General features: G+C 38.6%; 72 protein-coding genes (2 of these 72 cut by a window edge). 21 read left to right on the plus strand and 51 right to left on the minus strand.

Annotation, left to right across the window (positions count from 1 at the left end):
* Positions 1-36, plus strand: partial view of a hypothetical protein gene (locus CVT15_RS08845; RefSeq protein WP_107898302.1) — the end only. 588 nt of this gene lie to the left of the window's left edge; only the last 36 of its 624 coding nucleotides appear in the window; its start codon lies beyond the left edge, outside the window; its stop codon occupies positions 34-36.
* On the opposite strand, the gene CVT15_RS08850 is transcribed toward CVT15_RS08845, so the two are convergent.
* On the minus strand, positions 29-208 hold the full coding sequence (locus tag CVT15_RS08850; protein ID WP_230853930.1) for a helix-turn-helix domain containing protein: 180 nt from the start codon (positions 206-208) through the stop codon (positions 29-31). The two genes, CVT15_RS08845 and CVT15_RS08850, sit on opposite strands and share 8 nt — an antisense overlap.
* Before the next feature lie 195 nt (positions 209-403).
* On the opposite strand from CVT15_RS08850, the gene CVT15_RS08855 reads away from it, so the two are divergent.
* From CVT15_RS08855 to CVT15_RS08930, 17 genes are all read left to right on the plus strand, one after another.
* Positions 404-1,150: a Rha family transcriptional regulator gene (locus CVT15_RS08855; protein ID WP_159070267.1), complete on the plus strand. Its 747-nt coding sequence runs from the start codon at positions 404-406 to the stop codon at positions 1,148-1,150.
* 67 nt (positions 1,151-1,217) lie between these two features.
* On the plus strand, positions 1,218-3,605 hold the full coding sequence (locus tag CVT15_RS08860; RefSeq protein ID WP_107898305.1) for a tape measure protein: 2,388 nt from the start codon (positions 1,218-1,220) through the stop codon (positions 3,603-3,605).
* The gene (locus CVT15_RS08865; RefSeq protein ID WP_159070268.1) at positions 3,602-3,937 is read left to right on the plus strand and encodes a DUF2460 domain-containing protein; all 336 of its coding nucleotides are present in this window, start codon (positions 3,602-3,604) and stop codon (positions 3,935-3,937) included. Before CVT15_RS08860 ends, CVT15_RS08865 begins: the two co-directional genes overlap by 4 nt.
* Positions 3,934-4,545, plus strand: a complete 612-nt coding sequence (locus tag CVT15_RS08870; RefSeq protein ID WP_107898307.1) for a DUF1833 family protein — start codon at positions 3,934-3,936, stop codon at positions 4,543-4,545. The genes CVT15_RS08865 and CVT15_RS08870 overlap by 4 nt, the downstream gene beginning before the upstream one ends.
* The gene (locus tag CVT15_RS08875) at positions 4,542-4,904 is read left to right on the plus strand and encodes a hypothetical protein (protein WP_021087189.1); all 363 of its coding nucleotides are present in this window, start codon (positions 4,542-4,544) and stop codon (positions 4,902-4,904) included. Before CVT15_RS08870 ends, CVT15_RS08875 begins: the two co-directional genes overlap by 4 nt.
* Positions 4,891-8,616 carry a host specificity factor TipJ family phage tail protein gene (locus tag CVT15_RS08880; protein ID WP_107898308.1) on the plus strand — a complete coding sequence of 1,242 codons (3,726 nt, stop codon included), beginning with the start codon at positions 4,891-4,893 and terminating at the stop codon, positions 8,614-8,616. The genes CVT15_RS08875 and CVT15_RS08880 overlap by 14 nt, the downstream gene beginning before the upstream one ends.
* 1 nt (position 8,617) lies before the next feature.
* The gene (locus tag CVT15_RS08885; protein ID WP_196373527.1) at positions 8,618-9,565 is read left to right on the plus strand and encodes a gp53-like domain-containing protein; all 948 of its coding nucleotides are present in this window, start codon (positions 8,618-8,620) and stop codon (positions 9,563-9,565) included.
* 11 nt (positions 9,566-9,576) lie between these two features.
* Entirely contained in the window at positions 9,577-9,915 is a 339-nt protein-coding gene (locus CVT15_RS08890; protein ID WP_107898330.1) for a hypothetical protein, read from the plus strand.
* Positions 9,912-10,061 (plus strand): hypothetical protein, encoded by a 150-nt coding sequence (locus CVT15_RS08895; RefSeq protein ID WP_180998518.1) that lies wholly within the window; start codon positions 9,912-9,914, stop codon positions 10,059-10,061. Before CVT15_RS08890 ends, CVT15_RS08895 begins: the two co-directional genes overlap by 4 nt.
* The gene (locus tag CVT15_RS08900; RefSeq protein WP_196373528.1) at positions 10,024-10,632 is read left to right on the plus strand and encodes a DUF7338 family protein; all 609 of its coding nucleotides are present in this window, start codon (positions 10,024-10,026) and stop codon (positions 10,630-10,632) included. Before CVT15_RS08895 ends, CVT15_RS08900 begins: the two co-directional genes overlap by 38 nt.
* On the plus strand, positions 10,622-10,972 hold the full coding sequence (locus CVT15_RS08905; protein WP_107898224.1) for a hypothetical protein: 351 nt from the start codon (positions 10,622-10,624) through the stop codon (positions 10,970-10,972). Before CVT15_RS08900 ends, CVT15_RS08905 begins: the two co-directional genes overlap by 11 nt.
* Positions 10,953-11,201, plus strand: coding sequence for a hypothetical protein (locus CVT15_RS08910; RefSeq protein WP_107898223.1), 249 nt, complete (start codon positions 10,953-10,955; stop codon positions 11,199-11,201). Before CVT15_RS08905 ends, CVT15_RS08910 begins: the two co-directional genes overlap by 20 nt.
* Before the next feature lie 97 nt (positions 11,202-11,298).
* Positions 11,299-11,655, plus strand: coding sequence for a phage holin family protein (locus CVT15_RS08915; protein ID WP_107898222.1), 357 nt, complete (start codon positions 11,299-11,301; stop codon positions 11,653-11,655).
* Between the two features lie 11 nt (positions 11,656-11,666).
* Positions 11,667-12,221: a putative peptidoglycan-binding domain-containing protein gene (locus CVT15_RS08920; protein ID WP_107898221.1), complete on the plus strand. Its 555-nt coding sequence runs from the start codon at positions 11,667-11,669 to the stop codon at positions 12,219-12,221.
* Between the two features lie 203 nt (positions 12,222-12,424).
* Positions 12,425-13,486, plus strand: a complete 1,062-nt coding sequence (locus tag CVT15_RS08925) for a type I restriction endonuclease (RefSeq protein WP_103576567.1) — start codon at positions 12,425-12,427, stop codon at positions 13,484-13,486.
* Between the two features lie 166 nt (positions 13,487-13,652).
* Positions 13,653-13,907 (plus strand): cation:proton antiporter, encoded by a 255-nt coding sequence (locus CVT15_RS10180; protein ID WP_258033221.1) that lies wholly within the window; start codon positions 13,653-13,655, stop codon positions 13,905-13,907.
* The gene (locus CVT15_RS08930; protein WP_258033220.1) at positions 13,904-15,037 is read left to right on the plus strand and encodes a cation:proton antiporter; all 1,134 of its coding nucleotides are present in this window, start codon (positions 13,904-13,906) and stop codon (positions 15,035-15,037) included. The genes CVT15_RS10180 and CVT15_RS08930 overlap by 4 nt, the downstream gene beginning before the upstream one ends.
* Here the strand turns inward: CVT15_RS08930 and CVT15_RS08935 are convergent.
* From CVT15_RS08935 to CVT15_RS09000, 14 genes are all read right to left on the minus strand, one after another.
* Complete coding sequence (locus CVT15_RS08935) at positions 15,034-15,546, minus strand: chemotaxis protein (protein ID WP_107898220.1); 513 nt, start codon at positions 15,544-15,546, stop codon at positions 15,034-15,036. The two genes, CVT15_RS08930 and CVT15_RS08935, sit on opposite strands and share 4 nt — an antisense overlap.
* Before the next feature lie 88 nt (positions 15,547-15,634).
* The gene (locus tag CVT15_RS08940) at positions 15,635-17,749 is read right to left on the minus strand and encodes a TonB-dependent siderophore receptor (RefSeq protein ID WP_107898219.1); all 2,115 of its coding nucleotides are present in this window, start codon (positions 17,747-17,749) and stop codon (positions 15,635-15,637) included.
* On the minus strand, positions 17,730-18,875 hold the full coding sequence (locus CVT15_RS08945; protein ID WP_230853931.1) for a PepSY-associated TM helix domain-containing protein: 1,146 nt from the start codon (positions 18,873-18,875) through the stop codon (positions 17,730-17,732). The genes CVT15_RS08940 and CVT15_RS08945 overlap by 20 nt, the downstream gene beginning before the upstream one ends.
* 353 nt (positions 18,876-19,228) lie before the next feature.
* On the minus strand, positions 19,229-19,636 hold the full coding sequence (locus CVT15_RS08950) for a tetratricopeptide repeat protein (protein ID WP_107898218.1): 408 nt from the start codon (positions 19,634-19,636) through the stop codon (positions 19,229-19,231).
* A 135-nt stretch (positions 19,637-19,771) separates the two neighbouring features.
* Positions 19,772-20,599 (minus strand): ABC transporter permease, encoded by an 828-nt coding sequence (locus tag CVT15_RS08955; RefSeq protein WP_107898217.1) that lies wholly within the window; start codon positions 20,597-20,599, stop codon positions 19,772-19,774.
* Complete coding sequence (locus tag CVT15_RS08960) at positions 20,592-21,245, minus strand: ABC transporter ATP-binding protein (RefSeq protein WP_107898216.1); 654 nt, start codon at positions 21,243-21,245, stop codon at positions 20,592-20,594. Before CVT15_RS08960 ends, CVT15_RS08955 begins: the two co-directional genes overlap by 8 nt.
* A 9-nt stretch (positions 21,246-21,254) precedes the next feature.
* On the minus strand, positions 21,255-22,154 hold the full coding sequence (locus CVT15_RS08965) for a NapH/MauN family ferredoxin-type protein (RefSeq protein ID WP_087577996.1): 900 nt from the start codon (positions 22,152-22,154) through the stop codon (positions 21,255-21,257).
* 2 nt (positions 22,155-22,156) lie between these two features.
* Positions 22,157-22,618 carry a c-type cytochrome gene (locus tag CVT15_RS08970; RefSeq protein ID WP_084109871.1) on the minus strand — a complete coding sequence of 154 codons (462 nt, stop codon included), beginning with the start codon at positions 22,616-22,618 and terminating at the stop codon, positions 22,157-22,159.
* The gene (locus CVT15_RS08975; RefSeq protein ID WP_084109872.1) at positions 22,618-23,166 is read right to left on the minus strand and encodes a c-type cytochrome; all 549 of its coding nucleotides are present in this window, start codon (positions 23,164-23,166) and stop codon (positions 22,618-22,620) included. Before CVT15_RS08975 ends, CVT15_RS08970 begins: the two co-directional genes overlap by 1 nt.
* A complete protein-coding gene (locus tag CVT15_RS08980) occupies positions 23,163-23,840 on the minus strand; it encodes a 4Fe-4S dicluster domain-containing protein (protein ID WP_103576635.1) in 678 nt (225 codons plus the stop codon). The genes CVT15_RS08975 and CVT15_RS08980 overlap by 4 nt, the downstream gene beginning before the upstream one ends.
* Complete coding sequence (locus CVT15_RS08985; protein ID WP_103576634.1) at positions 23,833-25,089, minus strand: nitrous oxide reductase family maturation protein NosD; 1,257 nt, start codon at positions 25,087-25,089, stop codon at positions 23,833-23,835. Before CVT15_RS08985 ends, CVT15_RS08980 begins: the two co-directional genes overlap by 8 nt.
* Complete coding sequence (locus CVT15_RS08990) at positions 25,082-25,837, minus strand: cytochrome C (RefSeq protein WP_103576633.1); 756 nt, start codon at positions 25,835-25,837, stop codon at positions 25,082-25,084. The genes CVT15_RS08985 and CVT15_RS08990 overlap by 8 nt, the downstream gene beginning before the upstream one ends.
* A gap of 84 nt (positions 25,838-25,921) precedes the next feature.
* Positions 25,922-28,510: a Sec-dependent nitrous-oxide reductase gene (gene nosZ / locus CVT15_RS08995; protein ID WP_103576632.1), complete on the minus strand. Its 2,589-nt coding sequence runs from the start codon at positions 28,508-28,510 to the stop codon at positions 25,922-25,924.
* Between the two features lie 12 nt (positions 28,511-28,522).
* Positions 28,523-29,341 (minus strand): ATP-dependent protease, encoded by an 819-nt coding sequence (locus CVT15_RS09000; RefSeq protein WP_107898215.1) that lies wholly within the window; start codon positions 29,339-29,341, stop codon positions 28,523-28,525.
* 418 nt (positions 29,342-29,759) lie between these two features.
* Here CVT15_RS09000 and moaC point away from each other — a divergent pair, with 418 nt between their 5' ends.
* Genes moaC through CVT15_RS09015 form a run of 3 tightly spaced genes read left to right on the plus strand, consistent with a single transcriptional unit; the run spans position 29,760 to position 31,726 of the window.
* A complete protein-coding gene (gene moaC / locus CVT15_RS09005) occupies positions 29,760-30,236 on the plus strand; it encodes a cyclic pyranopterin monophosphate synthase MoaC (protein WP_180998499.1) in 477 nt (158 codons plus the stop codon).
* On the plus strand, positions 30,211-30,477 hold the full coding sequence (locus tag CVT15_RS09010; protein WP_021091143.1) for an HP0495 family protein: 267 nt from the start codon (positions 30,211-30,213) through the stop codon (positions 30,475-30,477). The genes moaC and CVT15_RS09010 overlap by 26 nt, the downstream gene beginning before the upstream one ends.
* A gap of 10 nt (positions 30,478-30,487) precedes the next feature.
* Positions 30,488-31,726, plus strand: a complete 1,239-nt coding sequence (locus CVT15_RS09015; RefSeq protein WP_103576373.1) for a hypothetical protein — start codon at positions 30,488-30,490, stop codon at positions 31,724-31,726.
* 108 nt (positions 31,727-31,834) lie between these two features.
* Here the strand turns inward: CVT15_RS09015 and CVT15_RS09020 are convergent, their stop codons facing one another.
* The 36 genes from CVT15_RS09020 to rpsC all read right to left on the minus strand — a co-directional run.
* Entirely contained in the window at positions 31,835-32,629 is a 795-nt protein-coding gene (locus CVT15_RS09020) for an undecaprenyl-diphosphate phosphatase (RefSeq protein WP_087586705.1), read from the minus strand.
* Between the two features lie 58 nt (positions 32,630-32,687).
* Positions 32,688-34,598 carry a transketolase gene (gene tkt, locus CVT15_RS09025; RefSeq protein WP_107898214.1) on the minus strand — a complete coding sequence of 637 codons (1,911 nt, stop codon included), beginning with the start codon at positions 34,596-34,598 and terminating at the stop codon, positions 32,688-32,690.
* A gap of 133 nt (positions 34,599-34,731) precedes the next feature.
* Entirely contained in the window at positions 34,732-35,631 is a 900-nt protein-coding gene (locus tag CVT15_RS09030) for a polyprenyl synthetase family protein (protein ID WP_103576368.1), read from the minus strand.
* The gene (locus CVT15_RS09035) at positions 35,628-36,737 is read right to left on the minus strand and encodes a DUF7488 domain-containing protein (RefSeq protein WP_107898213.1); all 1,110 of its coding nucleotides are present in this window, start codon (positions 36,735-36,737) and stop codon (positions 35,628-35,630) included. The genes CVT15_RS09030 and CVT15_RS09035 overlap by 4 nt, the downstream gene beginning before the upstream one ends.
* Complete coding sequence (locus CVT15_RS09040; protein WP_103576370.1) at positions 36,734-37,048, minus strand: YbaB/EbfC family nucleoid-associated protein; 315 nt, start codon at positions 37,046-37,048, stop codon at positions 36,734-36,736. Before CVT15_RS09040 ends, CVT15_RS09035 begins: the two co-directional genes overlap by 4 nt.
* Before the next feature lie 3 nt (positions 37,049-37,051).
* The gene (panD, locus tag CVT15_RS09045; protein ID WP_002941539.1) at positions 37,052-37,399 is read right to left on the minus strand and encodes an aspartate 1-decarboxylase; all 348 of its coding nucleotides are present in this window, start codon (positions 37,397-37,399) and stop codon (positions 37,052-37,054) included.
* Positions 37,400-37,401: 2 nt separating this feature from the next.
* Positions 37,402-38,685: a UDP-N-acetylmuramoyl-L-alanyl-D-glutamate--2,6-diaminopimelate ligase gene (locus CVT15_RS09050; protein WP_087586701.1), complete on the minus strand. Its 1,284-nt coding sequence runs from the start codon at positions 38,683-38,685 to the stop codon at positions 37,402-37,404.
* The gene (locus CVT15_RS09055; protein ID WP_103576371.1) at positions 38,663-39,217 is read right to left on the minus strand and encodes a histidine kinase; all 555 of its coding nucleotides are present in this window, start codon (positions 39,215-39,217) and stop codon (positions 38,663-38,665) included. The genes CVT15_RS09050 and CVT15_RS09055 overlap by 23 nt, the downstream gene beginning before the upstream one ends.
* Positions 39,204-39,479 (minus strand): NifU family protein, encoded by a 276-nt coding sequence (locus CVT15_RS09060; protein ID WP_021091089.1) that lies wholly within the window; start codon positions 39,477-39,479, stop codon positions 39,204-39,206. The genes CVT15_RS09055 and CVT15_RS09060 overlap by 14 nt, the downstream gene beginning before the upstream one ends.
* A gap of 208 nt (positions 39,480-39,687) precedes the next feature.
* The gene (locus CVT15_RS09065; protein ID WP_103576372.1) at positions 39,688-40,605 is read right to left on the minus strand and encodes an NrtA/SsuA/CpmA family ABC transporter substrate-binding protein; all 918 of its coding nucleotides are present in this window, start codon (positions 40,603-40,605) and stop codon (positions 39,688-39,690) included.
* Positions 40,606-40,681: 76 nt separating this feature from the next.
* Positions 40,682-41,374 (minus strand): ABC transporter ATP-binding protein, encoded by a 693-nt coding sequence (locus CVT15_RS09070; protein ID WP_107898212.1) that lies wholly within the window; start codon positions 41,372-41,374, stop codon positions 40,682-40,684.
* Positions 41,371-42,120 carry an ABC transporter permease gene (locus CVT15_RS09075; protein ID WP_103576616.1) on the minus strand — a complete coding sequence of 250 codons (750 nt, stop codon included), beginning with the start codon at positions 42,118-42,120 and terminating at the stop codon, positions 41,371-41,373. The genes CVT15_RS09070 and CVT15_RS09075 overlap by 4 nt, the downstream gene beginning before the upstream one ends.
* Positions 42,117-42,725, minus strand: coding sequence for a hypothetical protein (locus tag CVT15_RS09080; RefSeq protein ID WP_107898211.1), 609 nt, complete (start codon positions 42,723-42,725; stop codon positions 42,117-42,119). The genes CVT15_RS09075 and CVT15_RS09080 overlap by 4 nt, the downstream gene beginning before the upstream one ends.
* A gap of 122 nt (positions 42,726-42,847) precedes the next feature.
* Positions 42,848-43,849 carry a hypothetical protein gene (locus tag CVT15_RS09085; RefSeq protein ID WP_103576377.1) on the minus strand — a complete coding sequence of 334 codons (1,002 nt, stop codon included), beginning with the start codon at positions 43,847-43,849 and terminating at the stop codon, positions 42,848-42,850.
* Between the two features lie 278 nt (positions 43,850-44,127).
* Positions 44,128-44,484: a 50S ribosomal protein L17 gene (gene rplQ, locus CVT15_RS09090; RefSeq protein WP_103576378.1), complete on the minus strand. Its 357-nt coding sequence runs from the start codon at positions 44,482-44,484 to the stop codon at positions 44,128-44,130.
* An 11-nt stretch (positions 44,485-44,495) separates the two neighbouring features.
* The gene (locus CVT15_RS09095) at positions 44,496-45,512 is read right to left on the minus strand and encodes a DNA-directed RNA polymerase subunit alpha (RefSeq protein WP_087578016.1); all 1,017 of its coding nucleotides are present in this window, start codon (positions 45,510-45,512) and stop codon (positions 44,496-44,498) included.
* Between the two features lie 14 nt (positions 45,513-45,526).
* Positions 45,527-46,153 carry a 30S ribosomal protein S4 gene (gene rpsD, locus CVT15_RS09100; protein WP_054197275.1) on the minus strand — a complete coding sequence of 209 codons (627 nt, stop codon included), beginning with the start codon at positions 46,151-46,153 and terminating at the stop codon, positions 45,527-45,529.
* 25 nt (positions 46,154-46,178) lie between these two features.
* Entirely contained in the window at positions 46,179-46,571 is a 393-nt protein-coding gene (gene rpsK, locus CVT15_RS09105) for a 30S ribosomal protein S11 (protein ID WP_002941551.1), read from the minus strand.
* Between the two features lie 22 nt (positions 46,572-46,593).
* Positions 46,594-46,962 (minus strand): 30S ribosomal protein S13, encoded by a 369-nt coding sequence (gene rpsM / locus CVT15_RS09110; RefSeq protein ID WP_012140556.1) that lies wholly within the window; start codon positions 46,960-46,962, stop codon positions 46,594-46,596.
* Between the two features lie 3 nt (positions 46,963-46,965).
* Positions 46,966-47,079, minus strand: coding sequence for a 50S ribosomal protein L36 (gene rpmJ / locus CVT15_RS09115; protein WP_002941545.1), 114 nt, complete (start codon positions 47,077-47,079; stop codon positions 46,966-46,968).
* Between the two features lie 189 nt (positions 47,080-47,268).
* The gene (gene infA, locus CVT15_RS09120; RefSeq protein ID WP_002848031.1) at positions 47,269-47,487 is read right to left on the minus strand and encodes a translation initiation factor IF-1; all 219 of its coding nucleotides are present in this window, start codon (positions 47,485-47,487) and stop codon (positions 47,269-47,271) included.
* A gap of 32 nt (positions 47,488-47,519) precedes the next feature.
* Complete coding sequence (gene map, locus CVT15_RS09125) at positions 47,520-48,278, minus strand: type I methionyl aminopeptidase (protein WP_103576379.1); 759 nt, start codon at positions 48,276-48,278, stop codon at positions 47,520-47,522.
* 1 nt (position 48,279) lies between these two features.
* The gene (secY, locus tag CVT15_RS09130) at positions 48,280-49,542 is read right to left on the minus strand and encodes a preprotein translocase subunit SecY (protein WP_103576380.1); all 1,263 of its coding nucleotides are present in this window, start codon (positions 49,540-49,542) and stop codon (positions 48,280-48,282) included.
* Positions 49,542-49,943 (minus strand): 50S ribosomal protein L15, encoded by a 402-nt coding sequence (gene rplO, locus CVT15_RS09135; RefSeq protein ID WP_103576381.1) that lies wholly within the window; start codon positions 49,941-49,943, stop codon positions 49,542-49,544. The genes secY and rplO overlap by 1 nt, the downstream gene beginning before the upstream one ends.
* 15 nt (positions 49,944-49,958) lie before the next feature.
* The gene (rpsE, locus tag CVT15_RS09140) at positions 49,959-50,402 is read right to left on the minus strand and encodes a 30S ribosomal protein S5 (protein WP_002941646.1); all 444 of its coding nucleotides are present in this window, start codon (positions 50,400-50,402) and stop codon (positions 49,959-49,961) included.
* A 15-nt stretch (positions 50,403-50,417) separates the two neighbouring features.
* On the minus strand, positions 50,418-50,774 hold the full coding sequence (gene rplR, locus CVT15_RS09145) for a 50S ribosomal protein L18 (RefSeq protein WP_021091120.1): 357 nt from the start codon (positions 50,772-50,774) through the stop codon (positions 50,418-50,420).
* Between the two features lie 10 nt (positions 50,775-50,784).
* Positions 50,785-51,321, minus strand: coding sequence for a 50S ribosomal protein L6 (gene rplF / locus CVT15_RS09150; protein WP_054197279.1), 537 nt, complete (start codon positions 51,319-51,321; stop codon positions 50,785-50,787).
* A 190-nt stretch (positions 51,322-51,511) separates the two neighbouring features.
* Positions 51,512-51,907: a 30S ribosomal protein S8 gene (rpsH, locus tag CVT15_RS09155; protein WP_021091129.1), complete on the minus strand. Its 396-nt coding sequence runs from the start codon at positions 51,905-51,907 to the stop codon at positions 51,512-51,514.
* A 9-nt stretch (positions 51,908-51,916) separates the two neighbouring features.
* Positions 51,917-52,102, minus strand: a complete 186-nt coding sequence (locus CVT15_RS09160) for a type Z 30S ribosomal protein S14 (RefSeq protein ID WP_002941532.1) — start codon at positions 52,100-52,102, stop codon at positions 51,917-51,919.
* Position 52,103: 1 nt separating this feature from the next.
* On the minus strand, positions 52,104-52,649 hold the full coding sequence (gene rplE / locus CVT15_RS09165; protein WP_002941643.1) for a 50S ribosomal protein L5: 546 nt from the start codon (positions 52,647-52,649) through the stop codon (positions 52,104-52,106).
* A gap of 5 nt (positions 52,650-52,654) precedes the next feature.
* Positions 52,655-52,891, minus strand: a complete 237-nt coding sequence (gene rplX / locus CVT15_RS09170) for a 50S ribosomal protein L24 (protein WP_002941666.1) — start codon at positions 52,889-52,891, stop codon at positions 52,655-52,657.
* A complete protein-coding gene (gene rplN / locus CVT15_RS09175; protein WP_002941516.1) occupies positions 52,891-53,259 on the minus strand; it encodes a 50S ribosomal protein L14 in 369 nt (122 codons plus the stop codon). Before rplN ends, rplX begins: the two co-directional genes overlap by 1 nt.
* Positions 53,259-53,510 (minus strand): 30S ribosomal protein S17, encoded by a 252-nt coding sequence (rpsQ, locus tag CVT15_RS09180; RefSeq protein WP_087586688.1) that lies wholly within the window; start codon positions 53,508-53,510, stop codon positions 53,259-53,261. Before rpsQ ends, rplN begins: the two co-directional genes overlap by 1 nt.
* 1 nt (position 53,511) lies before the next feature.
* Positions 53,512-53,706 carry a 50S ribosomal protein L29 gene (gene rpmC / locus CVT15_RS09185; protein ID WP_087586687.1) on the minus strand — a complete coding sequence of 65 codons (195 nt, stop codon included), beginning with the start codon at positions 53,704-53,706 and terminating at the stop codon, positions 53,512-53,514.
* Positions 53,693-54,118 carry a 50S ribosomal protein L16 gene (rplP, locus tag CVT15_RS09190; RefSeq protein ID WP_087578021.1) on the minus strand — a complete coding sequence of 142 codons (426 nt, stop codon included), beginning with the start codon at positions 54,116-54,118 and terminating at the stop codon, positions 53,693-53,695. Before rplP ends, rpmC begins: the two co-directional genes overlap by 14 nt.
* 2 nt (positions 54,119-54,120) lie before the next feature.
* Positions 54,121-54,125: the final stretch of a 30S ribosomal protein S3 gene (gene rpsC / locus CVT15_RS09195; RefSeq protein WP_002941650.1), read on the minus strand. Its footprint extends 694 nt past the window's final position; only the last 5 of its 699 coding nucleotides appear in the window; its start codon lies off the right edge, out of view — the gene reads right to left on this strand; its stop codon occupies positions 54,121-54,123.

Below are 54,125 nucleotides of genomic sequence, written 5' to 3' on the forward strand. Positions count from 1 at the left end.
ATACGCGATCAGGCTTTTGATTTAAAAATTAGGTAGTAGGCGTATATTTCTTAATTATTGTTAGTATCTCATCTAAATTCTTGCCCTTTTCGTAGTGATACAAAAAGGGCTCTACCCAATAAGGCGTTTCGTCTTTTTGTTTCCAATTCATAAGCGTTTGATATGGCATACCAACCAGTTCAACAAATTCTTTTTTGCTTAAATTCAATTCAGCTATTCTCTTTTCAAAACTTGTATTTGTCATTTTTTGCTTTCTAATTAAAATAATTATAATATTATCGTTTTTTAACTAAAATAATTATAAAACTATTGACAAAACTATTGTAATGAGATATAATCATACCACAAATTAACTATTTTGGTTAATTTAATGCAAAACCTAATCTCAACAAAAGGAGACAAAATGAGTAACGCGGTTATTATCAATAATTGTGAAGTAGAGTTGGAGGCGGTAGGCGACCTAACCTATACCACCTCTTTAGACATTAAGTCAGTCTTTGAGAAAAGACATGCGGATATTCTAGCACAAATCCGCAGGCTCCCGCAAGATAAATTTAACGAACGAAATTTTTCGTTGGTTGAATATAAAGACAAAAAAGGCGAAAGCAGACCGTATTACAAAATCTCGAAAGACGGCTTCGTTTTGCTCGCTATGAGTTTTACCGGCGAGAGATTTTACAAATTCAAAGTCGCCTACATTAATGCCTTTAATGCTATGGCCGACGAGATAAAGCGGCTTAAATTTGAAGCCTACGTAAATAAAATCGCCGAACTCGATGCAGTGCTGATAGACAAAACCAAAAGACACAGCAGAGAGATAAGCGGGTATAAGGGCAAACTAACGCAGGCGAATAATAAAATTATGGCACTAAGGCGCGATCTAACAAGTACAAAAGAGTCGAAGCTGGAGTTTGAAGCTTCGCCCGATTATAAGGCGATGTGGAAAAATGCAAAACTGGAGCGGGATTATTATTTTGACAAATACAAAAAGCTATCCGAAAAAAATACACAAAAAGAAAACAAATGCGTCAAGGCATTAGACGAAACGCAAAAGTGTTTTGAGGAGATTTTTACGGCTATCGGTGCAGTCAAGGCGTATATTTTTGACAATGACGATTTTTTTATGAAAAACAACGTGCTATTAGCCTAATTTTACCAAACCAACGCCCCCTTAAATTTCATATACAATTTGCCCTAGATTAAAAAAGGGGCGAATTATGACCGAAGTTGCTAGCTTGATCGTTAGCGCTAAATTTGAGGGGGCGGACAAGCTAAAAAGCGATTTAAATAGCATAGGAAACGAAGCGAAAAAAGCCGAGAACGCGGCGGCACAGCTGTCGGGTGCATTTACCACGTTAAAAACTGCTATGGCGGCAGTCGCCGGCTCTATGATAGTGCGCGAATTTGTGCAAATTTCGGACGAAATGAGCTTGATGAACTCGCGCCTAAAAAAGGCGACGGACTCAATGGCAGAGTTTACGGCGCAGCAAAAAGCTATGCACGCTATCGCCAGAGACACTCACGCCGATATAAAAGACACTACCGACCTATACGTTAAATTAGCGCCCGCCTTAAAAGACCTAGGTAGAAATACCGACGAAATAAATAAAGTTACTTCAAGTTTTACCAAGGCTTTGCAGTTAGGCGGAGCAAGCGCAGAGGAAAGCGCAGCCGCGATAAAACAATTCGGTCAAGCTATGGGCAGCGGCGCGTTAAAAGGCGACGAGTTTAACTCTATCGCCGAAGCGTCGCCGACTCTTATGAGATATTTTGCCGACGGTTTAGGCGTGCCTATCGGAAAATTAAAAGAGCTTGCCAGCCAAGGCAAACTAACCGCTGAAGCAGTATCGGGCGCGCTTTTAAAAATGTATGACCAGATTAGTAAGGATGCCGCCCAAATGCCCGTAACCGTCGGCAAGGCATTTACTGACATAAAGACTGAAATGTCACTTTTGGTGGCAGAGTTTAACGAAGCCGCGGGCGCGACGGGCGGGATGAGCCAAGGGCTAGAAACCTTAGCCGACTGGATAAAAGATAATCGCAGCGACATTGTAGAATTCGGGCTTGACGTATATCGCAGCTTCCAACTTATGGGCACGGCGGTCATTTGGTTAGGGCTTGCTGTGGATAACGTATTCACGGCAATTCCCACCGCAATAACTTTGGCTATCGACACGGCTACCACCACGCTATCTAACGGGCTAAATTCTATGATTACCGAAGCAGAGGAAGCGTATAACTCGATAGCTTCCCTATGGGGCGGCGAGACTAGATTTGAGCGCATAGATATTTCTACCAATATATCTGACGGACTTATGAAGCACCGCAAAGAGTTAGATGAGCAAATCAGCCTAACCCAAGACGCAATGAAAGGGCTACTAAAAGACATAGCCGAGGATACTATGGCAAGCGCCGCGCCGAAAATAAACGAAAAATTCGAGGGGATTAGGCAGAGCGTCAAAAATACGGGCACGCAAGCGACCAAAACGAAAGAGCAAATAAGCGCCCTAAACAGAGCGCTTTTAGAGATAGCCCAAAGCGGAATGAGCGAAATCGAAAAAAAAAGAGATAACGTTGCAAGGAAAGCTCAAGAGTGGACGGCGCTCGGCGTAAGTCCGGATAAAATCGCGGAATATAGAAAAAACGAACTAGCAAAAATAGACGCCGAAGAGACGAAAAATAAGCTGGCGGAGCAAGAAAAAACCAAGCAAGAACAAATTAAGGCCACTAACGAATATTTGAAACTAAAAGACCGCGAATTTAATTTAGCTAAACGCCAAACGGAGCTAATAAGCGACGAAACGGCTAGGCGTATACGTCTAGTGGAGATAGAGCATAGCCACGCTGCGGAGCAATATACGGCTATGCTAAAAAAAGGCGAGATTACTGAAAATTACTACGCCCGCGCCATGGCATCAGAGGAACAGCTTTATCAAAAGCAGATGTTTGACGCTTCAAGCTGGGGGCAGATTATGCACAGTGGCTTAAATAGCCTTGAAAGCGCTATGGGTAATTTCTTTGATTATTCGTCCGATCGCTTTATGAAATTCGGCGATTTAGCGCAGGATATTTTAGGGCAAATTTATAGGCAAATAGTAAGGATGATGATAATCCAGCCGTTAATCAATTCGGTTACGAGTATGTTACCTGGAATGTCTGGAGAGGCTACTCCAAAGCATCAGGCTTTGCCTGCTGGAGGATTTGCAAGTGTATTAAATGCTACTCCAGCGGCACAAGGCGGCGTATTTAATAGCCCCGATCTGCATAGCTACGCTAATTCCATTGTAAGCAAACCGACCTTTTTTAAATTCGCTAAAGGCGGCATTCCAGACATTGGCGTAATGGGTGAGAAAAACGGCGGCAGCCCAGAGGCTATTATGCCGCTAACCAGGGCGAGTAACGGCGATTTGGGTGTAAAGGCGCAGGTTTCATCATCGTTAAATAACGTAAAAGTGGAAGTGATAAACCAAACTAGCGAGGACGTAAAGGTATCTAACGCCGCGATAAGGCGAAACGACGGCGAATGGGTCATATCTTTAGTTTTAAACGGCGTGAGTAAAAACGTCTTAGGCTCGCGCGAAACTTTAAGGGGGTTATTAGCGTGAATACTTATCCTAGTTATCCACCAGTAGTTGTTGGTTCATCTAGAACCTTACGTAATCCTACGCACAGAAGCTCAAGCGAGGGCGGTTATACGATAACGCGTAAAAAATGGACTAAGCCTAAAAGCTCGTATAGTTTAAATTACCCCGCCCTAAACGCGGAGCAGTTCAAAATTTTAAGAGATTTTTTCGTAGAAAATCAAGGGCAGGCTTTTAAATTTCGTTATCCGCTGGAGGACGAAACTAAAATTTGCGTATTTTCTATGGACGATTTAAAAGCCGACGACAATATGCAAAACCACTGCGCAGTAAAAGTGGAGATAGTAGAGATATGAAACTAAGTACGATAAAAGATTTAAACGCCTTAGCTACCGACAGCATCTTACTGGTTGGACTTGAAATTTTTATCCCCGAAACGCCTACGGTACGCATAATAAACAATAGCGAGAATATAACCTTTAGAGGCGAGGAATTCGTAGCATTTCCTTTTAGTATAGGCGAAATCCAAACAGCCAAAGGTGAGATACCGCAGTTTAATCTAAGTATCGACAACACTAGCCGAGCTATGCAAAATTATATAAACTCTTACGATAATTATTTAAAAACGCGCGGCGCGGAAAACTCTACTATTAAAGCCAAAATTTACGTGATTAATACAAAAGATTTAAGCGAGCCGGTGCTTGAGGAGTTTTTCGAGCTTACCGACTTTAGCTCCGATAGTAAGGCCGTAACCTTTAATTTGGGCGCGGGCAATCTCTTTAATATGAGCTATCCGCCGCGCAAGATGTATAAGGATTATTGCGTATTTAAATTTAAAGGCGAGGAGTGCGGATATAACGGATTAGAAACTCGTTGCGATAAAACCTTGGCTAGCTGCAGGGCTAAGAATAATTCGGCGCGCTTCGGCGGATTCTTGGGAATTGCGGGCGGGTATAAGAAATGACGATAAGGGATTTAATAGGCGCTCCGTTTGAGGAAATGGACTGCTTTGCTTTGGTGAGAAAGTGCTACGAGATAGAGCGCGGCGTAATCATACCGCCTGCGCGCGCTCCGCACGATAGAGCTAAACTCGTATTTAGCGAATTTCTAGACGAAATTTCGAAAAACTGGCATAGAGTAGAAAAGCGCAAAGGCGTCTGCGTAGCTTTGCGTTACGACATAAATCACCCTAAAATAGTAACGCATTTCGGATATTTAATCGACGAAGAGCATATTTTACATACCACGTCGCAAACGGGCGCTATCGTAGAACGGCTAGCTAATTACGAAAAGTTGATAGAGGGCTATTATGACCGAAAATAAAATAATAACCTACAATAACGTTTTGAATCCCTTAGATAGAACGATACTAGCTAGCGGAGAGTATAAAAATATCGACGAAATCCTAAAAGAATTAAAATACGATAACGAAATTTACGATCTCGTAATTTCTAAAAATAGCGTTATACAAAGCGGCTTTTTCGAGCTTGAAAACGGCGACGTAGTAAATATCGCTATTGTGCCTAAAGGCGGAGGCGGAGGCGGAGGCGGTAAAAAGATTCTAGGCATCGTGGCTTCTATCGCTATCGCTATCGCTGCACCTTATGCGGCTGCGGGCATATTAGGAACCACCGTAGAGGCGCTAGGCTTCGGCGGTAGTATGTTGGCTGCCGGTATCGCTGTGGCTGGCAATTTGCTATTAAGTGCTATTATGCCTAAACCATCTATGCCTGGTTTTGATAGAATGGATTTTAAAAACTCCAATACCTACGGCTGGAATAAGCCTGCCAACCAAGCTATGCAGGCTCAAGTAGTGCCTAAAGTTTTTGGGACACATAAAATAACTCCGCCGTTAATCGCTTCGCATATAATTAGCGATGGCGATAAGCAATATTTTAATGGTCTTTATGCGCTAAACGACGGTGAGATTAAAGATATACGAGAGATTAAGATAAATGACGAGCCGATAGAGAATTTTAAAGGCGTAACTTATGAGATTAGAAACGGGCTTAATAACCAAAATATAATCTCTAATTTTAACGATACTAGCTACGATAAGAACATAGGCAAAAAGCTAAACCCCGATTTATCTTACTCTTTAGCGCAAACGGACGGTAATTTCGTAACGAGCCTATCCGTAACTCTAGTTTTCCCGCGCGGGCTTTATTACGCTAACGATAAAGGCGGACTTGACGGATACTCGGTAAACGTGAGAGTAGAATACTCCGCCGACGGCGAAAACTGGACGCCGATAACGGGCGTTTCCTATACGGTAGTAACCGCCGCGCAGACTTCTACGTTTAGGCGAGTTTTTAAGGCGGATAATTTACCGCCTAATAAATATAACATTAGGGCTAAATTTGAAACCGCGCCCAATACCGGCAGCCGTTACGCAAGCGATTGTTATTTGGAATATGTAACCGAAACCGTAAGCGACGATTTTATTTATCCTAAAACCGCGCTTCTAGCTATTAGGGCGTTAGCGACCGATCAGCTAAACGGCGGAGCGCCTAGGATTAGCGCGGTCGTAACGGCTAATAGCGATAATCCCTCTCATATCTGCCGTAAAATTTTAGAAGATAGCGGCGTGGAGAGTTCGCGCATAATGCCTAGTTTTAACGAATGGGCTAATTTTTGCGAAAAAAAGAGCTTAAAATGCAATATCGTATTCGATAGCGAATTAAGCGTTAGAAAAGCGCTCGATACCGTTAGCTTACTAGGCCGTGCGTCCGTGCTTCAAGCAGGTTCTAAATTCGACGTAATAATAGAAAAAGCGGGGCTAATTCCCGCTCAAAGCTTTTTGTTCGGTATGGGAAATATACTAAGCGATACGTTTAAGCAAAATTTCCTTCCTTTGGTAGATAGGGCGAATTTTATCGAGATAACTTATTACGATAAAAATAAAGATTACGAGCCTTCCGTCGTTTCGGTCGGACAAATAGCCGCCGATAATTCGCGCGTAAGCAATAAAAGCTCCGTTACGCTGGTAGGCTGCACGGACGAGGCGCAGGCTAGAGCTTACGGACGCTTTACTTTAAATTGCAACCGCTATTTAACCGAAACGATAGAATTTGAAGCCGACAAAGATAGTTTAGTTTGCAGATACGGCGATATTATCAAAGTTAGCCACGATACACCTCAATACGGCTTTAGCGGTAGATTACTAGAAGATAGCGGCGCGGATTTTGTTATTTTAGATAGAGATTTAGATACCGTAGGCGGCGTAAAATACGCTATTCAAATCAAAAACGACGTAAACGAGATCAAAGAGTTCGAGATTTTAGAAATCCTAGCTCCGAATAAACTAAGGCTGAATTTAAACGGAAGCGTCTTTAAAAAATACGACAACTACGCATTCGGCGAGATTAATAAGGCTTCTAAATTATACCGAATTTTAAAGATAGCTACTTCGGGCGAATTTACGCGCCATATTACGGCGATAGAATACAACGAGGATATTTACGACGATAGGGAAAATATAAGCGTTACGGATTATTCGTCGCTGGGCGTGCGGAATCTAAGAATAAGCGAATATTTAAAATACGATACGGCCAAAAATATAAAAACTATGCTGGCTCTAGCTTGGAGTGGCGATTCGCTGTTTTATTTCGTAACTTACAAAAGCGCTAGCGAAGAACGAACAATAAGGGTCTTTAATAGCGCGTTCGAGTTTGAAGCCAAAGAGGGCGAAACCTACAAAATAACGGTAAAAGACGGCGTGGGCAATAGCACAAGTAAAACTTATAACGTTTTAGGCAAGCTTTACCCGCCGGGGCCGGTAGAGAATCTAAAAGCGGTCGAGCTAATGGATGATTGGGCGTTAAGCTGGAGTTACGACGATAGTCCTTTAGATTTTAAAGAGTTTCACATTTATAAAGACGGCGTATTTTTGGAAACTACACAAGCCTTAAATTTTGTGACGCCTATAACAGGCATTTCCGTCATTTATGATATTTATGTCGTAGATACTAGCGGCGTAAAAAGCGCCGTTTCTAGCGTCACGGCTATTGCGGCCGGCCTAGAAAACGTAAATAGCGTAAATACGTTTTATGAAAACGACGCTTTAAATATAGTTTGGGGAGAGATAAATAGCCTCGATAGAAAAATAGGCTACGAAATAAGACGGGGCGAGGTTTGGGATAATAGCCAACTAATAGCTGTTACGAGCGATACTAGCGCTAGAATATTTAATAGCGGGACATATCAGATCGCGGCATTTTACGTGACTAACGGCGGGGCTAAAATAATGAGTGCGATGCCTACGACGTTTATTGTGGACGAAGCAAATACGCTAGAAAAAAATGTAATATTTAAGAGTGTAGAACATAAAATTTGGATCGGAGCAAAAAAAGGCGCGGCGAATTCAGACGGCGAATTGACATTGGACGGGCTCGGACTGTTCGACGATACGCTAAACGTAGACAATGCGCCGTCGTTTGACGCTCCTTTTGGATTTACTTCGAGAGGAATTTACGATAGCGCGAATGTTTGCACCCTTGACGCGCCAGCGTCTTGCAAGATAACTTCCAACCTAAAATACAGTGGGTTAAACATCCTAAATGATTTCGATACCGCGCCTAGCGTGGACGACTTAATAAATTTCGACGGCTTTAAAAACGAAGACATAAGTACCATAGAGCAAATCGCGTTAAGCATCGACGGCGCGAATTTTAGCGAATACAAAACATTTAGAAGCGGCGTTAGCTATCTAGCTAAGGCGTTTAAAATGCGCCTAGTTTTAAGTAGCAAAAATATTTTTAGCTCGCCTACGGTTAGCGAATATTCTTATGAAATAGATGTGCCCGACAAATTCGAAAGCGGGAGTGCGAAAAGTGCAGCAAGCGGCGGGGTTAACATTGCCTACAAAACCATTTTTAGCACGGCTCCCAAAGTCCAAATCACGATATTAAACGCGATCGCTGGGGACGACGCTATTTTATTAAACCAAACCAAAGGAGGATTTATGATAAAAATCATAGACAAGAACGGGATCGCAGCAGAGCGAGAATTTAATTATTTTGTAAAAGGATATTAAAATGGCGATAGACATCAAAAACGGCACGGGGCGAGAAGTAAGAGAGAGGATAATTAAGGCTTTTAACGATTTAGACACCGCAAAACTCGACAAAACCCAAGCCGATGAAAAATTCCTAAAAATTGGTGACTATGGCTTAGGCGGACTAGATAATATGCCTGTTTTGCAAAACATTGATGATACCACTACTCCTACTGGCTTTTATCGTGCAGTCGAAAATCAAACCTCTGGCACATTTCCAAAGCCTTACGGCGGCTCGAAACACGCTCACGTTCTTGTAGAGCGCGTAGATGCAAACTGGATCAAACAGACAATAGTTCAAATATCTCAGGACGGAACAAAACCGATATTTTATCGCACGAATAATCGCGACCGTGGCTGGCATCCATGGAAAGAGGTAGTTACTGCCGATGGATATAATATTGACATACTAAAAGAGGCGACATCTAATTCTTCCAGCAATACTTTAGTAAAGCGTGATGTAAACGGAGACTTTGTAGGAAGATGGATAACGGCAGATCATTTTCTAATGAGAACAGAGGCTCAAGACAAAAATCTTGATGCAAATAGCGAGATATGTTTTCGAAATGCACAAGCAAGCAAAAATAGTCCGTCTCACATGAGATTTGCAACGCTAGCAAAGTTCAAGGAGGCACTAGGACTTTCAAGAGGCAGTGTGGGTGCAAGTGGCTGGGTTGGGCTGCCAACGGGGCTTATACTCCAATGGGGGCAAATTCAAAATCTAGGCGTAGGCGAAGAAAGAGAGATAATGTTCCCTATAGTTTTTCCAAACTGGACGCTATCGGTAGTGGCAACGCCTGGACTGCCAAGTCCGAACAACGGTATCTATTCTGTGCATATTAATGGATTTTTCAAGGAAAAATTCACTATTCAAAATACCGATACAGATAGTGCATATCCTGCATACTGGATTGCAATAGGACATTAAAAGGAGAAACTATGAAATATGCCCATTACGATGAAAAAGAAAAAACGCTGCTAGGATACTACGATGATGAAATCCACGATACTATCCCAACGCCTAATATTGAAATCTCGGACGAGGACTGGCTAAGAGCTCTAAACGAAAATGCAAATAGCGTAGATACAAAAAATAAAAAACTAGTCAGGATAGAAACGGAACCAAAGCGAGATGAACTAGCTGAGCTTGAAAAGCAGATAAGAGAATGCGAAGATGATATAAAGCATGCTCTTATCATTGGCAACAACGCCGTGCTAGAGAGCTTAAGGGCGGAGTTAAAAGAGCTAATAGTGCAAAGAGAGGAGCTAAAAAAATGAGAACAAGAGTAAAAAGATGCGAAGTGTGTGCGTCAAAGATAGACAAAGATGGTAACTGCACTTGGGAGGGTTGTCCTAAGTGCCCTAAGTATAAGGCAGAGGTGAAAGATGAGACTAAAACCGAAACAAAAACTACAAATTCTTAAAAATGTAGCCACCGAGCTACCGCTTGAGATAGTGCATTTTATCATCGTGCCTATCGCTCTGCTAGCTTGCGATGAAAAGAGCGAGCATCTGCCAAAGTGGGCTGCTTGGTTTGATGAGAACGACTATGGCATAAATGGCGATGATGGGTGGAGGAGATGTCACTTTAAAGAGCCAAAAAATAGAACCTACTTTGCAAGGCTTTGTTGGCTCTATCGTAACAGGATAGGAAACTTTAGCGCGAAGTATCTAGGCGTAAAGGTTGAAGATATAGATGCAAGCAGTGTAGAAAGTGTAGGCGATATTCTAGCTACAGAAAACAAAGGGGCAAAAAGCACCCAGTGTCTAGTGACTTGCAGACTTAAAGATGGACGTGAGCGTTTTGGTTATTACAAAGAAATAAGATATGGCAAATCTAAGTTTTATTGCAGAATATATTTAGGCTGGAAGCTTATGGATATATGTGGGATGAATGAAGGGAACAAAAGCACATATCTTGAAGCAGATGATAAGAAAGTGCTAAAAAGCGTGTGGTGTGTAAATCCGTTTAAAAGGGTGCGAAATGAGCGATAAATTTTATATAGGGGCTATCTTGCTTTTAAGCTTTGTCGTTGGTGTGCTTTATTGGCTAAATAACAACGCAGCAGATAAGATTGATGAGCTAACAACGAAACTGGCACTAAAAGAGGCAAGTAATGCCATAGTTGTTTCCAATTTGGAAACATGTAATGCCAAGATCGAGCTAGCAAACACAAGCCTAAAAGCGCTAAGTGTGCCAAAACAAGACGAAGCAAAAATAAAAGAGCGTGTTATAACTAGGGTTGAGCGTGTGGCAGTGCCTATCAAGGATGCAGCTTGTGAGGAAAAGCTAAATTTTTATGAAAGGCTATTAAATGAAGCTAATAATAAGTAGCCTAATAGTGACGTTTTTTATGGCTGGGTGCAGCTCAAAGCCTGAATTGATAGTAAAAACGCAATATCAAGACGTATATGTGCCTATTGCGTGCATAAAAGAGATGCCAGCAAAGCCAAAGTATAGTCCTGGTGATTTGCAAAGTGCTAAGGAGCTAATGGGCTATTTTCTCACGTGCGAAGAGCTTTTAAAAGGATGTGTAAATGGAAGCGATCATAAAAAAGACTAAAGCCTTTTGGCTAAATAAGATGGTTGTAGTAGAAATAATATTATCCGTCCTAATAATGTATGTTTTTACATATAAATTTTAAAAAAAGGGCTGGGTAATGGATGATCTTATAAACAAAGTAGGTATTTATTTTTGGGTTGTAGTTGTCGGCTTTTTAGGTGGAGCACTAGGATCTATAAACAACAAAGAACAAGCCATAAATAGAGGACGTAAAGTATTAAATTTTATAGTTGGCACTATTAGCTCAGGTTTTATTTGCTGGATATTCTTTGAAATAACATCATTTTTTACAAACAATAATGATCGCTTTAGCCTTGCAGTAGGTGGCTTTTTTGCTTGGCGTGGCACAGCTTGGATATGTGCCATAGTTGATAAAGCAATAGACAAAAAGATCAGTAGTTTTGAAAGCCTTGATGACTTCCAATCTAAACCGCCAAGAGATTTAAATTTTTAAAGGATTAAAAAATGAAAAACTTTACTAACGCATTTTATACATTAATGAGCCTAGAATTTAACAGCCCTAAAAACGCACTACACAAAAACCCAAACGAAAAAGGCTTAACCTTTATGGGTATTTATGAAGCTGCTCACCCAAACTGGCAAGGCTGGGGGCAAGTTAGAGAAGCTATCAACGCATACGGCGATCTAGAAAAGGCTAGCGTTGCCCTATATAATGATGACGCCTTAGTTGAGCTTGTAGGTAAATTTTATAAGGCTAACTACTGGGATGCTATGAGGCTTGATGAAATAAATAGCTACAAAAAGCAGGCGGAAATGTTTATATTTGGTGTAAATGCTGGATGCAAAAACGCCATTAAAGCAGCCCAAAAGGTTGTAGGCGTTACAATGGACGGCATTTTAGGCGCTAATACTCTAGTCGCGATAAATGCGTATAATGAAGCTAGTTTTGATAAAGACTACGACCGAGCAGAAATAGCATATTATAGGGCTATTATGTCAGCTAATCCGACTTTAGCCAGATATGAAAGAGGCTGGATTAATAGAGCCGAAAAAGTGTAAAAAATATCTTTTTTGCTGACCTTTTAGCTGACTAGTATTTTTAAAATTATGTCTATTGCGTATTGAAAGTTAATTTTTCAAATCCCTCTCTACCCGCCATTAAATAGCATCTACAGCTCTTAAGATTTGACCCACACTTTACCTTTAATTGTTAAAATAACAAGCAAACTATTTATTAAAATAGCAAAAATAGGAGGTATTTTATGGATGAAGTAAAGTTAAAAATAAAAGAGATAGCCACTAATATAGAAAAATTAGCGGCTAGTATAACGACAGAGGAAGCGACAAAAAATGCTTTTATAATGCCGTTTATTAGGGCTCTAGGTTACGACGTTTTCAACCCATTAGAAGTAATGCCAGAATACACACAAGATATTGGCACAAAGCAAGGCGAGCGTATAGACTATGCTATTTTTCAAAATAATGAGCCAGTGCTATTAATTGAGTGTAAAAAGATAGGGGCGGAGCTAAATGCTAAAAACGAGTCACAGCTACTTAGATACTTTAATGTGAGCAAGGCTAAATTTGCGATTTTGACAAATGGTCGTGATTATAAATTTTATACCGACTTAGAAGAGAAAAATATAATGGACACAACGCCATTTTTAAGCTTTGATGTGACGAAAATAAAAGACACACAAGTGCTCGAGCTTGAGAAATTTCATAAAAAGAATTTTGACTTAGAAAATATTTTTAACACAGCAAACAACCTAAAATATACTAACGAACTAGACAAAATCGTAGCGGCAGAGATTGAAAACCCTAGTCGCGAATTTACAGCGTTCTTTTTTAAGAAGATAAGCGATCAAGTAGCTACCGAAAAAAGAATAGACCAAATTACGCCATTATTAAAAGCGGTTTTTGCTCAACGCATAAATGATATGGTAAGGGATAGACTGACGTCAGCATTAGATAAAGAAACAAAAAAAGAAGTCGAGCCACTACCTCCACAAGAGGACGATAATAAAATCATAACGACACAAGAGGAGTTAGACGCTTTTTATATTGTTAGGGCAATATTAGCGGCGGTTACAAATGTAGAGAATATAACACATAGAGACGCTCAGTCTTACTTTGCAATATTTTTTAATGATAATAACCGAAAGCCGATATGTAGACTATATTTCACTGATAATAAAAAACAAATAGGCATAATGGATAGCGAAAAAAACGAAACAAGATTTCAGCTTGATAGGATCGAGGATATTTATGCCTATTCTGAAAAATTGTGTGAGGTAGCTAAATTTTACGCTGCTCAAAATTAACACCAAAACTATCTTGGCGGAGCTTTTGCTCTACCAAGATAAATTTACTCTCACACATTTTAAGCCTATATAAAGCTAATTAATCCGAAACGACTAAAAATTTAAACCTAAAGTGCTGAAATCTCCTAAATTTAATGCAAATTTATTAAACCCAAAAAGAGACAAAATGATCGAACATTTACTACTATTTTTTGCACTGTTAGCTATCATCATCGCCTTGGTGATGGTCTCAAACCGCCTAAAGATCGCCTATCCTGTGCTATTAGTCCTTGGCGGACTAGCCATTAGTTTTGTGCCAAATTTACCAAGCATCAAGATCGATCCTGAGCTTATCTTCATCATATTTTTACCGCCGCTTCTTTACGAGGCCGCGTGGGCAAACTCACTAAAAGAGCTATTTAAGCAGCAGCTGTTGCCGTGATAGCAAATTTAGTGATCCCTGGCTTCTCGCTCGCCCTTGGCTTCATGCTTGGCGCCATCGTCTCGCCACCAGATACGGTGAGCACGGCTGCGATCCTTAAATTTGTCAAAGCACCGCGCAGGATCAGCGCTATTTTAGAAGGCGAGAGCCTTTTAAACGACGCATCATCGCTCATCATCTTTCGCTTTGCCGCAGTGGCTGTGACTACTGGGCAGTTTATCTGGTACAAGGCAGCTGCGAGCTTTATCTGGATGGTAGCTGGCGGCGTTTTGGCGGTGGTTTGCGGCGGACTTTATCTCTCGACAAAACGAAACGAAATTTTCACCGCTTCAACAAGGATCCACGCTGTGCCCGTTTGGAACAACTTTATCTTCTTGCTAAACGGCCTTGCCTTTACCATAATCGGCCTTGACCTACCTAAAATTTTAACAGGACTTAAACGCAGTGGTGTTTCACTCTTTGAGGCCATCTCTTACGGTATTTTAGTAACTGCTGTGCTCATTGTTATCCGAGTTATGGCATCTTATAGCGCCGTTTATATCACGATGTTTATGAAGCGCTATATCAGCGTGGCGGACGATCGCAACCCTGGCAAAGCCACACCATTTATCGTCGGCTGGGCTGGCATGAGGGGCGTAGTCTCGCTGGCTGCGGCACTTTCTATCCCTGCTATGGCTGGTAGCGAGCCCTTTCCGCACAGAGACCTCATCTTGTTTATCACATTTGTCGTGATCTTGCTAACGCTTGTGGTTCAGGGCTTAAGCTTGCCACTGCTCATAAAAAGTGTGAAATTTCCAGACTTTAACGACCACATGCCAAATGAACTTGCAAGAATCAAGATAAAAAAGGCGATCGCCGAGGTTTCGCTTAAATTTCAAAGCGAGAAATTTTGCAATGAGGAGAATTTCTTGTTTCAGAAACTCAAAGAAGTTTGGAATTTCGAGCTTTCAAATGAAAATTTCGAGATCAGCGACAAGGTCAGGCAGACCTATTTTGAAATTTTAGAGGAGCAAAGAAAGGCACTTTGTGAGCTCAACAAAGACCCAAAGATCGACGAAGAGGTGATTAGGACGTTTTTATACCACATCGATCTTGAGGAGCAAAGGTGGCAGGAGCATAGCGAGCACTAAAATTTTCTTCCGACATTGCAACTTACCGCACCGCAAAATCTCTTGCCAAATTTGGCCTCGACGATGAGGACTAGAACAAAAAATATCTTCTCATCGTTCATACGCGCGATCTGGCGTAGAGTTTGGCTAGCGTCATTAAATTTAACCCCATTTTTGCGTAAAGTTTCGCAAAAAATAGCCTCGTCAAAGCCCAACATTTGCGAAATTTCAGTTATGCTGTATGGCTCTAGTGAGGCGATGATTCTGTCCATGTTGCAAATGCTTGGATTTTTACTGCGCGTTAGCACATCCATTGTTTCATTTATTAGTTTTACTAGCTTCTTTCTACGATTTATAACGTGAAGTGTTGCAGCAAGCAATATTAAAAAACCTGCGATTTTATGGGCATTTAATAGATACTCATTATATTCGCCAAGCGCAAAATTTACACCAGAGAATGCGAGCATACAAAGCCCTAAAATAAGAACTAAAACAAGACAGAATTTATAAATAACCTCTACTTTAAACATGACACTCATCCTAAAATATATTTTTCTAATTATACACTTTAGGAGTTGAAATTTATCACCAGCTTATTTAGCTGGTGATTTAATTAGATTAAAAATTGTAGTTAAAGCTGAGATTAAATGTGCGTGGGTCACCATAAACCATCCTGTTTACACCAATGCCCTCATAGTATTTTTTATTAAAGAGATTGTCGATATTTAGCTGCACGTCAAAGTTTTTAGCAAATTTATATCCAAGCATTAAATTAGCTAAAGTGTAGCCTTTTTGTGTGATTTCATCTGCGCCTTTGCCAGTGTAAATTTTACTCTTATACATAGCTCCAGCCCCTACCCTAAAGTCTCTGATCTCATACTTTGCAAATAAATTTGCCGTGCTTCTTGATGAGTCGGTGGCGTATTTCTCACCTTTGGCATCTTTTGCGTTAAAGTGCGTTGCCCCAAAGCTTAGGCTTAAGCCTTTGGCGATCTCTCCGTTTAGATCTAGCTCGACACCCTTACTTGTCACACCCTTGCCAGCTTCATATATGTAGGCATTTGTCGCTGGATTTCTCTCGCCTGTGTTTATACCAAGCTTGTCTTGCACGATCTTAAAGACGCCAAGACTTGCTTGAAGTGCCCCATCAAAATACTCGCCTTTGATGCCCACTTCATAGTCCTTGCCTTGGATCGGATCAAGATATTTGTCGTTTGCGTCCTTTACGCTTTGAGGTTTAAATATACTCGTGTAGCTAGCATATAGAGTGTGGTTTGCTCCGATGTCGTAAGTGATGCCAAGATATGGCGTGATCTCATTTGTGAAATTTCTATTGTCTTTGCCACCCTCGATCTCGTATTTGTAGTAGCTCACCCTGGCACCTAGTAGGAATTTAAGCTCATCGGTGATCGATAGTTTATTTGCTGCGTAAAATGCCTTTTGTATCGTTTTGTCTTTATTGTTTTGATCTTCGTAAGGAAATTTCGGATCATCAAGATGTAAGTTTTTAAAATCAATCCTACTTCTAGCTGTATAAGCAAGCCCAGCTGGCGTGGTCTTTTGCAGCCAGTAGCTACTTACCTTATCGCTACTTTTTTGATAGTTGTTATACATAGCACCAAAGACAAACTCATGAGATAAATTTGCTAGCTCGTAAGGGATATTTGCGTATGCATCTACGTTGTGGATATTTTCTTCTCTTTTGTTTGCATAAGCGCTAAGACCGCCTATATTGCCAGTACCGTCTAAATTTACCGCTCCGCCGTAGTAGAGTAGATTTGAGTCAGTGTTTGCCCGTCTAAATGAGTAACTTAAATTTAAGCTCGCTTCATTTTCAAAGTAGTGCTTAAAATCAGCGTAAAAATCAAGTGTTTTTATATCCCACCTAGTCCAAGGCTGAGAGAAAATTTCATTTTTACTAAAATTTGTCCTAGAGCCATCTGTATAAAATTCTGGCATGCCACCCCATCTAATGCCGTGACGTTTTAGCTCTTGATAAAACGCACCAAGACTAAGCCATGAGCTATCGCCTATATCGCTATCTACGACGCCATAAATCGCGCTATTTTTGCGGTTGTAATAATCCATATAAGAGTGTGACTTCTCATGCATAAAAGAAAGTCTCGCTCTGACGCTTCCGCTCTCATTTACCGGCGTTTGCACATCGCCATTTACGCCGTATCTATCGTATGAGCCAGCACTTACACCAAAATTTCCTTTTAGCTCCTTTGAATCCGCCCTTTTTCTTATGAAATTTAAGCTTGCAGCTGGATTGCCAGCGCCTGCAAGCAGGCCATTTGCTCCTTTTACTACCTCAACTCTCTCATAAGGTAGCAAGCTCATATCATTTGCACCAAGGCTAAAACCACCAAAGCTAGGCATCGAATCAAGCAAGTAATAATCTATCGCAAAGCCACGGGCTGTCGGATATACGCGCTCATCCCATTTATTTAGCGTAACGCCCGGGACATTTCTAAGAAGCACCTGATAGTCTTTGATGCCTTGATCTTTTAGTCTAGCCTCTGTTAGCACTGTTAGTGATTGAGGCGTTTGACGAGAGGTTAAATTTAGCCTAGTTGTGCTCTTTACAAGCTCTTTTGCAAAGTAGTTTGCATCATCTCTTCGCTCGCTTTCTACGACATCGATTGCCTCTAAAATTTTATCGCTTTGGCTAGCAAAAATTTGAGGTTGCATCAAATTTAATGCAACCAAACTAATTAAAAATTTTTTCATTTTTTCTCCTTTTAAAATTTCTTTTAATCCACAAATAAAGCCCTGAGATACTTAAAATAAGCGGTGAAATACCAACTAGAAACCAGATAAATTTTGTGATTTGGTTGTAGTTACCAAAGTGCGATTTTCTAAATGCTGAGAGAATTTCTTCGCTTAGATTTGTATTTTTTATGTCCAAAATACTTACTAATTCGCCGCTATTTTTATCGTAAGTTAATATGCTTGAATATTCGTTATGCAAGAAATTTTGATCTTTTACATAGCCAAAAAGGCGTATGTTTGCTCCTTGCATAAAGGGCAGTGAGATGAAGTGTGGCTCAAAGCCAGCAAGATCATTTTTTGAGCGGGCTACCAGCTCGTCAAGAGATAGGCTTTTGTTGTAAATTTTTGCATCTATAACGAAGTCATTTTTAAACTCTGGCATGCGTGCCATTTGAAATTCCCACCAAACACCACTTATGCAAATGAGCAGTAAAATAGGCGTAGAAAAAATTCCTATCATTTTATGAATGTCGCTCATAAAAATATTTAGCCTATTTACACGAAGCCTAAGTAGTGTCAGCCAAAATTTTCTATAAATCACGAAACCACTTATGCAGATAAAAAACGTAAAAATAGCGGTTAGAGTAAGGATAATGTGACCGCTCTTTTCTAGAAATAGCGACTCATGAAGCTCGGTTAAAACTCCAAAAAATCCCTCATCATGTGCAAGTGGCTCGCTCTTTATCTTACCGCTAAAAGCGTCAAAATAGATAAATTTCCACTCTTTTTGGCTGTCATTGTGCTCAATTAACCAAATTTTGTCACGTTTTTTAGGATTTGCATCGATATTTATGCCGACCATCTCGTAGCCGTCAAGCTCGCTTGCGATGATCTCTCTTTGCTCATCAAAGCTGATCCTTTTGCTTAAATTTTCTTTGTTTAAATTTACATTTACGACATTTGGGGCAAGAAGGCTGTTTAGCTCATCTTTATAAACAAGGATCGCACCGCTAAAACAAACTACTGCAAGTGGAATGAAAAATAAAAGAGATAAATAAGTGTGTACTTTATAAAAAATTTTTGATTTAGAAATTTCACTTTGTTTTAAAGCCTTTTGATGGTAGGTTTTGATAATGGCTCGCAATCTTACACAAAATTTACTTTGATAATATTTAAAACTATTATCAATTATGATTCCAGAAAAGAAAAATTTTTATAGAATGTAAATTGAAAAAAATAAATAGATTTGATTTTCAAAAGAATAAGCAACTCCTCTTTGTGTATACGAAAAGCCAGAAAAGGGGGAAGCAAAGACTTATCAGTTACAAAAAGGAGGGTCCATTTAGGACGATGAAATAGTATTATTTAAGCATAAATTTTAATAAAATTTTTAGTTAATAAAAAAGAAATTCCAAGTAATACTAAAGTAAATCTAACTTTAAAGAAGCTGCATTTAATAAATTTCTTTTAATTAGTGCAAGTACAAAATTAAAATAGCTAATTTTTAGGCACAAGCTCTAATATGTTGCAAGCTCGTTTGCTGCCCATCTTGCAAGCCTTATCAAGAGCCTTTGCAGAAAGATCAAAGCTTTGCTCAGTGCCATTTCCTTGAAGATACTTTGTCGCTAGCTCATAGCAAGCCTCACTACTGCGATCATCACAGAGCGATCTAAATATCTCAAAAGATTTTTGTGTATCTTTTTCTACGCCAAGGCCGCGTCCTAGCATATCTGCATAGATAAAGCAAGAAATTTTATCTTTATTTTCACACTCACTTGAAAGCTTTTTTGTAAAACTCTCGCAAGCTTTAGAGTTGCTTTTATTAATACACTCTTGCATATTTATATCCCAGTTTGCATTCAAAGATAGAAGAGCAAATGCTAAAAATAAAATGGATTTTTTCATAAATTTCCTTGGAAGAAGTTAGCCCCCTTTGGGGGAAAGGGAGCTATTACAAAAAGGAGGTTTCTTGTTGGACAAGTGGAATAATACAAGTTTCGTCTAAATTTAAAACCAACTTTTCTTTAACAAAAAACAATCTCAAACCAAATCTTTTTTACTAAAGGCGAAATAGCCACAAACTAGCAAAATAATGCCTAGTAAGAGCGGATAAATAATCGCGTAAGCTACAAATGTCGCTTTTGGAAAGGTGCTTAAAATAAAATAAGATGCAGTACCGATAACTGCTAAATTTGGATCAAAAAGACTAAGCGCTGCTATCCTGAAAAGCTCTATCGGATTTAGTATAGCAATAGCGTAAATGACATACTCATCAACCGAGCTTCGCATAAGGAGTCCAATTAATGCTAGATCAATAAATGCAAGCATTATAAGCCAAAGTAAAAACGCCACGCCTTGGCCTGTCTCTTGATTTTTAATCACGCTTGAGATAAAAAATCCAAGAGATAAAAAAATGATACTTAAGCTAAAAAGTAGTCCAAAGTAAAGCACCAGCACGCCCCAAGGTATCGCAACACCTTTTATAAAACCAACAACAACACAAAGCAAAAGAGCAAACAAAAGTGGGACAAAAACAACAAATGTACGGCCCAGTGCCTTGCCAAAGTAATACTCTTTAAGGCTTAGCGGGAAGCTAAGTATGTATTCAAGCAAATTTGTATCTCTATCTTGATTTATGCTTCTTACGGTTGAGATGAGAATAAAAATAGGCACAATGATGACACAAATTTGAATAAACAAAAGCAGTGCTCTAGTAAGCCCAGAAAAGCCGAGCACACGTGAGTCGGTCACGCCACTAAATAAAAATCCTATCATCAAAGCAGAAAAAAGCGCAGCATATATCACAAACCATCTTGAGCGAAAAGACTCTTTAACATCAAGCTTTGCTATTAAAAAAAGATTATTCACTCTTGCTCCTTAAATTTTCTTCTTTGATTATCTTGCCAAGATCCATATAGACGCATCTATCTAATAAATTTGCTATCTCATCGATACGGTGTGAAATAAAAACAAGTGTTTTGCTTTGCGTGAAGTTATCAAGTAAATTTTTAAAAGAAAGCCTTGCTTTCACATCAAGATTTGCCGTTGGCTCATCAAACATCAAAATTTCACTATCCTTAGCAAATGCGATGGCTATTAGCATCTTTTGTTTCATGCCACCAGAGAGCTTATAAAATGGCTTATTTAAATTTGCATGCAGATCAAGCTCTAAAAGCTTGCTAAATTTCTCAATCTCTTCAAACTTTACATTTGAGCTTTTGCAAACAAACTCACAAAGCTCACGTAGATTAAATTTAAGCGGTGGTGGAGTTTGTGGCACAAATGAGATAAATTTCAAAGCCCCTTTTCTATCTTTTAGGGTATTTACGCCATTTATCGCGATGCTTCCGCTATTTGGGATAAACTCGCCTAAAATGATACGCATGAGCGAGCTTTTGCCAGCTCCATTTTGTCCAAGTATTGCTATTTTTTCACCAGATTTTACGTTTAGGCTAACACCATCAAGTATCCTTTGCGAGCCAAAAATTTTAGTTACTTCTTTTATATCTATCAAAAATTTTCCTTATATGAGTTTTTTAAAGCCGTTGTCAAATTTCAGTGCATCTTGATGACACACATCAATACACCTACCACAAAGCGTACAATCAGCACCAGCTATCCTAAAGATATTTTTGCTCTCGTCAAGCTTTGCCCCCTTTTTTGTCATAAAAAGTACGTGAGGCACTAGACAAACATCGGTGCAAACTAAGCAGTGATCGCACCTTTCTTTATCCCAGCTAACTTTTATGGCATTTGGCTTAGCTAGCACTGAGTAAGTAGCTCCAATAGGACAGACATACCTACACCAAGCTCTACGTGAGAAGAAAATTTCAACCATAAGCATGGCCACAACAAACCAAATAGCATGAAAATAGCCATAGATAATAAATCTTGAAAAAATCCCAACAACATTAAAAATTTCAAATGTAAGACTTGCACTAGCAAAGCTAAGGGTTAAAAATAAAATGGTAAAAACATATCGCCACTTTGTGTCAAAAACTCGTGGTTTCACTATCTTTTTAGCACGCAAATTTTCATGGATCTTCTCAGCTATTTCGCTTATTAATGAATAAGGACAGATCCAAGAACAAAAGCCTCTACCGCCAAAAATGATATAAAATGCCAAGATACTAAGTGAGCCAATTATTAAATTTACATGGATTTCATGTGTCGCCAAAAAGACTTGCAGGCTCATAAAAGCATCTGCCAAGTGAAAACCAAATATCCTTGACGCACTGATGTCACCTTCTAAAATTTGTATATCAACTCTATATGAAAGCACAAATAAAAGATGAACTAGAATAATGCTAAATATACGCCAAAATCGTATACTAGGACGCTTCTTGCCATCTTTTGTAGTTGTGATTAATGTGCTTAGAAAGCTTACATTTCTAATCGTCGCACGAGTGTTATATTTGTCCATTTTTACTTTTTAAATTTAGAAATTTCATCTGCAAGGCTTTCAAGCTCGCTATCACTAACATTTGTAAGTAGTCCCTTCATAAGCGAGTTTTGCACCTTGCCAGCTTTATAATCAGCTAGCTTTTTAAGCAATTCATCCTTACTTAGATGCGTTATATCAGGAGCTACGACGCCTTTTGCATTTGCACCGTGGCATGGGGCACAAGTTGTTAGATACTGCTTGCTAACGCCTTCATTGTGCACTTTAGCCACACTTAGACTTAGCTCTTTTACCTTTTTTAGCTCATCTTCACTAGCAAATTCTTCACTAGACTTTGGCTGCTCTTTTGTAAAATTTTGCTCTACTTTTGGCTGAGCATTAGTTGCTACTTTTTCCTTTTTAGGCGGAGTCTGGCTTAACATAAACACCATGATACCGCAAATCGCTACTGCTAAAATAATGGTTATAATCTTTCCTACTTTCATTATTTGCTCCTAAATTGTGTATTAAAATCACTGATTTCTTTAGCTAAATTTCTGATTTCACTATCATCCATTTTTTTAACAAGGTCTCGCATTAAAACATTGACTTTTTCTTTATTTTTATAAGCGTTTATCATTGTATAAATTTCATTTTCACTTTTTGTTAAAAGAGATGGCCCGATGATGCCATTTGCGTAATCATCGTGACAAGCTGAACATTTTGTAATGAAATTTTTGCTAAGTCTGCCCTTTATAAGTCTTAAATTTATAGTTTGAAGAGGGGTTCTTACCATTGCTAAAGCACCGATTTGACGGCTTACGTTATTATCTTCAAGTCCAAATTTTACGCTCTTTTCGCCGTGCATATCGTATTTTATGAAGTCATTTTGTTTATTTGTGCTTTGGTTATTTTCTTTTTTTTCAACCTTTATGCTAGCACTCGTGGCTACATTTATTGGTTGCTCGCTAGCTGCTTTTTGCGCTTTGTCATCACTCTTTTCACAGCCGACAAATAGCAAAGCAGCAGCCACTAAAGACATTATTAATCTCATTCTTTCTCCTTATAAATTTCATCATAACTCATTTTTGGGGCAATATTTATAATTTTTACAGGGCAAACCTCAGCACACACCCCACACCCAACACAGCCATGCTTTATGAGTGGCAAATTTGCTTCGCTCATTACTATTGCACTATCGCCAACTGGGCAAATGCTGGCGCAAAGGTCACAAATTTGACCGATTTTGCCTTTTATCTTATCTTTTTCTGCCTCTTCCCTATCGTTATAAACTTTGCGAACAAGCAAATCTTCAACGCTATCTTTGCTTAGTTTTTCTCTTTTTAGGCACATACAGGCATTTGCATTACTCAAGACAGCAACACCCATTTTCACATCATCAACAACTTTTGTAGCATGATCTAACGCACCACTTGGACAGGCGAGCACACATGGGAAAAGATCACATAAATAGCAACCTCTCTTTTTAGGATCTATGTATGCTGTACCATTTGAATATCCATCTTTTATATCAAGCAAACTTATACTGTGATAAGGGCATACCTGCACACACTGACCGCATTTGACACAAAGATCATCGAAGTCATCAACCGCGCCTGGTGGTCTAAGATAGAGTTTATCACCGCTACTTTTTGGCAAAATTTTACCTATGCCATATCCTGCGGCAGCTGCGACTGAGCCTAAGATTATAAATTTTCTTCTATCCACGTTTTGCCCTTAACGCGTTAAAATTTGAAGCATCAAGTGGTTTTATCCTTGGCGTGCTATCTTCAAGTAGCTTTACTGGCTCAGAAAATGGCGCGAGTTTGGCTAAAAAATTTAAGATACTAAAGACACTTGAGCCATAGAAAAACTGCAAATTTGGATAATACTGCCAAAGCTGATCGGCATACGATAGATGCATAAACGGCGTATCGCCATAGCCATCTTTATCTCTATCAAAGCTCTCATACTCATCATAATAATTTTTACTCCACCGATTTAATGCCATTTTATCACCTGGAGTATCGTTTGCAACGATATCCATATTGCCTATAAAATCATTATTTTCAAATATGCTTGTCCCCTGAGTAGCGTGAAAATATACGCCAACTACGTTGTGTAAAATTTTATTGCCTAAGAAATTTATCGTTGAGCCTGGCTGAAACGGCGAGTTATCAAGCAAAATTCCTCTCGCATTATAGATAAGTGTGTTATTTTCGATAGTAAAATTTGAAACATCTTTTAGACCAATACCGATACCAAAAGCGCCGTCGCTATCCATAACAAGATTATTTTTTATATTTGAGCCAGCCGAATACATAAAAAACATACCGACCGCATTGCCGATAAAATCATTGTTTTCGACTAAATTTTGATTCGCATACATAAAGTGAAGCGAGTATCTACCGCGGATCGCTTTATTTTTTAAAAATTTATTGTGACTTGCATACCATGCAACCATATCGCGGCTATCATAAATATAATTGCCTTCTATTAAATTTTCATGGCTATACCAGAGTCTAACGGCATCACCTCTAAAGCCAAGACTTGCCCCTTTTTTAGAAGTGATGTTATTTTCAGTGATCTTTGAGCTGCTGCACTCTTTAAAATCAATCCCAAAAAGTACATCACTCAAGTCATTTTGCGTAACCAAGACATTATTTGCTTTATCACAGCCAATGCCAGCATCTAGCTCACCAAGGTCATTTCCGCTACCGCTTATCTTTAAATTTCTAAGCGTAACATTTGAGGCAATAATCTTTACAACCGTGCCTTTACCATTTCCTTTTACGTGAGCATTTTTGCCCTCGCCAACGATACTAAGCGGCTTATTTATAGTTATGCTTCCTTCATAGATGCCATCCCCTAGCTTTATAACATCGCCAGGGCTAGCGTTATTTATTGCATCTTGAAGGATATTTGCAGAGCTAAAAATAGGCAAGAAAGCAAGGGCAAAAATAAAAATTTTACGCATTTAGCTCTTTTTTCTTTGAAAATACTGCAAGTATGCAAAATACACTCATGGCGATCATAACCCAAAATCCGATACTTGGATAAGAGTGAGTTGTAAATTGTGCGACGCTACCATCGCCTAAAACTGTTGGCATAAATGGTTTAATCTTAAATGCACCCCACTCTTGCATATTGTGTCCATACCAGTAAAGCCATCCTGCAAATGCGCTCATAAATAGCACAGGCGCGATAATCGTTGGAACCATAAGAAGTGAGTTAAATTTGCCGTTGTAATATAAAAATGCAAGCATACAAAGCGTTGAAATAAGCAAATAATAAGGCGCTATCGCTCGCTCTAAATTTCCGCCATGCTCCATAGGATACATACCGATGTAGTGATTTATCGTATTCATCTCATGCACGTCGCCACTATATCCATCTACGTGAAAATATACAGGAATTCCATCAGGAAAGGCTGATTTTGGATAATTTGGAGCTTCAAGAGAGACGTACCAGATAGGAAAAGATGGCGTACCAATCTCTGCTTTTTGCTCGATCATCTTATGAAGATCGCTTGCTACATCTTTTGATAAAAGGTGATTTTTATACTGAAATGAGCTATAAAGATTATAGATACCGTAAGTATAAGATGGTATTTCATCACCATCAGCTATACGCTCTTTTGCTCCGTGCCAACCAAGAACAGGCAAAGTAAAACAAACAGTCATTAAGACAAGTGCAACAATGGTATAAATTTTATATTTACTCATGATCTCTCCTTTAAATTTTAAAATTTCATCTGCCTAAAAATAAAATTTTAAAATTTAAAAAGGGGCAAAATGCCCCTTTCAAAACTACATACCAGCGTTTTCATCTACCCATTTTAGGTATTCGATGATATTTTTGATCTCTTCATCACTCATATGCTGATTTGGCATTCTAAGGTTAAAGTAATCAATCATTGATTTAATGTAGTCGTCATTATAGAACTTAGCAGGATCTTTGATAAATTCTGCTACCCATTTTTCGCCGTTTTCATGTCTTAGTAAAACGCCTGTTAGGTCTGGACCTGAGCTTACTTGACCGATGACGTGGCAACCATTACAACCGCCTTTTAGATAAGCCTCTTCACCTTTTGCAGCAGCTGGACTCATCGGAGTTGCGATCTCTTTAGCTAGGTTATTTTTAGCTCTTAAGCCAACGTCAGCTGTTTTTACCATGTATTGCCATACTTGGTACTCCCAAAGGATAGCGCCGTTTACGTCGCCTTTTTTGTAAGCTTCGTCAGCTTTAGCTTTTACCTCTTTAATATGGCCATATTGATCAAGTGCGTCATCAACCAAAGCTTTTACTTTTGGATATTTCTCATAATGTTTCTCTTTTAGGTATTTAACAACCTCTTGGATAACATCGTCAGTTGCCTTATTAGTTGCGATTACTTTGTCGTATTCGGCTTTTAAAGCTTCTGGGCTTAGAGTTTTTAGCTTGTTATTTTTTGCAGATTCATATTTTTTATTTGGATCTTTAACAAGCAAATAACCCATCATTTCTAGGTGAAGTGCTGAACAAAACTCGGTGCAGTAGTATGGGAAGACACCTTCCATATCAGCTACGAAATTTACTGAAGCGGTTTTGCCAGGCTCTAGTGAAGCGTGAATGTTGTAAAGGTCAATGCCAAATCCGTGAGTTTCATCTTGAGCGCGCTCTAGGTTTGTTAGGTGAATTGTTACATTATCGCCTTTATTTACTTCGATGTGCTCTGGATTGATATGGCTTCTGATCATTGTTGCATAGACGGTTACATTTTTGCCATTTCTTTCAACTCTTTCTTGACCAGCTAGAGTTGCATATGGACTAGCCTCGCCTGTTCTTGAGTTTGTACCCATGTTGTAGGTAAGCGCTGGACTTAGTTTGCTAGCAGCTATTGAAACAACATCGTGTGGCTCGCCAAGTGGTATTGGCATATCATAGATTAGATCCATTTTTGCACCAGTGATGTCTATTAGCTGGTGATTTTGTGGATGAAGTGGGCCAACTGGGCTAAAGCGATCGATTGAAAGTTTATCAAGCGCGATTGCATATTTGCCAACTGGTTTTGCTGATTTGCCCTCCATTGTATCAAGGTGGCCGATATTGTAGTGAACATTTATCTTATCAAGCACTTTTAAATTTTTATAGTCCCATTTTACGATTTGACTATCAACGTAAAGTGAAGTATAAAGTACGCCATCTTGTGAGTCAAATGATGTGTGCAGTGGTCCAAGGCCAAGTTCGACTTGTCCGTGCATTGACTTTTCTCTATCTAAGATAGGTATGCCGTATGGGTCAGTGCCAGCATACTCTTTTTTGTCGATTAGCTCTTTGATCTTTCTAAAGTCATAAACTGATGCGTGAGTATCAAGCTTACCACCAATAATGATGTATCTACCATCTGGAGTTACGTCACAACCATGTGGGCTCTTTGACTCTGGGATCAAAAATAGTGCACCAGCTTTTACAGCAGCGTCTATTGTAACTACCTTGTGGCCATTTATAACTTTGTAATTTTTCTTGTCTTGAACAAGTTTTTCTAAAATTTTCCAGTTATAAACATGCAAGAAGTCAGTGTCATTTCTACTTGCACCTGCTTCAAATGGAGGAAGACCTTTTTCGATACCGCCAGTATACATCTCAGTATTTATTGAGTTTGTAAAGCCCCAGCCGTAGCTCTCGCCTTTACCAGCATCACTTAGATCTTGCCAGTATGGTGGAAGCTCAAGAGAGAATGACTCTTTCTCATCGATCTTACCTTTTGGATAGTCAAATTTCCAAAAAGTTACAGCACCTCTATAGACTGCTTCATAGTCGTCTATTGAGTGGTAGTTGTTATCAAGTGGAGCTGCATATTGGCTAGCTTCGATAACATACTCGCTATTTGGAGTGATGAAGCTACCGCCGTGCTCACTCTTCATAATAGGGTTTACAACGATTTGAGTTGTCTCAAAGTCATGCAAATTTATAACTGCGATTCTTGGGTTAGCTTTATCGTTGATAAATAGATAATCACCAACATACTCACCATTTTTCTCACTGAAATTTGGGTGGTGTGTATCGCCCCATGTTATCTCTTTGCCCCTGATGTTGCCTTGTTTCAAAACAGCTTTTGACTCATTGTCATAGCCATATCCTTGCCAAGGCTCTGGCGTGAAAACGCCGATGTATTTATAAATTCTCATCGACGGAACGCCATAAACTAGCACTTGACCGCTTTGCCCGCCAGATGAAAAGACGATGAAATCATCTTTTTTACCGCTAGGCTGATAAGTTTTAGCAGCTGCAAGGACATCTTTTTCGCTTAGCCCACGCTCTTTCATGACTTTTTCAAGGTCACTACTAGCAGCACAAGCAGTCGTTAAAGATAGCCCAAGCAACGCAGCACTTGCGACACAAAATAACTTTTGCATTTACTCTCCTTTTTAAAATGAATTTATCTCTAAACTCTTTATCTCATTGTCTAAATTTACGCCATTTAAGACGCCTTTATCTATAAAAATTCTTTTTATCTCATTGCTAAAAAGAATCTTTTGTCCTTTTAGTTTAAGATCTTTGTCAAATTTATAAACTACTCCATCCCCATCGCCTATAAAAATTTCATCCTCCATACACGCAAGAGCTGAAATTTTAGATTTTAAAACTTGCTTTTTAATTCCACTTTTAAAATCTAAAATTTCTCCATCTCTAAAGCCAAGCAAAATATCATTCCCCTTAAATTTACAGGCACTCAGTGGAGCAAAGCCAACACACTTTTTCTCTTTTAAATTAAGCTCTTTATCAAGCAAAAATGCTTTGCCATTAAAGCTCGTAAAAAATAGTTCATCATCAATTGGCAAAAGGCTCGAAATTTTATAAACATCTTTATAATTTTTAGTTAAAAGTTTATTTAGATTTTTATCAAAAACGCCTATGCTGACTTCATTTGCCATATCGCAAGCTACGTAAATTTTATTTTTAATTGTCACAATTTGTGAAATTTTACAGCCAACATTTGGCATGGCAAATAAAAAATTTCTCTCGTTTGCCACTTCAATAATCTCATTATTTAAATTTGCGATATAAAAGGATTCTCCATCATTTCCGCACTCTTGATTTTTATAAATCGTCTCTTTTAGATCCAAATTTTTAATCTGTCCATCTTTTATAAAAACGATGCTTTGGTTGCTTTCATTAATAAAGCAGCCTAATTGCTGGGCAAAAGCTGTTATCAAAAACAAACTTATACAAAGCAGAAATCTCATAATCCAAGGCACTTTCATCATAAATTTAATAAGCAAAAAAACTATACATACTTAACTCTTAAAAGCAAATTAGCGATTAATTTATTTTTTTAAGCTTTTAAAGAAAAATATCAATAAATTTTTTTAAATTTTATTATTTACATTATATAGACATTATGATTTAATCAATACTAATATAGTTTTAATAAAATTTATTATTTATTGAATCGCTTATTTTTAGTACTAATTTGCACAAAAATTTAAATTTGAATTATTTCTTAAGAAAATTATTTAAATTAAATAATTATATTAAGGAATGAGAATTCTCTTTAGTATTTAAGTAAAAAGCTAGATTTTATGTATTTGTTATATTTTTAGCTTAAACCTATTGGTAATTTAAATTTGTTTAAATAGGCTATAATCCGCCAAAAAAGGAGAGATAATGCTAACGCATTTAGATGAGAAAGATCGTCCAAAAATGGTTGATGTGAGCCCAAAAGATCCAACAAAAAGAGTAGCAACTGCTAGCGGGATCATCAAGATGAGCAAAGAGGCCTTTAGAACGATCAAAGAAAATACTGGTAAAAAAGGTCCAGTTATCCAAACGGCTGTCGTTGCTGCGATAATGGGAGCAAAAAAGACAAGCGAACTAATCCCGATGTGCCATCCACTAGCTATTTTAGGTGTGGATTGTGATATCGAGGAGCTGCCTGAAATTTGTGCTTTTAAGCTCTATGTGAGCGTAAAAATAGAGGGTAAAACAGGCGTTGAGATGGAAGCATTAACTGGCGTTAGCGTGGGGCTTTTGACCATTTATGATATGGTAAAAGCTATAGATAAAAGCATGGAAATAAGTAATATCGTGTTAGAGAGTAAAACAGGAGGAAAAAGTGGCGAGTATATGCGATCTAAATAACAAAAAAGCAAAAATTGATTACCCAACGCATTGGGAATATAAAATAATATTTGACGCAGATGTCAATGTAGAAGAAAAGGTAAAAGAGATAGTAAAAGATAGAGAATTTAAGCTAGTTTTTTCAAAATTTAGCAAAGATAAAAAATACGCTAGCTATGACTTAGCCGTACTAGTTTTGAGCGAAGAAGAGAGGCTAGAGATATTTTCTGCACTAAAACACGAAGCAAAATATGTTTTATAAGGTAAAAGATATGAATAGTTTAGAACAAAATTTACATGATTATAAAAGCAGCGATGGCTTATTAATAAGCATAAAAGCTCTTTGCAATAACTTCTTTCAAGATACTGCAAACAAAGATATAAATGCTTTGCCAGAAATTTTAAAGGCTAAAATGAATGAGCTTTATGACAAAATGAACAAAGAAGATCTCATAAATGCAAAAAATCTAAAAAGTGCCATGGAGGGAATAAATCAGGCCATTGTCGGCACTGAAGAAAAGGCACTTTACGAGCTACTTGATAAAAAAGATGAGCTAAATCGCGCAATAGAAGCAAAACGTGAAGAGATAAAAAATAGGCTCAAAATTTCATTTGAAGCAGCTGAAGAGGTCGTAAAAGATAGAAATTTTAGTGAAAAAGAGGAAATTTTAGAGCTTTTAAATAATGCGATCATTAGAGAAACAAGGCTTCTTGGTATCTTAAAAGAAAGTGCTCAAATCGCATTTTTAACAACTCTTGAAGGTGCAAAAGATGTCGAGGAAACAGCTGGCGCGATAGCTAAAAATATGACTTATGTTGCGATAATTGGAGGAGAGTTTAGCAAAGAGCGGATACTTGAAATTTCAAAAAACATTATCATAGCAGCAGCAAATTTGGCAGACGAGGGTCATATCTTTGCAAAAGAGTTGATAAGTGGAGCGATAAGTGGTACAAGAGATGGCATTTTAAGAGCCATAGAAAAGCTCAAAGACGAGGCGAGATTTGCTCCAGATGAGCTTAGGCTAAACTCACAACTACTAAATTTAAAAAATATTGATGAAGAATTTATAGCCTTGCTTAGAGAACTTGAAAAGGAATTTGAAAGTGTAGCAAGAAATGAGATCGAAAATGTGATAAATAGCGAGCTAGATACAAACCTAGCTAAATTTAAACGCATTAGCGATCAAGCAAGAGAGCAGATTATTTCAAGGATAGAAGAGTTAAAGTCAAACGGCATGGCAAAGCTTATGAGTGAGGCAAATAATAAATTTGAAGCCTTAAAGCAAGAGCTAAATGACAAGAGTAAAAAGCTAAAACTAAATTTTGATACAAACGACAAAATTGAAGAGATTAAACAAGAGATCGCTAATCTTGAGAAAAAAGCTAATGAAAAATTTGAAGACATCAAACAAATAGACATCAAATCAGAAGCCAAGAAATTTGGAGATAGGGCTTATCAAGCTGCAAAAGATCTATTAAATGTTATTAAAAAAGATAAAAAAGAGGATTAAATTATCAAGCTTATCTTGAAATTTTTCCTGAAAGATATTCGCACCATATATTCTTGCCAAGTGTGAAAATTTTTCCACACTTGGCTTTTACTTTCTAAAGCCTTAAAATCACAAAAATAGATAAAGTAAAAATACTCCCAAAATCAAGCGGTAGATGACAAAGGGCAACATCCTGATTCTTGAGATGATACCCATAAATAGCTTAACGCAAAGATAAGCGCTAACTGCACTTATAATGACACCAAGGGCAATATCGCTCCAAGGAAGCGCATTTGGGTCTTTTATGAGCTTGATGCTCTCAAGTCCGCCGGCTAGGATGATGACTGGGATCGACATCAAAAATGAGAAATTTGCACTACCCTTATGGCTAAAACCTAAAAATAAGGCTGCTGTCATCGTCACACCTGATCTTGAGACGCCAGGGATGAGCGCCACAGCTTGAGCAAGGCCAATAATAAGCGCAAATTTTATGGTCATTTCATATTCGCTTTTGTTTGATGAGCGAAGATCAGCAAAGTAAAGTGCTATGCCAAAGACGATCGTAGTAATAGCGATCACAACGCCGCTTCTTGCGTATTCTTCGATAATGTTGTTAAATAAAAGCCCAAAGATCCCAACTGGAATGGTGGCAAAGCCCACACACCAGACAAGCAAGCTATCGCCCACCATCTTTCGTTGTGCGATCGAGGCAAAAAAGTCACGAAGTAGCTTAAAAATCGTATCTTTAAAATAAAAAAGTATCGCACTTAACGTACCAACGTGCACTGCCACGTCAAAAGCAAGACCTTGATCTGGCCAGCCAAGCAGCTTTGGCACCAAGATAAGATGAGCCGAGCTTGAAATGGGCAAAAATTCGCTTATGCCTTGCACCAAGGCCAAAACGATAACGTGAGAAATTTCCATAAAATGCCTTTTTTGATTTTAGATTGCAGTTGGGGATTTTACTCCCCCAAGATTAAATTTATATAAGTTCGCTAGCAAAATTTGCAAGTTTTTGTGGAGTAAATCCAAAGTGATCAAATAGCTCGTTCGCCTTGCCACTAGCGCCAAAGCTATTCATACCATAAACTGCGTCAGCAAATTTATACCACTCATAGCCAGTTGCAGCTTCAACTGCGATGATCGTCGTGTTTTTGTCTAAAATTTTAGACACGTATTCATCTGGCTGCTCGCAAAGTAGGTCAAAACAAGGAGCTGACACGATGTTTGCGCCAATGCCTTGTTGGCTAAGAATTTCAGCTGCCTCTACACAGAGTGAGACCTCGCTACCGCTTGCTATAAATGTTATCTTTGCTTCTTTTGACGAGCTTAGCAGATATGCGCCGTTGCTAACCTCTCCAAATTCGCCTTTTGCAAGTGGATCAAGCCCTTGACGGCTAAGCACAAAAGCACTTGGAGCGTTTAAATTTAGAGCCACTTTCCAGCTAGCTGCGTTTTCGTTGCCATCAGCTGGGCGGAAAGTGTAGAAATTTGGCATCGCTCTAAATGTGCTAAGCTGCTCGATCGGCTGATGTGTCGGACCATCTTCGCCAACGCCGATGCTATCGTGCGTAAAGACAAAAAAGTGCTTGATGCCCATTAGCGCTGCTATCCTCGCACTTGGCTTTAGATAGTCGCTAAAGATGAAAAATGTCGCTGAAAATGGCAAAAAAAGGCCGTATCTAGCGATACCGTTGTTGATAGCTGCCATGGCGTGCTCTCTGATACCATAGTGGATATTTTTACCATTTGGAAAGTCGCCCATACCCTTTAGCTCAGTCTTATTTGAAGGAGCTAAGTCAGCACTACCGCCGATAAAGCCAGGAAGTTTTTTAGCTATCTCATTTAAAATGACATGGTTTGTATCTCTTGTGGCTAGTTTTTTGTCGCTAAAGTCTGGAAATTCGATCTTGCTAAAGTCTGGATTAAGAAGCGAGTTTAGTAAATTTTTGCCTTCAATGCTTAGTGCCTCAACCTTTTTGTTCCACATAGCCTCTTCAAGATCGCCCTTTTCAACTGCGCCTCTAAATCTTAAAAGCACGTCCTCATCAATGGCAAATTTCTTCTCAGGGTCAAAGCCAGCTGCGGCCTTTGCCTTTTTTATGATCTCTTCGCCAAGTGGTGCGCCGTGGCTGTGGTGGCTGCCTTCAAGCTCCATTGCGCCGCGTGCTATATGCGTGTTTGCGATGATGAGATATGGCGACTCTTTCTCGCTTGCTTGCTCTAGTGCAAATTCGATCTGATCGTAGTCGTGTCCATCAATGCGTGCGACCTCCCAGCCCTGAGCCTCAAACCTAGCTTTAACGTCCTCGCTAAATGCTATCGCTGTGTCGCCCTCGATCGTGATGTTGTTTGAATCATAAATGAGCACAAGGTTGTCTAGCCTTAAATTTCCTGCGATTGAACATGCCTCGTAACTTATGCCCTCTTCAAGATCGCCGTCGCCGCAAAGGCAGTAAATTTTATGATCGATTATTTTATTGTCTGGCTCGTTTAGCACGTTTGCAGCGTATTTTTCTGCCATGGCTAGACCAACTGCATTTGCCACGCCTTGACCAAGTGGGCCAGTAGCAACCTCAACGCCTGGAGTGTGAATTTCTGGGTGTCCTGGAGTATTTGAGCCAAGTTGGCGAAAATTTTTAAGCTCATCAAGGCTTAAATCGTAGCCACTTAAGTGTAAAAAGCTGTAAACCAAACTTGAAGCGTGACCACCGCTAAAAACTAGCCTATCTCTGTTTAGCCATTTTGGATTTTTTGGATTGTGTTTTAAAAAGTTGCTTAAAACCACCATAATATCAGCTAGACCCATAGGTGCACCTGGGTGTCCGCTGTTAGCGTTTTGCACCATGTCAGCGCACAAAAATCTTATAGTATCGGCTTGTTTTTTTAGCATATGATCTCCTTTTATTGCGCCAAATTATACAAAAAAGTGATTAAAACTTGCCTTGCATTTTTACTCAAAATATCTAAATAGTGATATAATTTTTTTAAATTTTTAGCAGTAAAAAGCTAGAAATTTCTAGCTTTTATCTAAGGTGTTTATCCGTAAGCTCCAAGATCATCTTTGCGATGTTTGCATCTATCTGATTTAGTACCTCTTCTATCTCGCAAATTAGCTCGTCTTTTTTCTTTTTTGCGCCCTCAAGACCAAGTAAATTTGTAAATGAGTTTTTAGCTAAGTCGTTATGTACAGGCTTTCCAGCAGCCGCCTCGTCGCTTGTAAGATCTATGATGTCATCTTGTATCTGAAAAGCAAGGCCGAGCTTTAGTCCGATATCATAAATTTTCTCACACTCTATTTCGCTTAAATTTACTATCACAGCACCCATTTTTAGACTTGCAGCGATGAGCTTTGCGGTTTTGTGGATGTGTAAAAATACTAGCTCATCAAGGCTTAGCATCTTGCCAGAGAGTCCAAATTTAGCCTTTGCTCTTTTGATATCCTCTTTGTTCGTATTTTCAAAAAAACAATCCAGTGCCTGACCTAGCACCATACCGCTAACGCCAGTATTTTCGCTTAAAATTTCTACGCATTTTATACGTGTTTCAGCTGGCAAATCGGCACGTGAAATTTCATAAAAAGCATGCGTATTTAGAGCATCCCCTGCAAGTATCGCAGTTGTCTCGTCGTAGGTTACGTGAAGCGTTGGTGTGCCACGTCTTAGACTTGCGTTATCCATAGAAGGAAGATCATCATGAATGAGCGAATAAGTGTGCATCATCTCAAGCCCTAAAGCCACTCTCATGGCCTTTTGCGTGAGGCTTTTATCCACACTTTCCACCACACCAAGAAGCAATAGTGCCCTAAAGTGCTTGCCTCCAGCCTTTAGCATAACGCCAAGTGCCTCCTCGTAATAAGGGTGAAAGCTCGGCGCCTTTGGCAAATTTTCGTTTAAAAATTTTACAAAGTCCTCAAGTAGGCTCATTTTGGCACTCTTGCAAAAAACTGAAAGTCATTTCTAGTAAATAGAAGCGTAAAATTTTTTAATTCACCAAGCTTCTCTAAAAGCTCTTCACGGCTACTCACGCTTTGTTTATCAAAACCCAAAATTTTATCGCCAGTCTTGATACCAAAAATTTCTGCATTTGACTTTGGCTCGACCTTGGTAACGACTAAATTTTTATCCACCGTGATACCATAATCCACCAAAATCTTATCATCAAGCATTGTTTGTGGCTCTTTTGGCATGATGTTGAAATTTGGTATATCAAGGCTTGAAGGGGCGTCTACATCGAGGCTTTGGTTAAATTTCACATCCCCGCTTACTGGCACTTGAAAGAGCATTTCTTGCTTATCGCGCTTCACGATGATGTCAAGCTTTGTGCCCTTTGGAGCAAAAAGTACCATCTCATTTAGCTCTCTTAAGCTCTTTGGCTTGATGCCATTTACACTCACAAGCTCATCATCGACCATCATCATCTTGCCACGGCCCAAAGGATCGACAAGACCCACAAAAAATTTATCCTCTTTTTGTAAAAATTTCACGCCGATATCACCGTAATAGACGTCATCATAAGATACAAAGTGCTTCAAATAGCGATTTGGTATAAATTTATCAGCTCCAACAGCTATGCCTATCATCTTACAACAAGGCGTGTTTATCTCGCCAGTCGCGTTATACTCGAAGCTTAGCGTATCAAAGTCGCCTAAATTTTGCCCTAAAGACTTGATGTGGCCCATGACGGTGTTGTTTGCGTCATTTAAGATGCCAACCCAAGTGCTCTTTTTGATGCGCTCCTCGTTGGTCTCATCAGCCATCACGACAGGGCTTAGCTCCTTGCTAGAGCGGACTAAAAAGAGCTGCAAATATGGGTCAAATTTGACATATTCGCCAAGTGGAGCTCCCTCGCTTTTTGGCACTGCGATCAAATTTTTCGTAATAGCCACGCCAAAGTGTTTATTTACTGAGACGATTGAGTTTTTATTCTTTTCAAAGCAGGCGTTAAAGTCCTCTTGTGTAGGCCTAGGATCGGCGTTTAGACAAAGCGCTGATAGCAAAAAAGCGAGGGCAAATTTATATTTTAGTCTCATTTTATCCCCATCGAAGCAAGACTGCCAAGCATCCTTGAAGAGGTGTTTTTCTTATCGGCCTCAACTGACTTTAGCACGTCATTCACGGCGCTTATTAGCAAAATTTGCATGCTCTCTTTATCTTCAAGCAAGCTATCATCTATGCTGATATCAAGTATCTCGCCGCTTCCATTTGCTCTAACGCTCACCAGCCCACCACCGCTTTTTGCGCCAAATTCTTTGTTTTTACTCTCTTCTTCCATCTGCTTGGCTTGCTTTTGTACATCCTCAAGCATCTGCCCCATCTTTGAAAAGTCAAATCCCTCAAACATCGCCTACTCCTTTATGATCTCGTTTTTGTTATTTACATGCACGATGGTTGGCTTAAATTTCTTAGCTTTTTTAAATTTCATGCTAGCGTAAGCCACGATAATGACCACGTCTCCTACGCAGACTTTTCTAGCAGCTGCGCCGTTTAGGCAAATTTCGCCTTTTTTGCCCTTTATCACGTAGGTAGCGAATCTCTCGCCATTATTTACGTCTAAAATTTCAACCTTTTGATTTTCTATCAAATTTGCAGCTTTTATAAGCTCCTCGCCGATGCTAATCGAGCCAACATAGTTTAAATTTGCGTCTGTTACGACGGCTCTGTGGATCTTACTAGCTAAAATTTCTATATTCATTTTTACCTCTTTAAAAGTTCAATTACCACTTCTTTATCACTAAATGGATGTTTGACGCCATTTATCTCTTGATATGGCTCGTCTCCTTTGCCAAGTATGACAAGTGCCCAGCCAGGTTCTAGCTTGTCAAGAGCTAGCACGATCGCCTCTTTGCGGTTGGCATTTCGTATCAAATTTTCATTTTGGTTCATGCCAGCACAAATTTCGTCTATTATGCTCTCTGGCTCTTCGCTTCTTGGATTGTCACTTGTAACGATGCAAATTCTTGCGTATTTTTGAGCTATTGCTCCCATTTTTGGGCGCTTTGTCCTATCTCTATCACCGCCTGCGCCAAAGACCGCTATTAGATTTAGATGTCTAAGTGAGTTTAGCACTTTCTCGATGCCATCAGGCGTATGGGCAAAATCTACGATGACTAGCGGATCAGTGCTAACGACCTCCATCCTACCGCTAACCCCTTTAAATTTACTTATCGCCTTTGAAAGTGCAGCTGCGTCTGGATGCTCTAGCAGGCAAACGGCGCCAAGAGCTGCAATTAGATTGTAAAGATTAAACTCGCCTTGAAGGCTTGAGTCTATCTCCACATCACCATTTGGTGTCTTGATAACCGCGTCTATGCCGCCCTTTAGCCCATAAACCACCGGTGCAAAGCTAGCTGGCTTTTTGAGCGAATACGTATAAGCGTTTTTTGGGTTAAATTTAATGCCATTATCATCAGCATTTATAAGCTTCATGCAATCATCATCAAAAAAGCTCGACTTTACCCTAGCGTACTCCTCCATGCTCTTGTGGTAGTCGAGGTGGTCTTGAGTCAAATTTGTAAAAATTTTAAGGGCAAAATTTAAGCTCTCTATGCGTTTTTGAGCAATCGCGTGCGAGCTAACCTCCATCACAAAGTACTCACAGCCCTGCTCACTAGCTGTTTTGAGGTATGAAAGCGTCCTTAAAATAGCACTTGTCGTAAGCGCCTTGTCATCTATCTGCTCACCCTCTATAAATGCCCCTCTTGTACCACTTAGACCGCATTTTTTGCCTAAATTTCGCAAAGTCTCGTAGATAGCCGCAGCCGTCGTGGTCTTACCATTTGTGCCTGTGATGCCAACTATTTTTAAGCTTTCGTCTATTTTTAAAAGCTTTTTGCACTCTTCAAGAGTGATTATTTTAGCGCCCTTTTTTACAGCGTCCTCTGCAAATTTCGCATTTGCAGTGGTTTGCACAAAGTATGCACCTTGTTCGCACTCGTTTGAGTCATCTGTTATGAAGCTATTTTCTACTGATATTTTCATTGTTTTGTCTTTTTTGTATCTCTCTAAAAAGCTGATCTATGCGCTCATCACCGCCAAACATCACCGCCGCACTCTCAAGATAGTTTATACTCATTTCGATGAAGTCATTTTTTATCAAATTTCCCAAAAATTCTAAAAAATCATCTTTGTTTGAGATCATGACCTTGGTTGAGAACATGATATTTTCAAAGACCTTTTTGAAGCTCCCATCCTTATAAACAGCCTTTTTAAAGTCCTCATAGCTGATCGCGTCTTGCTCTTCAAAATACTCATCGCTAGCCAATCTTGATTCTAAAATTTTTAAAATTTCATCCATTCCTTCATCATCTTCGCCAGCTCTTAGTTTATCCATAAAATAGTCAAATAAAAGTTTTGCTTCCTCTGCATTTTTCTCGCCAAGGGAGCAAATTTGTATCAAAAATAGTAAATTTTTATCCTGTGTCTTTTCGTAAGCTAGAGAGAAGTAAAAGATCGCTTCTTTAAATTTAGAACGTTTGAAGTGTTTAATGCCTATTTTTTTATAATCTATCAATGTCAAATTCCTCGCCAATCGGGATATTTACGACCTCAAGCTCTGGGTGAATATCCATACGAAGTTGTCTTTCGAGTCCATATTTTAGTGTAGTTGTGCTAGCTGCACACCCATGACAATGCCCTGTAAGTCTTACATAAATTTTGCCGTTTTTTATGCCAAGTAGCTCCATGCCACCGCCATCATTTTCAAGCATCGGTAATACCTTTTGCAAACTCGCACTGACTGGTTTTAAAAGTTCTTCATCGCTAAATGGGATCATATCTTTTCCTATTAAATTTTTGGGCTATTATAGCAAAATAAAAATGCAAAAAATAATGGCTATATTTTTGCTTAGCGCTAATTTTGCTTTATAATTTAAACCTTTTTGACACGCCTAGTCAGTTTTGATTATTAAATATTTGAGCTAAAATTTAGTAAATTTTTGATTATAAGTTTTAGGATAAAAGGGCAAATTTCGCCCTTTTTGTTTAATCTATTAGAAGTGATTTTATATCTACTTTTTGCTCGATCATCTTGCTCTCGAGCATAAATTCTTGCGTAGCTTCAAGTGCTTTTATATCTTCAGCCGTGATCTTTGGACTAAAGTCATACTGCGGATACATACTCTTTACCGCCTCTATGCTAAGCCCAGTCTCTTCAGCCGTAAATTTTAATGCCTCTTCCTCATTTGCTTTCATAAAAGCCAAAATTTCATCTTGAGCCTTTTTAAATTTTTCAACTAGATCTTTATGCTTTTTGTAAAATTCTCCGCTTGTGGCGGTGACGATGACTGGAGTGATGACGCCCTTGCCTGTTGTTACGACACTAAGTCCTGATTTTTTAGCGTTATAAGCAGCTGGTCCAGCAAGAAGTGCTGCATCGACACTGCCATTTTCAAGTGCAGCTTGTGCAGCTGGGATGCCCATAGAAACGAACTCTACGTCATTTATACCAAGTCCGCTAAGAGCAAGATACCTAACCAAAAGCTCATTTAATATCGTACCTTTTGGCCCTGCTATTTTTTTACCTTTTAAGTCTTTAGCGGTTTTTATGCCTTTATCTTTAGCAAATATCGCAAAAGCTTCAGGTGCTCTTGAATAGGCACTTATGATCTTTATGTCAGCTTTATTTGCTGCTGCAAGTATGACCGAAGTTCCGCCAACACAATTTAAAAACTGAAGTGAGTTTGAAGCTAGAGCTTGAGTCTGCTTTGCACCTGATGTTATCTCAGAGTACTCGACTGGCATGCCAAAAGATTTAGCATAAAAGCCTTTAAATTTATCGACGATTGAGGGGACGTTTAGCGGCGATTTGACGTAGGTCATGCCAATCTTATCTAGCTCACTTGCGTTTACGACTAGACAAAACAAAGAGGCTGCACACAAAATCTTAAAAAACTTTCTCATATTTGCTCCTTTAAAAATTTTCCAAATTATATAACTTTTTGCTTCGTTTTGGTTTTAATTATCATTTTATAAAATGCTAAATTTCGCTCAAAATTTTACGCTTTAAGTTTATTAGCTCATCGCAAAGCAAATCTCTTGGCTTAGCTAGATTTGATAGATCATAGCTTGATTTCATCCCACCTTTTTCAAGCAAAATTATCTCATCTGCTAGATATAGGGCCTCATCGACATTATGAGTGACAAAAATGATGGTTTTACCGGCTTGGAGCTTTAAAATTTCAGCCTGCATGCTGGCTCTCGTAAAAGCATCAAGTGCTGCAAATGGCTCATCCATAAGGATCAAATTTGCTTCATATGCAAGCACTCTAGCAAGAGAAACGCGCGAGCTCATGCCGCCAGATAGCTGCGAAACAGCGGCAAATTTAAAGTCGCTAAGCCCTATCATCGATATGAGCCTATCTATCTTTGCCTCGTCTATCTCATACTTTTTAAGCGGAAATACGACATTTTCATAGACATTTAAAAAAGGCATAAGCCTAGGCTCTTGAAAGACAAAACCGATCTTTGCTTGCTCTTTAAATTTTATCTCGCCTAGACTTACGCTCTCAAGTCCAGCAATAAGCCTTAAAAGAGTTGTTTTACCGCAACCACTTCTGCCAAGTATAACGGTGATCTTATCTTTTTTTATAGTTAAATTTAGCTCTTTTAAAACATCAATGCGCTTGTCATTAATAAAAAAATGCTTTGATAAATTTAAAATTTCTATCATTTTTCGCCTCGTAAAAGGCTAAATTTAGATATCAAAAACAAAAATATCCTATCTATGAGCACGCCGCAAATGCCGATCGTAAAAATGCCCACAAATATCCTATCTGCGCGTGAAAGCTCCTCAGCGTCAAGTATGAGATAGCCTAGCCCGCTAGAAGCTGCGATCATCTCCGCTCCCACAATCGCTCGCATCGCGTAGCCAAAACCTATGCGCATACCTACAAAAATATCTTTTATGGCATTTTTTAGGATGATTTTGTAAAAAATTTCAAATTTACTAAAACAAAAAGTTTTACCAACTTCAATAAGCTTCACATCGCAGCTAGTTAGCCCTTTTGAAATGCTTAAAAACATTGGGAAAAACGATGCTAGGATGATAATAATAATTTTTGGTGTTTCGTTTATACCAAACCAAAGTACCAAAATAGCAATAAGGCTAAGCGGCGGAACATTTCTAAAAAACTCTAGTATCCACTCGTAATAAATACTAGCTTTTGGAAATAGCGCCGCCACTCCGCCAAAAGCAAATGCCAAAACAAAAGCCAAAATATAACCAATAAATATACGCTTAAAGCTAATTATCACATGCATTATTAGCTCGCCGCTTAAGCTCATATCAAGCATCGTTTTAAGTGTCGTAATAGGACTTGGCAATATATAAGGTGTGAAAATTTTAAGCTCGCAAACAACCTGCCAGAGGGCAAAGATCGCTAGGATCAAAACGCTCTTTTTAAAAATTTCTATCACAGCCCATCTCCATTGTGACAGCCATTTTCACAGTATAAAAGCTCGATGATATGATAGTTTTTAAGCTCGCTAAATTTATACGAAAATGCGTTTTGTATCTTTTCTTTACTACATAAGCTTAGTGTTTTTATGCCTAAATTTTCAAAAAATCCAGGAGGAATCGGGCTTGATTCTATTTTACTTATTTGTAAATTTATGTCGTTTAGCTCTTTAAATTTTTTCCATGTTAAAAATGTAGTTTGATCTAATTTTAAAGAATTTCCAAGCTCAGCCAAGTCCTCACAAGGCGTTGTTATATAAAGCCACTCATCTTCTTTTAGCTTCGAGCTAAGTTCAATGGCGCTTTCTATTAAAATGGGATTTAAGCTTGAAATATCGTTTGAAAATTCTTTAAAATTTGATCTTAAAAAATTTACAGCTCTTGGGCAGCGACTATCTAAAACCATGCCTTTAGAGCATAAATTTTTATATGAATTTTTGATATCACTAACATGATCTTTTTCGCACTCTACTATGTTAAAGCCCTTGTTTTGCAAGAGCTCTTTTAACGCAGAGAAGTCATACATATTTTTTACAACAGGATTTAGCCAAAGTAGCTTTCTCACGAGTTCTCCGTAATTTTAATAATAGAAATCAAGATTCTATCATTTAAAAATTTAAACCAAGTAAAAAGAGCCTCTTATAACTAAAATCATAAAGATAAGCGGTGCAAAAAACTAAATTTAGCCTATACTTTTATATCTAATTTCTGTTTTTGCTCCACTTTTTCCATTAGCTTTAGTATATCAACTCCGTTTTTCTCAAGCTGCATTAGCTCCTTAAGATAGGCGAATTTCTCATCTTTGTTTATGTCGTAAGTAGCCAGTTTCTCACTTCGTCCGATCACTGAGGCATAGACTTTGTTGCCATCAAGTTTGTCCGTATTTTGCACATTATAAAGCGAGAGCACGCCCTCTACCACCTCTTTAAAATCCGCCCCGCTCTTCATGCCAGCTTTCATAAGAGCAAAAAATCTCTGTCTGCTCTCTTCGTCAGTGAAATTTATATTTTGTAGCGTCTGGTACTCGATTGGTGGCTTATTAGTGCTTGTTAGCATTGAGATAGCCTTTTTGCCTATTGTGATACTCTCCACGCCGACTCTTTCGCCAAGATACTGCCTAAGCGCATAATCAATCCACTTATCTTTAAACTCGTCTATGTTTAGGTCCTTATCAAGTATCTCAAACCCTTCCACGTGGCTCTTGTGACCAAGCCCAAGAAGTGTGTTATCAAGTTTTGATGTATACTCTTTTGCAAAGAGATCGACATCTGTTGGATAATATCCTATGATCTCTTCGTGAGCTCTGCCAAAGCCAAGTGCTTTGGTCTGGTTGATAAAATTTTTGAGATCATTTATCTCATCTTTGCTGATTTGTTTGTCATATCCCATGAGCTTGCCCCAGATGCTTATCTTGCCATTAGCAGCTATGCCTGATAGCGAGAAATTGCTAGCAAATGTTAGATTCTCGCTATTTTTTTGAAATTTTATCGTATTTGTTTCATTTAAATTTATTGGCTCACCTCTAGTATCGGTATGACTTTTTCGTTCATCAACCAAACTGCTAGATAAATCATTTAAAGAATTTTTGTCTATATTGGGTTTAGAGTTATTGGTATCAAGCTCTTGTGCTCTACTACTTTGTGAGCCAACATAAAAATTTGTGCCAACTCCATTTACACTACCTATCATCTCAAATCCTTTGAAATTTATAAGATATTTGAAACAAATATCGTCTTTATAAAATAAAATTTTAGCATAGAGTTCAAAGGTAAAAATTTAAAATGTATAATTTTAGATTAAAAGACTTACAACTTTTAACTAGAAATTTTATATTTTTTGGTTAATAAATTTGATAGACGATTAAAGAAATTTATAGCTTTTGAAACCTTTTGGAAGAAGGATTTATTTTAAAAGTGGGAGATTTGATATAAAAAATTAAAAAAAAGAGAGCCGAAGCTCTCTAATAATTATTCAGCTACTAGCTCTATATAAGCCATCTCTGCTGCGTCGCCTCTGCGAACACGAGTCTTGATGATTCTTGTATAGCCACCATTGCGCTCTTTAAATTTTGGAGCTACTTCAGTAACTAGTTTATTTGTAGTCTCTTTGTCTTGCAAAGAAGCAAATATTGCTCTATGAGCATTAGAGTCACCTTTTCTAGCTCTTGTGATTAGCTTTTCAACATAGCTTCTAAGCTCTTTTGCTTTTGGTAAAGTCGTCTCTATCTTTTCGCTTTTGATGATAGCTATCGCCAAATTTTTAAGCAATGCAGATCTATGAGATGACGTTCTGCCAAGTTTGCGATATCCGTGTTTATGTCTCATCTATTGTCCTTTTATTCTTTTACACTCATTTGTGCTTTAAGCTCGGTTATTTTCTTTCTTAGTTGCTCTTTGCCATCTTTTAACACATCGGCACCAACTGGATAGCCTATCTCTTCCATAACCGCTTTAATCTCTTCAAGAGATTTTTTACCTAAATTTTTAAGCTCTTTAAGCTCATTTTCGTCCATTAATGCAAGCTCGCCGATAAATCTAATATCAGCTTTGTCAAGGCAGTTGAAACTTCTAGCGCTTAAATTTAGATCTTCTACGCTAGAAAGTAACTTTGAAAACTCACCACCTGCACTTGAGCTAGCAACTGGAGTACTAACATCAATATCCAAAATTCCTTTAAATACTGACATTTGTTGATACATAGCTTCTAAACAATTTTTAAAAGCCTCTATCGGACTAACTTGACCATCAGTTGTTATAGTAAATACGATCTTTTCATAGTCTGGATCATCCTCAACCAAGACATTTTGTATATCGTAAACTGCTTTTTTAACAGGTGTAAAAAAAGCATCAAGTGCGATATAGTCGTCTTCGATCTCTTCTCTGATCTCTTCACTAGGAACATATCCGATACCTTTTTGAATGATAACTGAAAAATTTAACTCAGCATCTTCATTTATTGTAGCAAGGTATGCATCTGGGTTAACGATCTCAACTAGATCATTATTTAAATCAGCACCGGTTATCTCTTTTGGTCCTTTAAAGCTATACTCTATAACTTCGCGCTCACTGGTGCTTTTTAATTTAAATCTGATCTTTTTCAAATTTATAATAAAAAAAGCTACGTCTTCTAGCATACCACGCATACTGTCAAATTCGTGGCTAACGCCTTTTATCTTTACACCAATAGGAGCAAAACCTACAGTACTTGTGTAAAGAAGACGACGCAATGGGTGAGCCAAAGTAACAGCATAACCCGCCTCAAAAGGATACGCTGTAATGTTAGCAACATTTTCACTAACACTTTTAACTTCAATTTCAGTTGGCATATAAGCTGATGTAGTAATCTTTCTCATCTTTATACCCTCTATTATTTTGAATAAAGCTCTACTATAAATCTTTCCTCAACAGGAATGATAACCTCTTCTCTTTCTGGATTTCTAGTGAAAATTCCAAATTTTTTCTCTTTTTCAACATCTACCCAAGCAACAATACCGGTTTGTGCTGTAAGATCTATTGCACGAACAATTTGTGGATTGTTCTTAGATTTTTCAACAATCTCTACTTTTGCACCTGGCTCAACTCTGTAAGATGGTATATCTACTCTTTTGCCATTTACTAAAATATGTCCATGGGTTACTAGCTGACGAGCAAAACGACGAGTTGTTGCAAAGCCCATTCTATAAACAACATTATCTAATCTTTGCTCTAGTAGTTGAACCAAAAGGGCACCAGTATTACCTTCGCGGCGTGCTGCTTCTTGAAATAATCTTCTAAATTGTTTCTCAGAAACACCATACATAAATTTAGCTTTTTGCTTCTCGCGAAGTTGTAAGCCATATTCGCTTATTTTTGCTCTTCTTTGTCCATGTTGTCCTGGCGCATAAGGTCTTTTTTCAAAAGCACTTTTACCAGCAAGTCTTCTTTCGCCTTTTAACGCAAGAGACACACCAAGACGTCTTTCTAATTTTTCAACAGGTCCTGTATATCTAGCCATAATAATTTCTCCTAATTTTCTCTAATTATACGCGGCGGCGTTTTGGCGGTCTGCAACCATTGTGTGGTAAAGGTGTAATATCTTTGAAGAAAGTTACTTTTATACCTTCAACACCACCTACACTTTTAACAGCCGTTTCACGTCCGCTACCTGGACCTTGAACCTTAATACCAACTTCTTTAATACCATGCTCTTTTGCTTTATTTAGAGCATCTTCAACTGCTTGTTGAGCTGCGTAAGGAGTTGACTTTTTACTACCTTTAAAGCCTAAGCCGCCTGCACTACTCCATGCAATAGCATTTCCCATTTCATCAGTTACAGTTACCATAGTATTGTTAAATGTTGCACTGATATAAACGATACCTTTGGCTATACTTTTTCTAACTACTTTTTTCTTAACTATTTTTCTTTTTGCCATTTATTATCCTTTAACCCTTGCCTTACTTAGTAGCCGCACCGACAGTTTTACGTCTGCCTTTTCTGGTTCTAGCATTAGTTTTAGTCTTTTGGCCACGAACAGGAAGACCTTTTCTGTGGCGAAGACCTCTATAACTTCCAAGATCCATAAGAGCTTTGATATCCATAGCAACTTGTTTTCTCAAATCACCCTCAACAACGTGGTGCTCTTGAATTTCTTTACGGATAGCTGCTGCTTCATCTTCGCTAAGCTCATAAACTCTCTTGTCGTAAGAAATTCCAGCTGCGTCAAGAATTTGACGAGATTTATAAAGACCTATACCATAAATATAAGTCAAACCATACTCGATTCTCTTTTTGTTTGGTAAATCTACACCTGCAATACGTGCCATGCCTTATCCTTGTCTTTGTTTATGTTTTGGATTTTCGCAGATAACACGAATTATGCCACTACGTTTGACAATTTTACATTTGTCACACATCTTCTTTACAGAAGGACGAACTTTCATTTTAGTCTCCTAAAAATTTATTCCACTTTTTTAGGGGCTGCATCAGGTCTAAAGAAAAATTTTAAACCAACTATTTTCAAAATAAGTGGGGAACTTTGAAAATAATTCTTCATACAGCTTTTCGCAAAGCTTGGATTTTATCCAAAACCAGCTTTAAATTTACTTAGCATATTTGCCAATAGGCTAAATTTACTTATATCTATAAGTAATCCTGCCCTTGTCTAGGCTATATGGCGTAAGTTCTACTTTTACGCGGTCGCCAGGCATTATCTTTATATAATGCATTCTCATTTTTCCAGCGATATGACATAAAATTATATGTTTGTTGTCAAGCTCAACTTTAAAAGTTGCATTTGGTAGTGCTTCAACAACATTTCCATCAATCTCAATGACATCGTCTTTTGCCACAAAATCTCCTTTCTCTAAATTTTTACTCTATTTTATACTTGGCTTAAAATTTCGGCTTTGCCATTAACTATCGCCATGCAATGCTCATAATGGCTAGTTCTCAAACCATCTTTTGAGGTTACTTTCCAGTTATCACTTCCCAAAACCGGTGTGCCGTCTTTTTGGCAGATCATCGGCTCTATACAAAAGACCATTCCCTCTTTTATCTTTGGTCCAGCTTTTGGGTTGTGTCCCTCAAGATAGTTTGGAATTTCTGGCTCTTCGTGTGGCCTTTTTCCTATACCATGACCACAATATCCACGCAAAGGCACATAGCCTCTACCAAGAATAAATTTCTCAAGCTCATAGCTGATCTCTTTAAAATGCATACCGGCTCTTATGAAATCTATCGCAAAATATAGTGCATCTTTTGAGCAAGCGATCAAAGCTTCATCTTCTTTTGAAATTTTACCAACCCCAAAAGTCCTGGCTGAATCACCAAAATAACCATCTAAATTTGAACCAATATCAACACTAACGATATCACCCTCTTTTAGTTTATATTCATTTGGGATTCCGTGGATCACCACTTCATTGACGCTTATACAAGCTGCATTTGGGAAGCCATAGAGCCCTTTAAAGGCCGGTTTTGCTCCAGCGGCTCTTATCATATCTTCACAAATTTTATCTATCTCAAGAAGTGAAATTCCAGGTTTTATGATCGTAGAAACGTAATCAAGAGTTCGAGCGACGATCTTGTTCGCCGCTCTCATTTTCTCTATCTCAGCTGGCCTTTTTAGCGTGATAGCCATTTTATAGACCTACTGCACTTAGAGTTTGGTATTTATTTGTATAAGACTGGGCTTCTATACGCCTCATCGTATCAAGTGCTACCGAAACCACGATAAGTACTGACGTGCCACCAAAATAAAATGGAACACCCATAGTCTTTACAAGTACCCAAGGCAGTGTTGAAATGATACCCAAGTATAAAGCACCGCCCAAAGTTAGCCTACCAGCTACTTCATTTAGATAGCTAGCTGTACTCTCACCTGGTCTAACACCTGGGATAAATCCGCCTTGTTTCTTTAAATTTTCACTTATATCTTTTGTGTTAAACACGATCGATGCGTAGAAAAACGCAAAGAAGATGATAAATAAAAATGTTAAAAAGTTAAACATATAGCCATTTGGACTTAAAAAGTCGTTGATAGCTTGGATGATCGGATTTGTACTAGCCTGTAAAATCGTACTAGGAAACATCAAAATCGCACTAGCAAATATCGGTGGAATAACACCGCTTAAATTTACTTTGATCGGTATATAGTTCATTATACGTTTGTTTTGATTTTCCATTATCACTTTTCTTGAGTAAGAAATAGGGATACGCCTTTCACCCATCTCAACAAATATAATAGCACCGATGGTAGCTAAAATAATCGCTAAAATAGCGATGACTGTTAGGAAATTCATCTCAGAGGTGTTTACTAAATTTATTGTTCCACCGATTGCACTAGGTATACCAGAGACAATACCAGCAAAGATGATAAGGCTTATACCATTGCCTATACCACGCTGTGTGATCTGCTCACCTATCCACATAAGTAGCATAGTTCCAGTTAGCATAGATACGGCAGAGATAGAGATAAATAAATTTATATCTATCATGATGGCTTGCTCGCCACCGCGTCCACTTAAGCTTTGAAGTCCGATAGAAACGCCGATTGATTGTACAAGAGTGATAGCGATGGTCGCATAACGTATGATTTGCATATATTTTTGCATACCGTCGCGCTCTTTTTTCATCTGACCTAACTTTGGAAATGTCGCTGCTAGAAGCTCCATGATGATCGAAGCTGTGATGTAAGGCATGATGCCTAGAGATATGATGCTTAAACGCTCAGCAGCTTTACCACTAAACATATTAAATAGACCCAAGGCGTTGCTATTGTTTGAATTGAAAAATTCTTTAATTACGTCGACATTAACACCAGGAACTGGCACATAAGCCAGTATCCTGTATGCGAACAAAAATGCCAACGTGATTAAAATCTTGTTGGTCAGTGTTTTATCCATTATTTTGTTCCGCTAACGCTAACGTTCTCGTCTTTGACCTTAGAAGCAAGAGCTTTTGCGCTTGCACCGATTAGTTTTATCTTAGTAACGCTCTTTGAAATTTTATGAACGCTAGCTATTGTTGCTATTGAAATTTCAGCAAGCTCTTTTATAGCTGCGATCTTTTCAACATTGATAACATAAGGTTTTTCAAATTTAGAAGCAAAGCCTACTTTTGGAAGACGTCTTTGAAGTGGTTGTTGTCCGCCCTCAAAACCTCTTTTTTCATTGTAGCCTTTTCTTGCTCTTTGACCTTTGTTGCCTTTGCCAGCAGTTTTGCCATTGCCACTGCCTTGACCACGACCTATTCTTTTAGTTGCATGAGTTGAACCTGCAGCAGGTGTTAATTTTTCTAATGCCATCTTAACTCCTTTCTCTTAGCTTTTTAGCAAACTAAGTGCTTTTATAGTAGCACGAACGACGTTTGCTGAGTTGTTTGAGCCAAGTGATTTAGTAAGGATATCCTTAATACCTGCAAGCTCGATAATAGGACGTGCACTACCACCAGCGATAACACCAGTACCCTCGCTAGCTGGGCGAAGTAGCATTCTACTTGCGTTGTATTTTACCTCTACATCGTGAGGAATAGTTGTGCCCTTGATCTTAACGTGGATAATATTTTTAAATGCGTCGTCAATCGCTTTTCTCATCGCATCTGGCACCTCTTTAGCTTTGCCATATCCAAAGCCAACTAGGCCATTTCTATTACCAACAACAACTAAAGCTGTAAATCTAAATCTACGACCACCTTTAACAACCTTTGTAACCCGACCGATATCGACGATTACTTCTTCAAATTCTTCTCTATTATATTTTTCCATCGATTTTCCTTTGGGTTATAGCTTGATGCCATTTTCTCTTAAAGCTTCAGCAAATGCTGCGATAACGCCATGATACAAATAACCATTTCTATCAAAAACTGCAACATCTATCTTCTTAGCTTTTAAAGCCTTAGCAAATTCTTTAGCTAAAGTGACCGCACCTTCTTTATTTGCTTTTATGCCTATCTTTCTGCCATCAACTGCAGCTAGTGTAGTAGCTGTAACGTCATCAATCGCTTGAACATAAAGAGTTCTGTTTGACTTGAAAATAGAAACTCTTGGGCAAGTTGCAACACCAGAAATTTTACCTCTGATTCTTCTTTTTCTCTTAATTCTAAGAGCGATTTTTCTTTTTAATACTTTTGCTGTCATTTACCGCTCCTTACTTCTTAGATGTCTTGCCCGCTTTGCGGATGATGCGTTCTTCTAGATATTTAACGCCTTTGCCTTTATATGGCTCAGGTGGTCTAAATCCTCTAACTTGAGCAGCCACTTGACCTACTACTTGTTTGTCATCGCCTTTGATAGTAATAACGTTTTTCTCAACACTAGCTTCAACGCCTGCTGGTAGCTCATAGTTGATAAGGTGTGAAAAACCAAGAGAAAGCTCTAAAATTTTACCTTTTGCAGCTGCTTTGTAACCAACGCCGTTGATCTCAAGCTGGCGAGTGAATCCCGCAGTTATACCAGTTACGATATTATTAGCAAGTGCTCTATATGTTCCCCAGTAAGCTCTACTTTGGCGATCTTCGCCTTTTGGAGCAAAAACTATATGACCATTTTCTACCTTGACATCAACGTGACCTTTTGTGTCAAGCTCTTTTATATGATTGCCCTTTTTAAATTTTAGGACATTATTTTCAACGCTAACGTCTACACCACTTGGGATAGCGATAGGCTGTTTTCCAATACGTGACATTTTTTTCCTTTACTTGTCTAGGGTGTTCCTACATTTACGAATAAACACCACAATGCCGTAAATTTTATCGTCAGATTTGACGAAACCTTCATTTGAATTTCTAAATTTAGCTTTGGCAAAATCTAAAATTTTACCAAGCTAAAAATTTAACCTTAAAATCATAAGGTTAAATAGCGTTTAATGCAGTTTATTACCAAACCGTACAAAGAACTTCGCCGCCAACGCCAGCTTTACTTGCTTCAATACCGCTCATAACGCCTTTGCTTGTGCTAACGATAACTGTTCCGTAACCATTTTTAAAACGCTTAATGTCGTCTTTGCCTTGATAAACACGGCGACCAGGTTTTGAAACCCTTTTAAGCTCGTTTATAACGCTTCTGCCGTACTCATCATACTTTAAAACTACGTTTATAAATTTCTTGTTACCTTCTTCGATAACGTTGTAGCTCTCTACATAGCCTTTTGCTGCAAGGATAGAAAGAGTAGCCTCAACAACCTTAGAATGAAGCAATTTCGCAGTTTCAAGCTTTCTCATACTTGCATTTCTAATGCGTGTTAATCCATCTGATATTAAATCGTTTAACATTTCTCTTCCTTACCAACTTGCTTTTTTAAGACCAGGTATCAGGCCTTCGTTAGCCATTTTTCTTAGGCAAACACGGCAAATTCCAAAATCTTTATAAACAGAGTGCGGACGACCGCAGATTTGGCATCTTGTATAGCCGCGAACCGCAAATTTTGGCTTGCGTGCAGCTTTTGCTATCATTGATTTCTTTGCCATTTTACTTTCCTTTTGCAAACGGCACACCAAATAGCTCTAGCAATTTGAATGCCTCTTTATCATTTTTAGCCGTAGTAGCAATCGTAATATTCATACCATGAGTTCGTAAAATTTTATCATACTCAACCTCTGGAAACATTAGTTGCTCACTAAGACCGAAGTTATAGTTTCCACGTCCATCAAAACCATTTTTTGGAAGACCACGGAAGTCTTTAACTCTTGGGAGAGCAACGCTGATTAGCTTATCTAAGAAAGCATACATTTGCTCTTTTCTCAAAGTTACTTTGATACCAACAGGAAAGCCCTCGCGAACTTTAAAGCCAGCAACTGATTTTTTAGCATCAGTGATAACCGCTTTTTGTCCAGCGATAAGTGAAATGGTATCAGCCATATTTTGAAGCACTTTCTGATCTTTCGCAGAGTCTCCAGCACCTACACTGATCACGATTTTCTCAAGCGCAGGGATAAGCATTGGATTTTTGATGTCAAATTCTTTTACGAGAGCTGGCTTGATAGTTTCGTTAAATTTATCTTTTAATCTACTCATATCTCTTATCCTTCAACTTTCGCGACATTTGATATGTCAATTGGCATCTCTTTATTTACGTGACCACCATTTGGAGTTTTTTCGCTTGGTTTGATAGCTTTTTTAGCTATTTTGCATCCCTCAACTATAACCTGACCTTTTTTTGCAAGAACTGCTAAAATCTTACCAGTTTTGCCTTTATCGTCACCAGCGATGATCTTAACGGTATCGCCTTTTTTGACTTTAAATTTTACATTAGCCATTATAAAACCTCCGGAGCTAGCGAAACAATTTTCATAAAGTTAGCATATCTAACTTCACGTCCAACTGGTCCAAAAATACGAGTGCCGACTGGCTCTTTTTTGCTATCAAGTATAACAGCTGCGTTCTCGTCAAAGCGGATTAGCGAACCATTATCTCTTTGAACCTCTCTTTTAGTTCTTACAACAACAGCTTTTACAACCTGTCCTTTTTTGATCTTACCATTTGGAAGAGCTTTTTTAACAGAGCAAACTATGATATCACCAAGTGTAGCGTATCTTCTTTTGCTGCCGCCAAGAACCTTTATACACATTAACTCTTTTGCACCACTGTTATCAGCAACTGCAAGTCTTGTAAAACTTTGAATCATTACTCAACTCCCTTTGCTAATACGGCTTTTAAGCGAAAACTCTTGCGAGCTGAAAGTGGTCTGCACTCAACCGCAACAACTGTATCGCCTGCTCTTGTCTCATTTTTCTCATCATGAACTAAATATTTTTTAAAGCGTTTTACAAATTTATGGTATCTTGGGTGCATAACGCGTCTTTCTACCAAAATAGTAGCCGTCTTATCTCCAGCTTTTTGTAAAACAACACCTTGAATTTCTCTTTTTAATGCCATTTTACGCCCCTTGTCTTGTTGCACTAATTGCAGTGTTGATCTGAGCTATCTCTTTGCGAACAGCACTAATCTCATTAGGGTTGCTTAACTGCATAGTTTTTAGCTTTTGTTTAAGTGTAAATAAAAGCACCTTTTTCTCTTTTAGCAACGCGTTTAATTCTGCAACGCTTTTATCTTTTAACTCAGTATATTTCATTTTCACTCTCTCGCGTTACAAATTTTGATCTGAAAGGAAGCTTGTGTAAAGCCAAAGTTAAAGCTTCACGAGCTAACTCTTCGCTAACACCAGCCATTTCAAATATTATACGACCAGGTTTGATATTCATAACCCACTCTTCAACTCCGGCCTTACCTTTACCCATACGAGTTTGTAGAGGCTTTTTAGTAAGTGGCTTATCAGGGAAAACCCTAATCCAAATTTTAGCCTGTCTCTTTACGTGACGAGTTAGAGCTTGACGAGCAGCTTCTATTTGGCGTGAATTTATTCTGCCAGCTTCAACAGCCTTAAGTGCAAATTCGCCAGTTGCTAAAGATGCTCCACGAGTCGCATAACCACGGTTGCGACCTTTCATTTGCTTACGAAATTTCGTTCTTTTAGGCATCAACATAATTATT

Source organism: Campylobacter concisus, assembly GCF_003048595.2.
GTDB classification, from domain to species: domain Bacteria; phylum Campylobacterota; class Campylobacteria; order Campylobacterales; family Campylobacteraceae; genus Campylobacter_A; species Campylobacter_A concisus_L.

Excerpts from the sequence above, each read along its gene's own strand:
- CVT15_RS09070 (WP_107898212.1), bottom strand. The coding sequence starts at position 41,374 with ATGATAGAAATTTTAAATTTATCAAAGCATTTTTTTATTAATGACAAG.
- rplP (WP_087578021.1), bottom strand. The coding sequence starts at position 54,118 with ATGTTGATGCCTAAAAGAACGAAATTTCGTAAGCAAATGAAAGGTCGC.
- rpsQ (WP_087586688.1), bottom strand. The coding sequence starts at position 53,510 with ATGGCATTAAAAAGAGAAATTCAAGGTGTTGTTTTACAAAAAGCTGGA.
- CVT15_RS08965 (WP_087577996.1), bottom strand. The coding sequence starts at position 22,154 with ATGGACAAATATAACACTCGTGCGACGATTAGAAATGTAAGCTTTCTA.
- CVT15_RS08970 (WP_084109871.1), bottom strand. The coding sequence starts at position 22,618 with ATGAAAGTAGGAAAGATTATAACCATTATTTTAGCAGTAGCGATTTGC.
- CVT15_RS08905 (WP_107898224.1), top strand. The coding sequence starts at position 10,622 with ATGAGCGATAAATTTTATATAGGGGCTATCTTGCTTTTAAGCTTTGTC.
- CVT15_RS08895 (WP_180998518.1), top strand. The coding sequence starts at position 9,912 with ATGAGAACAAGAGTAAAAAGATGCGAAGTGTGTGCGTCAAAGATAGAC.
- CVT15_RS09040 (WP_103576370.1), bottom strand. The coding sequence starts at position 37,048 with ATGTTTGAGGGATTTGACTTTTCAAAGATGGGGCAGATGCTTGAGGAT.
- CVT15_RS08875 (WP_021087189.1), top strand. The coding sequence starts at position 4,542 with ATGACGATAAGGGATTTAATAGGCGCTCCGTTTGAGGAAATGGACTGC.
- nosZ (WP_103576632.1), bottom strand. The coding sequence starts at position 28,510 with ATGCAAAAGTTATTTTGTGTCGCAAGTGCTGCGTTGCTTGGGCTATCT.
- rplO (WP_103576381.1), bottom strand. The coding sequence starts at position 49,943 with ATGGCATTAGAAAAATTAACACCTGCTGCAGGTTCAACTCATGCAACT.
- rpmC (WP_087586687.1), bottom strand. The coding sequence starts at position 53,706 with ATGAAATATACTGAGTTAAAAGATAAAAGCGTTGCAGAATTAAACGCG.
- CVT15_RS09095 (WP_087578016.1), bottom strand. The coding sequence starts at position 45,512 with ATGAGAAAGATTACTACATCAGCTTATATGCCAACTGAAATTGAAGTT.
- CVT15_RS08860 (WP_107898305.1), top strand. The coding sequence starts at position 1,218 with ATGACCGAAGTTGCTAGCTTGATCGTTAGCGCTAAATTTGAGGGGGCG.
- secY (WP_103576380.1), bottom strand. The coding sequence starts at position 49,542 with ATGGATAAAACACTGACCAACAAGATTTTAATCACGTTGGCATTTTTG.
- CVT15_RS08920 (WP_107898221.1), top strand. The coding sequence starts at position 11,667 with ATGAAAAACTTTACTAACGCATTTTATACATTAATGAGCCTAGAATTT.
- map (WP_103576379.1), bottom strand. The coding sequence starts at position 48,278 with ATGGCTATCACGCTAAAAAGGCCAGCTGAGATAGAGAAAATGAGAGCG.
- CVT15_RS08985 (WP_103576634.1), bottom strand. The coding sequence starts at position 25,089 with ATGCGTAAAATTTTTATTTTTGCCCTTGCTTTCTTGCCTATTTTTAGC.
- CVT15_RS09060 (WP_021091089.1), bottom strand. The coding sequence starts at position 39,479 with ATGATCCCATTTAGCGATGAAGAACTTTTAAAACCAGTCAGTGCGAGT.
- rpsH (WP_021091129.1), bottom strand. The coding sequence starts at position 51,907 with ATGTTAAACGATTTAATATCAGATGGATTAACACGCATTAGAAATGCA.
- CVT15_RS08950 (WP_107898218.1), bottom strand. The coding sequence starts at position 19,636 with ATGAAAAAATCCATTTTATTTTTAGCATTTGCTCTTCTATCTTTGAAT.
- CVT15_RS08870 (WP_107898307.1), top strand. The coding sequence starts at position 3,934 with ATGAAACTAAGTACGATAAAAGATTTAAACGCCTTAGCTACCGACAGC.
- CVT15_RS09015 (WP_103576373.1), top strand. The coding sequence starts at position 30,488 with ATGAATAGTTTAGAACAAAATTTACATGATTATAAAAGCAGCGATGGC.
- CVT15_RS08890 (WP_107898330.1), top strand. The coding sequence starts at position 9,577 with ATGAAATATGCCCATTACGATGAAAAAGAAAAAACGCTGCTAGGATAC.
- CVT15_RS08940 (WP_107898219.1), bottom strand. The coding sequence starts at position 17,749 with ATGAAAAAATTTTTAATTAGTTTGGTTGCATTAAATTTGATGCAACCT.
- rplR (WP_021091120.1), bottom strand. The coding sequence starts at position 50,774 with ATGACAGCAAAAGTATTAAAAAGAAAAATCGCTCTTAGAATTAAGAGA.
- rplQ (WP_103576378.1), bottom strand. The coding sequence starts at position 44,484 with ATGAGACATAAACACGGATATCGCAAACTTGGCAGAACGTCATCTCAT.
- rplF (WP_054197279.1), bottom strand. The coding sequence starts at position 51,321 with ATGTCACGTATTGGAAAACAGCCTATCGCTATCCCAAGTGGTGTAGAC.
- rpsE (WP_002941646.1), bottom strand. The coding sequence starts at position 50,402 with ATGGAAAAATATAATAGAGAAGAATTTGAAGAAGTAATCGTCGATATC.
- panD (WP_002941539.1), bottom strand. The coding sequence starts at position 37,399 with ATGAATATAGAAATTTTAGCTAGTAAGATCCACAGAGCCGTCGTAACA.
- CVT15_RS08990 (WP_103576633.1), bottom strand. The coding sequence starts at position 25,837 with ATGAGTAAATATAAAATTTATACCATTGTTGCACTTGTCTTAATGACT.
- CVT15_RS08915 (WP_107898222.1), top strand. The coding sequence starts at position 11,299 with ATGGATGATCTTATAAACAAAGTAGGTATTTATTTTTGGGTTGTAGTT.
- CVT15_RS08975 (WP_084109872.1), bottom strand. The coding sequence starts at position 23,166 with ATGAGATTAATAATGTCTTTAGTGGCTGCTGCTTTGCTATTTGTCGGC.
- tkt (WP_107898214.1), bottom strand. The coding sequence starts at position 34,598 with ATGCTAAAAAAACAAGCCGATACTATAAGATTTTTGTGCGCTGACATG.
- CVT15_RS09030 (WP_103576368.1), bottom strand. The coding sequence starts at position 35,631 with ATGAGCCTACTTGAGGACTTTGTAAAATTTTTAAACGAAAATTTGCCA.
- CVT15_RS08925 (WP_103576567.1), top strand. The coding sequence starts at position 12,425 with ATGGATGAAGTAAAGTTAAAAATAAAAGAGATAGCCACTAATATAGAA.
- CVT15_RS09085 (WP_103576377.1), bottom strand. The coding sequence starts at position 43,849 with ATGATAGGTAGTGTAAATGGAGTTGGCACAAATTTTTATGTTGGCTCA.
- CVT15_RS09000 (WP_107898215.1), bottom strand. The coding sequence starts at position 29,341 with ATGAGATTTCTGCTTTGTATAAGTTTGTTTTTGATAACAGCTTTTGCC.
- rplE (WP_002941643.1), bottom strand. The coding sequence starts at position 52,649 with ATGAGTAGATTAAAAGATAAATTTAACGAAACTATCAAGCCAGCTCTC.
- CVT15_RS09065 (WP_103576372.1), bottom strand. The coding sequence starts at position 40,605 with ATGAGAAAGTTTTTTAAGATTTTGTGTGCAGCCTCTTTGTTTTGTCTA.
- CVT15_RS08855 (WP_159070267.1), top strand. The coding sequence starts at position 404 with ATGAGTAACGCGGTTATTATCAATAATTGTGAAGTAGAGTTGGAGGCG.
- CVT15_RS09020 (WP_087586705.1), bottom strand. The coding sequence starts at position 32,629 with ATGGAAATTTCTCACGTTATCGTTTTGGCCTTGGTGCAAGGCATAAGC.
- rpsK (WP_002941551.1), bottom strand. The coding sequence starts at position 46,571 with ATGGCAAAAAGAAAAATAGTTAAGAAAAAAGTAGTTAGAAAAAGTATA.
- rpsD (WP_054197275.1), bottom strand. The coding sequence starts at position 46,153 with ATGGCTAGATATACAGGACCTGTTGAAAAATTAGAAAGACGTCTTGGT.
- rpmJ (WP_002941545.1), bottom strand. The coding sequence starts at position 47,079 with ATGAAAGTTCGTCCTTCTGTAAAGAAGATGTGTGACAAATGTAAAATT.
- rplN (WP_002941516.1), bottom strand. The coding sequence starts at position 53,259 with ATGATTCAAAGTTTTACAAGACTTGCAGTTGCTGATAACAGTGGTGCA.
- CVT15_RS08900 (WP_196373528.1), top strand. The coding sequence starts at position 10,024 with ATGAGACTAAAACCGAAACAAAAACTACAAATTCTTAAAAATGTAGCC.
- CVT15_RS08910 (WP_107898223.1), top strand. The coding sequence starts at position 10,953 with ATGAAGCTAATAATAAGTAGCCTAATAGTGACGTTTTTTATGGCTGGG.
- CVT15_RS09160 (WP_002941532.1), bottom strand. The coding sequence starts at position 52,102 with ATGGCAAAGAAATCAATGATAGCAAAAGCTGCACGCAAGCCAAAATTT.
- rpsM (WP_012140556.1), bottom strand. The coding sequence starts at position 46,962 with ATGGCACGTATTGCAGGTGTAGATTTACCAAACAAAAAGAGAATCGAG.
- CVT15_RS09035 (WP_107898213.1), bottom strand. The coding sequence starts at position 36,737 with ATGAGACTAAAATATAAATTTGCCCTCGCTTTTTTGCTATCAGCGCTT.
- CVT15_RS08880 (WP_107898308.1), top strand. The coding sequence starts at position 4,891 with ATGACCGAAAATAAAATAATAACCTACAATAACGTTTTGAATCCCTTA.
- CVT15_RS10180 (WP_258033221.1), top strand. The coding sequence starts at position 13,653 with ATGATCGAACATTTACTACTATTTTTTGCACTGTTAGCTATCATCATC.
- CVT15_RS09050 (WP_087586701.1), bottom strand. The coding sequence starts at position 38,685 with ATGAAAATATCAGTAGAAAATAGCTTCATAACAGATGACTCAAACGAG.
- CVT15_RS08885 (WP_196373527.1), top strand. The coding sequence starts at position 8,618 with ATGGCGATAGACATCAAAAACGGCACGGGGCGAGAAGTAAGAGAGAGG.
- rplX (WP_002941666.1), bottom strand. The coding sequence starts at position 52,891 with ATGGCTAATGTAAAATTTAAAGTCAAAAAAGGCGATACCGTTAAGATC.
- CVT15_RS08935 (WP_107898220.1), bottom strand. The coding sequence starts at position 15,546 with ATGTTTAAAGTAGAGGTTATTTATAAATTCTGTCTTGTTTTAGTTCTT.